The 57,671-nt window shown below is 33.9% G+C and carries 55 protein-coding genes and 2 rRNA genes (1 of these 57 running past the window's edge); 26 read left to right on the top strand and 31 right to left on the bottom strand.

Features of this window, described 5'->3' with window-relative positions; genetic code table 11:
* Positions 1–309: the 3' portion of a pyrroline-5-carboxylate reductase family protein gene (locus A9G13_RS09850; RefSeq protein WP_065557446.1), read on the top strand. The gene continues 489 nt to the left of window position 1, outside the view; only the last 309 of its 798 coding nucleotides appear in the window; its start codon lies off the left edge, out of view; it ends in the stop codon at positions 307–309.
* 93 nt (positions 310–402) lie between these two features.
* On the opposite strand, the gene A9G13_RS09845 is transcribed toward A9G13_RS09850, so the two are convergent.
* Entirely contained in the window at positions 403–1,722 is a 1,320-nt protein-coding gene (locus tag A9G13_RS09845; protein WP_065557445.1) for an MFS transporter, read from the bottom strand.
* 286 nt (positions 1,723–2,008) lie between these two features.
* On the opposite strand from A9G13_RS09845, the gene A9G13_RS09840 reads away from it, so the two are divergent.
* The gene (locus A9G13_RS09840) at positions 2,009–3,046 is read left to right on the top strand and encodes a tagatose 1,6-diphosphate aldolase (RefSeq protein ID WP_081301246.1); all 1,038 of its coding nucleotides are present in this window, start codon (positions 2,009–2,011) and stop codon (positions 3,044–3,046) included.
* 154 nt (positions 3,047–3,200) lie between these two features.
* Here A9G13_RS09840 and grxB read toward each other — a convergent pair whose 3' ends face one another.
* Together grxB and A9G13_RS09830 are read right to left on the bottom strand one after the other, a co-directional pair.
* The gene (grxB, locus tag A9G13_RS09835; RefSeq protein ID WP_065557443.1) at positions 3,201–3,851 is read right to left on the bottom strand and encodes a glutaredoxin 2; all 651 of its coding nucleotides are present in this window, start codon (positions 3,849–3,851) and stop codon (positions 3,201–3,203) included.
* A complete protein-coding gene (locus A9G13_RS09830; protein ID WP_141670913.1) occupies positions 3,848–4,474 on the bottom strand; it encodes a Pr6Pr family membrane protein in 627 nt (208 codons plus the stop codon). Before A9G13_RS09830 ends, grxB begins: the two co-directional genes overlap by 4 nt.
* A 293-nt stretch (positions 4,475–4,767) precedes the next feature.
* Between A9G13_RS09830 and xerD the strand changes: the two genes are divergently transcribed.
* From xerD to A9G13_RS09800, 6 genes are all read left to right on the top strand, one after another.
* Positions 4,768–5,682: a site-specific tyrosine recombinase XerD gene (gene xerD, locus A9G13_RS09825; RefSeq protein WP_065557441.1), complete on the top strand. Its 915-nt coding sequence runs from the start codon at positions 4,768–4,770 to the stop codon at positions 5,680–5,682.
* A 25-nt stretch (positions 5,683–5,707) separates the two neighbouring features.
* Positions 5,708–6,406 carry a bifunctional protein-disulfide isomerase/oxidoreductase DsbC gene (gene dsbC, locus A9G13_RS09820; RefSeq protein ID WP_065557440.1) on the top strand — a complete coding sequence of 233 codons (699 nt, stop codon included), beginning with the start codon at positions 5,708–5,710 and terminating at the stop codon, positions 6,404–6,406.
* Positions 6,407–6,485: 79 nt separating this feature from the next.
* Positions 6,486–8,222 carry a single-stranded-DNA-specific exonuclease RecJ gene (gene recJ / locus A9G13_RS09815; protein ID WP_065557439.1) on the top strand — a complete coding sequence of 579 codons (1,737 nt, stop codon included), beginning with the start codon at positions 6,486–6,488 and terminating at the stop codon, positions 8,220–8,222.
* Between the two features lie 119 nt (positions 8,223–8,341).
* Positions 8,342–9,733 carry a UDP-N-acetylmuramate:L-alanyl-gamma-D-glutamyl-meso-diaminopimelate ligase gene (mpl, locus tag A9G13_RS09810; RefSeq protein ID WP_065557438.1) on the top strand — a complete coding sequence of 464 codons (1,392 nt, stop codon included), beginning with the start codon at positions 8,342–8,344 and terminating at the stop codon, positions 9,731–9,733.
* A 76-nt stretch (positions 9,734–9,809) separates the two neighbouring features.
* Entirely contained in the window at positions 9,810–11,294 is a 1,485-nt protein-coding gene (locus A9G13_RS09805) for a bifunctional ADP-dependent NAD(P)H-hydrate dehydratase/NAD(P)H-hydrate epimerase (protein WP_065557437.1), read from the top strand.
* 47 nt (positions 11,295–11,341) lie between these two features.
* The gene (locus A9G13_RS09800; RefSeq protein WP_065557436.1) at positions 11,342–11,701 is read left to right on the top strand and encodes a helix-turn-helix domain-containing protein; all 360 of its coding nucleotides are present in this window, start codon (positions 11,342–11,344) and stop codon (positions 11,699–11,701) included.
* 58 nt (positions 11,702–11,759) lie between these two features.
* Here A9G13_RS09800 and A9G13_RS09795 read toward each other — a convergent pair whose 3' ends face one another.
* Both A9G13_RS09795 and A9G13_RS09790 read right to left on the bottom strand, forming a co-directional pair.
* Complete coding sequence (locus A9G13_RS09795) at positions 11,760–13,127, bottom strand: L-serine ammonia-lyase (RefSeq protein WP_065557435.1); 1,368 nt, start codon at positions 13,125–13,127, stop codon at positions 11,760–11,762.
* A 248-nt stretch (positions 13,128–13,375) separates the two neighbouring features.
* On the bottom strand, positions 13,376–14,680 hold the full coding sequence (locus A9G13_RS09790) for a serine/threonine transporter (RefSeq protein ID WP_141670912.1): 1,305 nt from the start codon (positions 14,678–14,680) through the stop codon (positions 13,376–13,378).
* A 508-nt stretch (positions 14,681–15,188) separates the two neighbouring features.
* Here A9G13_RS09790 and proS point away from each other — a divergent pair.
* The 3 genes from proS (at position 15,189) to A9G13_RS09775 (ending at position 19,134) form a co-directional block, all read left to right on the top strand.
* Positions 15,189–16,910, top strand: coding sequence for a proline--tRNA ligase (gene proS / locus A9G13_RS09785; RefSeq protein ID WP_065557434.1), 1,722 nt, complete (start codon positions 15,189–15,191; stop codon positions 16,908–16,910).
* 27 nt (positions 16,911–16,937) lie between these two features.
* Positions 16,938–17,519 (top strand): fused DSP-PTPase phosphatase/NAD kinase-like protein, encoded by a 582-nt coding sequence (locus A9G13_RS09780; protein WP_081301233.1) that lies wholly within the window; start codon positions 16,938–16,940, stop codon positions 17,517–17,519.
* 166 nt (positions 17,520–17,685) lie between these two features.
* Positions 17,686–19,134: a beta-barrel assembly-enhancing protease gene (locus A9G13_RS09775; protein ID WP_065557433.1), complete on the top strand. Its 1,449-nt coding sequence runs from the start codon at positions 17,686–17,688 to the stop codon at positions 19,132–19,134.
* Positions 19,135–19,206: 72 nt separating this feature from the next.
* Here the strand turns inward: A9G13_RS09775 and A9G13_RS09770 are convergent, their stop codons facing one another.
* Together A9G13_RS09770 and rluC are read right to left on the bottom strand one after the other, a co-directional pair.
* Positions 19,207–19,869: a histidine phosphatase family protein gene (locus A9G13_RS09770; RefSeq protein WP_065557432.1), complete on the bottom strand. Its 663-nt coding sequence runs from the start codon at positions 19,867–19,869 to the stop codon at positions 19,207–19,209.
* A 22-nt stretch (positions 19,870–19,891) separates the two neighbouring features.
* Positions 19,892–20,875 (bottom strand): 23S rRNA pseudouridine(955/2504/2580) synthase RluC, encoded by a 984-nt coding sequence (gene rluC, locus A9G13_RS09765; RefSeq protein WP_065557431.1) that lies wholly within the window; start codon positions 20,873–20,875, stop codon positions 19,892–19,894.
* A gap of 122 nt (positions 20,876–20,997) precedes the next feature.
* On the opposite strand from rluC, the gene dsbB reads away from it, so the two are divergent.
* The 4 genes from dsbB (at position 20,998) to rapZ (ending at position 23,870) form a co-directional block, all read left to right on the top strand.
* Positions 20,998–21,531, top strand: coding sequence for a disulfide bond formation protein DsbB (gene dsbB / locus A9G13_RS09760; RefSeq protein ID WP_065557430.1), 534 nt, complete (start codon positions 20,998–21,000; stop codon positions 21,529–21,531).
* A gap of 78 nt (positions 21,532–21,609) precedes the next feature.
* Complete coding sequence (gene rluA, locus A9G13_RS09755; protein WP_065557429.1) at positions 21,610–22,266, top strand: bifunctional tRNA pseudouridine(32) synthase/23S rRNA pseudouridine(746) synthase RluA; 657 nt, start codon at positions 21,610–21,612, stop codon at positions 22,264–22,266.
* A gap of 58 nt (positions 22,267–22,324) precedes the next feature.
* On the top strand, positions 22,325–22,921 hold the full coding sequence (locus A9G13_RS09750) for an XTP/dITP diphosphatase (RefSeq protein ID WP_065557428.1): 597 nt from the start codon (positions 22,325–22,327) through the stop codon (positions 22,919–22,921).
* Positions 22,922–23,021: 100 nt separating this feature from the next.
* On the top strand, positions 23,022–23,870 hold the full coding sequence (gene rapZ / locus A9G13_RS09745) for an RNase adapter RapZ (protein WP_065557427.1): 849 nt from the start codon (positions 23,022–23,024) through the stop codon (positions 23,868–23,870).
* Here the strand turns inward: rapZ and A9G13_RS09740 are convergent, their stop codons facing one another.
* Positions 23,871–24,701, bottom strand: coding sequence for a divergent polysaccharide deacetylase family protein (locus A9G13_RS09740; RefSeq protein ID WP_065557426.1), 831 nt, complete (start codon positions 24,699–24,701; stop codon positions 23,871–23,873).
* Entirely contained in the window at positions 24,698–25,906 is a 1,209-nt protein-coding gene (envC, locus tag A9G13_RS09735) for a murein hydrolase activator EnvC (RefSeq protein WP_065557425.1), read from the bottom strand. The genes A9G13_RS09740 and envC overlap by 4 nt, the downstream gene beginning before the upstream one ends.
* Before the next feature lie 216 nt (positions 25,907–26,122).
* On the opposite strand from envC, the gene glyQ reads away from it, so the two are divergent.
* The 4 genes from glyQ to ybaK all read left to right on the top strand — a co-directional run bounded on the left by glyQ (position 26,123) and on the right by ybaK (position 30,586).
* Positions 26,123–27,055 (top strand): glycine--tRNA ligase subunit alpha, encoded by a 933-nt coding sequence (gene glyQ, locus A9G13_RS09730; protein WP_065557424.1) that lies wholly within the window; start codon positions 26,123–26,125, stop codon positions 27,053–27,055.
* 10 nt (positions 27,056–27,065) lie between these two features.
* A complete protein-coding gene (gene glyS / locus A9G13_RS09725; RefSeq protein WP_065557423.1) occupies positions 27,066–29,138 on the top strand; it encodes a glycine--tRNA ligase subunit beta in 2,073 nt (690 codons plus the stop codon).
* A gap of 65 nt (positions 29,139–29,203) precedes the next feature.
* Positions 29,204–30,013 (top strand): hypothetical protein, encoded by an 810-nt coding sequence (locus A9G13_RS09720; RefSeq protein ID WP_065557422.1) that lies wholly within the window; start codon positions 29,204–29,206, stop codon positions 30,011–30,013.
* Between the two features lie 87 nt (positions 30,014–30,100).
* Entirely contained in the window at positions 30,101–30,586 is a 486-nt protein-coding gene (gene ybaK / locus A9G13_RS09715) for a Cys-tRNA(Pro) deacylase (protein WP_065557421.1), read from the top strand.
* Positions 30,587–30,743: 157 nt separating this feature from the next.
* Here ybaK and A9G13_RS09710 read toward each other — a convergent pair whose 3' ends face one another.
* The 4 genes from A9G13_RS09710 to A9G13_RS09695 form a co-directional block, all read right to left on the bottom strand.
* Positions 30,744–31,016, bottom strand: coding sequence for an HU family DNA-binding protein (locus A9G13_RS09710; RefSeq protein WP_065557420.1), 273 nt, complete (start codon positions 31,014–31,016; stop codon positions 30,744–30,746).
* A 175-nt stretch (positions 31,017–31,191) separates the two neighbouring features.
* Entirely contained in the window at positions 31,192–31,785 is a 594-nt protein-coding gene (locus tag A9G13_RS09705) for a YjaG family protein (RefSeq protein ID WP_065557419.1), read from the bottom strand.
* Positions 31,778–32,851 carry a uroporphyrinogen decarboxylase gene (gene hemE / locus A9G13_RS09700; RefSeq protein ID WP_065557418.1) on the bottom strand — a complete coding sequence of 358 codons (1,074 nt, stop codon included), beginning with the start codon at positions 32,849–32,851 and terminating at the stop codon, positions 31,778–31,780. Before hemE ends, A9G13_RS09705 begins: the two co-directional genes overlap by 8 nt.
* Before the next feature lie 92 nt (positions 32,852–32,943).
* Positions 32,944–33,849 (bottom strand): LysR family transcriptional regulator ArgP, encoded by a 906-nt coding sequence (locus A9G13_RS09695; protein ID WP_065557417.1) that lies wholly within the window; start codon positions 33,847–33,849, stop codon positions 32,944–32,946.
* A 207-nt stretch (positions 33,850–34,056) separates the two neighbouring features.
* Between A9G13_RS09695 and rpiA the strand changes: the two genes are divergently transcribed.
* From rpiA to mutH, 5 genes are all read left to right on the top strand, one after another.
* Entirely contained in the window at positions 34,057–34,713 is a 657-nt protein-coding gene (rpiA, locus tag A9G13_RS09690; RefSeq protein ID WP_065557416.1) for a ribose-5-phosphate isomerase RpiA, read from the top strand.
* Positions 34,714–34,774: 61 nt separating this feature from the next.
* Entirely contained in the window at positions 34,775–36,016 is a 1,242-nt protein-coding gene (gene serA / locus A9G13_RS09685; protein ID WP_065557415.1) for a phosphoglycerate dehydrogenase, read from the top strand.
* 317 nt (positions 36,017–36,333) lie between these two features.
* Positions 36,334–36,870 carry a Dps family protein gene (locus tag A9G13_RS09680; RefSeq protein ID WP_065557414.1) on the top strand — a complete coding sequence of 179 codons (537 nt, stop codon included), beginning with the start codon at positions 36,334–36,336 and terminating at the stop codon, positions 36,868–36,870.
* Positions 36,871–36,952: 82 nt separating this feature from the next.
* A complete protein-coding gene (locus A9G13_RS09675; protein ID WP_065557413.1) occupies positions 36,953–37,501 on the top strand; it encodes an NADPH-dependent FMN reductase in 549 nt (182 codons plus the stop codon).
* A 77-nt stretch (positions 37,502–37,578) separates the two neighbouring features.
* Positions 37,579–38,247, top strand: a complete 669-nt coding sequence (gene mutH / locus A9G13_RS09670) for a DNA mismatch repair endonuclease MutH (RefSeq protein ID WP_065557412.1) — start codon at positions 37,579–37,581, stop codon at positions 38,245–38,247.
* 37 nt (positions 38,248–38,284) lie between these two features.
* Here the strand turns inward: mutH and argA are convergent, their stop codons facing one another.
* The 5 genes from argA to aroE all read right to left on the bottom strand — a co-directional run bounded on the left by argA (position 38,285) and on the right by aroE (position 43,442).
* Complete coding sequence (argA, locus tag A9G13_RS09665) at positions 38,285–39,613, bottom strand: amino-acid N-acetyltransferase (protein WP_065557411.1); 1,329 nt, start codon at positions 39,611–39,613, stop codon at positions 38,285–38,287.
* A 341-nt stretch (positions 39,614–39,954) separates the two neighbouring features.
* Positions 39,955–41,154 (bottom strand): MFS transporter, encoded by a 1,200-nt coding sequence (locus A9G13_RS09660; RefSeq protein WP_065557410.1) that lies wholly within the window; start codon positions 41,152–41,154, stop codon positions 39,955–39,957.
* Between the two features lie 237 nt (positions 41,155–41,391).
* Positions 41,392–41,907, bottom strand: a complete 516-nt coding sequence (gene aroL / locus A9G13_RS09655; protein ID WP_065557409.1) for a shikimate kinase AroL — start codon at positions 41,905–41,907, stop codon at positions 41,392–41,394.
* A gap of 211 nt (positions 41,908–42,118) precedes the next feature.
* Positions 42,119–42,472, bottom strand: a complete 354-nt coding sequence (locus A9G13_RS09650) for an Aca2/YdiL-like domain-containing protein (protein WP_065557408.1) — start codon at positions 42,470–42,472, stop codon at positions 42,119–42,121.
* A 139-nt stretch (positions 42,473–42,611) separates the two neighbouring features.
* Entirely contained in the window at positions 42,612–43,442 is an 831-nt protein-coding gene (gene aroE / locus A9G13_RS09645) for a shikimate dehydrogenase (RefSeq protein WP_065557407.1), read from the bottom strand.
* A gap of 522 nt (positions 43,443–43,964) precedes the next feature.
* On the opposite strand from aroE, the gene rpmB reads away from it, so the two are divergent.
* Both rpmB and rpmG read left to right on the top strand, forming a co-directional pair.
* Entirely contained in the window at positions 43,965–44,201 is a 237-nt protein-coding gene (gene rpmB, locus A9G13_RS09640; RefSeq protein ID WP_065557406.1) for a 50S ribosomal protein L28, read from the top strand.
* A gap of 15 nt (positions 44,202–44,216) precedes the next feature.
* A complete protein-coding gene (rpmG, locus tag A9G13_RS09635) occupies positions 44,217–44,384 on the top strand; it encodes a 50S ribosomal protein L33 (protein WP_025314526.1) in 168 nt (55 codons plus the stop codon).
* A gap of 269 nt (positions 44,385–44,653) precedes the next feature.
* Here the strand turns inward: rpmG and gltP are convergent, their stop codons facing one another.
* The 13 genes from gltP to A9G13_RS09570 form a co-directional block, all read right to left on the bottom strand.
* Entirely contained in the window at positions 44,654–45,964 is a 1,311-nt protein-coding gene (gltP, locus tag A9G13_RS09630; protein WP_065557640.1) for a glutamate/aspartate:proton symporter GltP, read from the bottom strand.
* A 90-nt stretch (positions 45,965–46,054) separates the two neighbouring features.
* Positions 46,055–48,745, bottom strand: a complete 2,691-nt coding sequence (gene gyrA, locus A9G13_RS09625) for a DNA topoisomerase (ATP-hydrolyzing) subunit A (RefSeq protein ID WP_065557405.1) — start codon at positions 48,743–48,745, stop codon at positions 46,055–46,057.
* Positions 48,746–48,845: 100 nt separating this feature from the next.
* Entirely contained in the window at positions 48,846–49,424 is a 579-nt protein-coding gene (locus A9G13_RS09620; RefSeq protein ID WP_065557404.1) for an SIS domain-containing protein, read from the bottom strand.
* Between the two features lie 17 nt (positions 49,425–49,441).
* Positions 49,442–49,786 carry a YraN family protein gene (locus A9G13_RS09615; RefSeq protein ID WP_218059227.1) on the bottom strand — a complete coding sequence of 115 codons (345 nt, stop codon included), beginning with the start codon at positions 49,784–49,786 and terminating at the stop codon, positions 49,442–49,444.
* Positions 49,779–51,635 carry a penicillin-binding protein activator gene (locus A9G13_RS09610; protein ID WP_065557402.1) on the bottom strand — a complete coding sequence of 619 codons (1,857 nt, stop codon included), beginning with the start codon at positions 51,633–51,635 and terminating at the stop codon, positions 49,779–49,781. The genes A9G13_RS09615 and A9G13_RS09610 overlap by 8 nt, the downstream gene beginning before the upstream one ends.
* Before the next feature lie 20 nt (positions 51,636–51,655).
* Positions 51,656–52,738 carry a 23S rRNA (cytidine(2498)-2'-O)-methyltransferase RlmM gene (gene rlmM / locus A9G13_RS09605; protein ID WP_065557401.1) on the bottom strand — a complete coding sequence of 361 codons (1,083 nt, stop codon included), beginning with the start codon at positions 52,736–52,738 and terminating at the stop codon, positions 51,656–51,658.
* Positions 52,739–52,779: 41 nt separating this feature from the next.
* Positions 52,780–53,730, bottom strand: a complete 951-nt coding sequence (lpxL, locus tag A9G13_RS09600; RefSeq protein WP_065557400.1) for an LpxL/LpxP family Kdo(2)-lipid IV(A) lauroyl/palmitoleoyl acyltransferase — start codon at positions 53,728–53,730, stop codon at positions 52,780–52,782.
* A 238-nt stretch (positions 53,731–53,968) separates the two neighbouring features.
* A complete protein-coding gene (thyA, locus tag A9G13_RS09595; protein WP_065557399.1) occupies positions 53,969–54,763 on the bottom strand; it encodes a thymidylate synthase in 795 nt (264 codons plus the stop codon).
* On the bottom strand, positions 54,760–55,629 hold the full coding sequence (lgt, locus tag A9G13_RS09590; RefSeq protein WP_065557398.1) for a prolipoprotein diacylglyceryl transferase: 870 nt from the start codon (positions 55,627–55,629) through the stop codon (positions 54,760–54,762). Before lgt ends, thyA begins: the two co-directional genes overlap by 4 nt.
* Entirely contained in the window at positions 55,626–56,198 is a 573-nt protein-coding gene (gene rppH, locus A9G13_RS09585; protein ID WP_065557397.1) for an RNA pyrophosphohydrolase, read from the bottom strand. The genes lgt and rppH overlap by 4 nt, the downstream gene beginning before the upstream one ends.
* 96 nt (positions 56,199–56,294) lie before the next feature.
* Positions 56,295–56,867, bottom strand: a complete 573-nt coding sequence (locus A9G13_RS09580; protein ID WP_081301232.1) for a YgjV family protein — start codon at positions 56,865–56,867, stop codon at positions 56,295–56,297.
* 101 nt (positions 56,868–56,968) lie between these two features.
* Positions 56,969–57,084, bottom strand: a 5S ribosomal RNA gene (rrf, locus tag A9G13_RS09575).
* Positions 57,085–57,207: 123 nt separating this feature from the next.
* Positions 57,208–57,671: ribosomal RNA gene (locus A9G13_RS09570) — 23S ribosomal RNA — on the bottom strand; the annotation flags it as partial.

Here is a 57,671-nt window from a genome sequence, read left to right as displayed (position 1 = left end):
TTTACTGGCTATGCCGTTGCTGGACCTAATTATATTTATTATTTTTACGAATCTCTAGTTGATGCTGGTGTATTAGTTGGATTACCTCGTGATATAGCAAAGCGTATAGCGCTTGAAAATTTACATGGTGCAGCTTCTATGCTTCAATTAAGTAATAAGCACCCACGAGAATTACTGGATATTAATAATTCTCCTGCAGGCGTGGGTATAAATGGTTTATATGAACTCAATAATAGTGATTTTACAGCTGGTTTACAACGTAGCGTAAAAGCCTCAGTAAAACGAACAGTGAAGCTTGGCAAAAAATAAATTAAATGCAATCTAACCCCGACAATTAAAAGAGGAACAAATAGTTATTCTTGTTCCTCTTTTTCAAATATTCAAACTAAATGACATTGTAATTTATGCAATATCTTTTGCAACATAGCGTCCACTATTATTATTGATTAGCAAAAATAGTCCAATTAATGCTCCTAAAACAAATAATGCAACGACATAAAACGCCGGTGCCATTTGACTCAGAAAATCACTAAAAAAAGAAATCAGTAATGGGGTTAATCCACCTGCAATTGCATAAGCCATATTAAACGAAAATGAAACCCCACTATAACGGATCTCGGTTGGAAACACTTTAACCATAAAGTAAGCAAAAGAACCTACAATACCCACACCAAGACCAGCTAACAAATAAGTCATAAGTAAAAGATGAGGATTATTTAAAGATAAATAAAAAATAGCAATGGTAATAGCGGCAATAATACAACCAATAAACAATACTTTACCCATTGCGAACTTATCCATCATCATGCCATAAAAAGTACAGCTAATGATGAGTCCAATAATAGCTAATATATTTCCTTGTAAAGCGTCAAGGGCAGAAAAACCAAACTGTTTTTGTAACAAAATCGGGGTCATTAGCATGATAACCATGATTCCCGCAGATAATACCCAAGTAAGTAACATCGATAAGATCGTTTGAGGTAAATATTGCGTTAAAACTGTTACCACTGGTAATTTTTTAGATAATTCCTGTTGTTTACGTTTTTGGATCGCTAGGAAAATTGGGGTTTCTTTTAACCATCGTCGTAAATACATGGCGATTAAGCCAAAAATACCACCAATGATAAATGGGATTCGCCATCCCCAGTCAATCATTTGCTGAGGTGTTATATTTTTATTTATTACTGTTGATACTAATGAACCTAATAAAATACCTAAACTTAAACCACTGGTTAAAATTCCACAAGCCAAACCAATCTTATTCTTTGGTACATGTTCAGCAACAAACGTCCAAGCCCCTGGCACTTCACCACCGACAGCTAAACCTTGGCATAATCGCATAAGCAATAGTAATAAAGGTGCAAAAATCCCAATAGTTGCATAGGTTGGTAAACAACCAATAAATAAGGTTGGCAACGCCATAAGTAATATACTCAAGGTAAACATGCGTTTACGACCGAATAAATCACCGAAATGTGCCATAACTATTCCACCAAATGGGCGGATTAAATAACCTGCAGCAAAAATACCAAAGGTTTGTACTTGGCTAAGCCAAGATGGCATAGTACCCGGAAAGAATAAATGACTTATAGTAATTGAAAAAAAGACAAAAATAATGAAATCATAAAACTCTAATGCTCCACCTAATGCGGAAAGTGCCAAGGTTTTATAATCTTGATTATTTAAACCTCGTGTTTGTGTGATTGTTGCTGAACCTAACATAATTATCCTTGTAAATTATTTTTTACACACAGTATATTATTTTGTACTACTATACCTGAACTGTATCTTTTTTAAAAGAAAATTACAGTTATGATAATAATTTAAATTTTGTAATTTAATAAATTAATCTAGTTAATATTTTTTAAAACAATTAGTTAAATTTATATATGCATATTGATTTATAAAAAATATTAAAAATTAAAACTAGCACAAATGAATAATAAATATCCGCTCAAAAAAAATACAATAGATTAGTTTCATATTAACTGGAGATCTATAAATGGCTATAAAACGTATTTCTCGTGGCAAGTTTACTCGTTTGCAACAATTGTCAAATCAAGATGGTGTGATTGCTGCTTTGGCAATTGATCAGCGTGGATCCATGGTCAAAATGATGGAATCTGCTGTTGGCAAAGACCGTTATAAAGTCGATATGGTCTATGAGTTTAAAGAGTTAGTTTCACAAGAATTGACTAAATATGTTAGTGCAATTTTATTAGATGAACAGTACGGCTTTAAAGGTATGGCTAAAAAGAATAGCAATGCTGGCTTAATAATGTCATATGAAAAAACTGGATACGATGCAAGCACTCCAGGTCGATTACCTGATATCCTGCCAGAAGACTCATTACAACGTTTATTAAAAAAAGGAGCCGATGCCGCCAAAGTTCTTGTCTATTATAACCCAGATGATCCCCAAGATATTTTAGATAAAAAACATGCTTTCCTAGAACGACTTGGTAATGAAGCTAGAGCAGCTGATATTCCTGTTTTTGTAGAACCAATTGTTTATGATAATGAGATTACGGATGATAAAAGTCCTGAATTTGCCAAAATCAAACCGCAAAAAGTTATTAAAACCATTAAAGAGTTCACTAAAGATCAATATTACATCGATATTTTAAAAGTTGAAGTCCCAGTTTTATTTAAAAATGTGGAAGGTTTTAATGACAATAATAATGCTGTCGTTTATTCACAAAAACAAGCAGCTGATTACTTCAAACAAGCCAGTGATGCAGCTACAAGACCTTTTATTTATTTAAGTGCTGGTGTACCTACCAAAACCTTCCATGAAGAATTGATTTTTGCTGGAGACAATGGTGCCAAATTTAGTGGTATTTTAGGAGGTAGGGCCACATGGTTTGAGGGTGTAGCTGCTTATGCTAAAGGCGGTAAAGATGGATTATTAAGGTGGTTAGATAGTGTTGGACGTGAAAATGTTGAGCATCTAAATAAAATCTTAAAACAATATGCCACACCTTGGTATGAAATTTATGGTGGGCTAAATAAAATCGAAGTGTTTGATTTAAGTCTAAGTAATTAATTAACTACGTTTTTGTTTGAATAAAAATAATTTTTTATAAATTATGATGAGAGAACAGGGTTTGCTCCTATTTTCCCTTCTCTCTACCACTGTTCCGCCGATACCCGTCGGCGGAACTTTATACTTACTCCATAAGTCATATCTTATTTCAATACTATATCGCTCTATCAAAAAACAGGTCAACTTTACTTTGTTTTGCCATTTGTTGAAGGTACGCTTTGATTTTTTTAGGAAAAACCAGATCTTTAACACAAGTTAAATTGCGTAATGTCGGGAATAACAAGATATCATCTAAAGATAGGGTCCCATTACAAGCATTTGGCGAAATAATAAGTAATTCAAGTTTATCAAATAGCTTACTTACTGCTGAAATCAATGTATCGGATTGTACTAAACAATCAGCAAAGCTATCCATTTTATTCGCTTTACTTGTCACAAAATCATCAATAGCATTTTGGGTAGAAAATTCCAGTAAATTCATTTTAATATAACGTGGACACTCTAAACGGTAATCATACTGTTGGATCTGTTGAATTAATTCTGTAATTTTCGATGATCTAACACCAGTTAAGATAGGTTTATCACCGTAATTATTATCAACATAACTAACAATATCTAGACTTTCTGGCATAAAACTGCCATCGTCTTTTTGTAAAATCGGTACCATTTTTTCACCGATCATACTAATTGGTGATTGATTGTCATCACTTAACAGTACATGTTGTTCTACGAGAATATTTTTAAGACCAAATATCATTCTAGCTCTTGCGCAAAAAGGACAATGTTCATAAATATATAGTTTCATTTTCGTTCCCTCAAACGATCAATACACCATAAAAAAAAAGTTAAACCTATAAATAAAACCACAACCATACTTGCTGCTAACAAAGCTTTGGGATAACCAATCCGAGTCACATTTATAAACGGATACGGATATTGATTAGTGTAATAACCTCGAACAAAAATATAAACACCGTAAACAAGTATCGATAAAAACGAGCCAATGATAACTTTAAAATTGATACGACGAAACGGCCCCAAAATTAACCAACTTAAAATTCCTAAAACAGGAAGCACAACATGTAAACTCTCATTAGTGAAAGTTAATATTAAATTAGGTGGTCTATGAATTGCTCGCAACATCCAGTTATAAACCAGTGCCGTAATGATCACGCCAACTAAACCATTTAAACGAATAACTTTAAAACTGAATCGATTACAGCCAGGATTAAAGGTTAACCAAAAACAACTGAGTGCTAACATAAAATTCGATAACACAGTAAAAAAACTATAATAAAAAATTAATCGCCCAATTGATGTGGCAGGTTGCCAAGGTCGAAGCTGAACATGCCAATAAATATAACTTTCGATACCAATAACAGTAATGGCAAACAGAGCAATAAATAGATTAATACTTCGCTTTAACATAACAAACATTTAAAAAAAGAACTATTAACATAGTATATAGTTAATAATATAAGAAAACACATATTATATTAATAAGTTATTATACTATTCTTTAATACTACTTCTGTAAAAATGTTTCAGGAAAAGTATACGTTTTAGTGTGGATATATGTACTTGTTATAAGTATTACTCTTGATACTTCAAAAATTACTATACCTTAGCCATACATTGTTAATAACTCAGAAAACTGCGACTTACTACTATTAAGTAGTATATAATATAAATAAATATTTGAAGGTTGAAATGATTTTTTAATGTCAGGAAATAATATATTACCAGCGGATAAAATGCTGATTGAACAGTTTCTTGATTCATTATGGTTAGAACGTAATCTCGCGGAAAATACCATTGAATCTTATAAACTAGATCTATTTACGTTATGCCTATTCTTGTTAAACCAAAAAGTTACTTGTCTTAGCTGCCAGACGTTGCATTTACAAAATTTTTTAATGCAACGAGTTAAAGATGGATACAAAGCCAGTAGTTCTGCTCGTTTACTAAGTGCAACTAAACGTTTTTTTCAATATTTATACCAAGAAAATTATCGCACTGATGATCCCTCTGCAACATTATCATCACCTAAGTTACCGAAAAAATTGCCAAAAGATTTGACAGAATCTCAAGTAGGAGCATTAATGGAATCACCAAATATAGAAGATCCAATTGAACTCCGAGATAAAGCTATGCTAGAAGTGCTATATGCAACTGGATTACGCGTTTCTGAATTAGTTAATTTGGAAATTAGTGATATCAGTTTACGTCAAGGCGTAGTAAGAGTTATAGGCAAAGGTAATAAAGAACGTTTAGTACCATTAGGTGAAGAAGCTGTTTATTGGCTTGAATATTTTTTTAAATATGCTCGGCATGATCTTCTCAAAAATGGCCCAATTGATGCTCTTTTTCCGAGCAGGTTGGGCAAAAAAATGACAAGACAGACATTCTGGCATCGAATAAAATATTATGCCATACTAACAGGGATTAATATTGAAGCACTTTCGCCTCATGTTTTACGCCATGCTTTTGCAACGCATCTGCTTAACCATGGTGCAGACTTACGTGTGGTGCAAATGTTATTAGGTCATAGTAGCTTATCTACTACACAAATTTATACACATGTTGCCACAGAAAGGTTAAAACAGTTGCATCGTAAACATCATCCTCGAGCATAACGCTCTTATCATTAAGGATTATTGAATGAAGAAATTAGTTTTAGGTTTAGCATTAATCTCTACATCAGTATTGGCAAATAATGCAGATATTACCAATACCTTAGAAAAATTAGGTTATGGGACTAAAGATATAAAAATCTCTAATAGCCCTGTACAAGGATTCAAAAAAGTACTGACACCTGACGGATTATTTTATGTTACCGAGGATGGTAAATATTTAACGCAAGGACCTATTTATAATTTAGAAGGTGATGAACCTAATAATATTGCTAATAGTGATAATACCAAATTAATTAAATCTATTGAAAAAGATGCTATTGTTTATAAAGCTAAACAAGAAAAATATGTAATTTCTGTTTTTACTGACTATACCTGCCATTATTGTAAATTATTGCATGAAAATATTAACCAATATTTAGACGCAGGCATCTCGGTACACTACTTTGCATTCCCTCGTGCTGGAGCTGATAGTGAAGTAGGTAAAAATATGCAATCAATATGGAGTACTGTTAATCGCAAAGCTGCATTTGAAAATGCCTATAAAGGAAATACCATTTCACCAGCAAATAGTATGGTTCCTTATGTAAAACAACAATTTAATGTTGGTAAACAACTCGGTATTAGTGGTACACCTGCAATTGTTTTACCTAATGGTCAACTTATTTCAGGATATGTACCAGTCGATAAATTAATTGATACTCTAAATAAAAATTCATCTAAATAGTATTTAATTAATACGCTAGAATTGAAATTTAAACTCAATATTAAAATTATGTTAGCGCAAATGAGCTAACATTTAAAATATGAATAAAGATAAATTATTACGGCGAAAACTACCAGATTCTTTACCTGAGTTTCCTAAAGATATTCCGTTACTGTTGCAACGGATTTATGCTTTACGCGGAGTTAAGTCCACCCAAGAACTTGATTATAGTACGCGCAATTTATGTAATTATGAAACATTGCATGGTACTGAACTTGCGGTCGAAATTCTTTATTCTGCTATAAAAAATAAACAACATATTATGATTGTTGGGGATTTCGATACTGATGGTGCTACCAGTACAGCGTTAGTCTTCAAAGCGTTAAAAAAAATGGGAGGGCATTGGGTCGATTATATTATTCCTGATAGATTTAAAGATGGTTATGGATTAAGTATTGCTGTAGTAAAAAAAGCTCTTTTACAACAAGCTGATCTGATTATTACAGTAGATAATGGTATTTCTGCTGTAGAAGCTGTAGCATTTGCTAAACAAGCTAACATAACAGTGATTATTACTGATCATCATTTGTGCCCAGAAACATTACCTGCAGCAGATGCCATAATAAATCCTAATTTACCTAATTGTCCTTTTCCCTCTAAACACCTAGCTGGTGTTGGTGTAGCCTTTTATTTTATGTCTGCTTTACGAGCAAAATTACGACAAGAAAATTGGTTCATTGATAATAATTTACCTGAATATAATATTGCCAATTTATTAGACCTAGTTGCTTTAGGCACCATTGCTGATGTTGTCAAACTTGATCATAATAATCGAATATTAGTCCATCAAGGAGTCAATAGAATCCGCTCAGGTTACTGTTGTGAAGGTATAAAAGCTTTATTCCAACTAGCAAAAAGAGATCCTTTATCATTTACATCTACTGATTTAGCATTTTATATTGCTCCTAGATTAAATGCAGCTGGACGAATGGATCATATGTCACTGGGGGTTGAATTACTACTCTGTGAGAATTATGAAATGGCAATCGAAATGGCAACAAATCTCGATAATCTTAATAATGATCGTAAATTGATCGAACATACCATGCATAAAGCAGCCTTATCATTTATTCAACAAATCGAGAAAGAAAAGACCTCACTCCCAAATATACTTGTATTTTATCATCCTGAATGGCATCAAGGTATTATTGGTATTTTATCTGCTCGCTTAAAAGACAAATACTATCGCCCTGTTATTTCGTTTGCGTCAACACAAGATGGTTTTTTGAAAGGCTCTGGTCGCTCCATTCCTGGTATTCATTTACGTGATCTATTAGAAGAGCTAAATAATCAATATCCCGATTTAATAGTAAGCTTTGGTGGACACGCAATGGCTGTAGGACTAACAATTTGTGAAAAAAATTTAGAAGAGTTTAAAATCTACTTTGAAGCACTGTTAAACAAGCAATTAAGTGCTGATTTACTTCAACAAATCATTGAAACAGATGGTGAAATAGATAGTCAAGATTTTACTTATTTATTAGCTAAACAACTCAAAGAATCAGGCCCTTGGGGAGAAGGATTTCCTGAACCTATATTTGATGGAGAATTTATTATCCATCAACAACGATTATTTTCCGAAAAACATCTCAGTTTAATCTTAGAACCTAAAAATGGTGGGCCTTTAATTGAAGGAGTATATTTCAATGTCGACCTTTCTGAATGGCCTGATCAATCAATAAAAAATATAAAAATCGTTTATCATTTAGAAGTAAATGAATTTCGAGGTAATGAAGCTACTAAATTACTGATTAGGTATTTATGGCCTATCGCATAAGCAATGAAAATCAATTATAATTATCAAAAATCTACCAATTACACCTAACTGTAGATTTGTATAAAACTATTAAAAAATATTATTTATTATAGATATTTACACCAAATTAAGGACTAAAAATGCATATTCATATTCTAGGGATCTGTGGCACATTTATGGCAGGAATCGCATTAATAGCCCGTTCGCTAGGTCACAAGGTAACTGGATCAGATAAAAATGTTTATCCGCCAATGAGTACTTTATTACAAAAAGAAAAAGTAGATATCATTGAAGGTTATGATCCCTCACAACTAACACCAACTCCTGATTTAGTAATTATTGGTAATGCTTTATCAAGAGGTAATCCTTGTATTGAATATATTCTTGATAATAACATTCCTTATATTTCTGCCCCTCAATGGCTTCATGATAATGTTTTACGGGATCGTTGGGTAATTGCTGTTGCCGGTACCCATGGTAAAACAACCACTGCAGGCATGATAAATTGGATTCTTGAACAACAATCATATAAGCAGGGCTTCGTTATTGGTGGTGTACCTGGTAATTTTGATGTTTCTGCTCGTTTAGGCGATGGTAATTTTTTTGTTATTGAAGCCGATGAATATGATTGTTCATTCTTTGATAAGCGCTCCAAATTTATGCATTACTGCCCGAAAACGTTAGTAATGAATAATCTAGAATTTGATCATGCTGATATTTTTGATGATCTTAGTTCAATTCAAAAACAATTTCATCATCTAGTACGCTTAGTACCGAGTAAAGGCTTAATTATTTCACCCCATGAAGATGTAAATTTAAAACAAGTGTTAGCTAAAGGTTGTTGGAGTGAACAAACATTTACCGAATCTGAAATTGGTTGGCAAGCCCAACGAATCAATAATGATGCCAGCCACTTCGCAGTATTTTTAAATAATAAAAAAGTTGGTGAAGTCCAATATTCTTTGGTTGGTGAACATAATATGCATAATGCCTTAATGGCAATAGCCGCAGCACATAATGTTGGAATTCAACCCGCTGATGCTTGTTTAGCGCTTGGTTCATTTGTTAATGCTAAACGACGCTTAGAACTTTATGGCGAAGTAAATAATATTGAAATTTATGATGACTTTGCTCATCATCCAACTGCAATTTTAGCAACATTAGAAGCTCTTCGTAGCAAAATTGGTGCTAATCGCCGCATTTTAGCTGTACTTGAACCTCGTTCAAACACTATGAAATTAGGTATATCAAAAGATGAATTGGCCCCGTCACTTGGCCGCGCTGATGAAGTTTTTATTTTCCAACCAGAACAATTACCTTGGTTAGTTGCTGATGTTGTTGATGCTTGTATTCAACCAGCTTATTGGTCTGGGGATATTGATTTATTAGTTGAAATGATTACGAAAGCATCTCGACCTACTGATGCAATTTTAATTATGAGTAATGGTGGTTTTGGTGGTATTCATAAAAGGCTTTTAGAAAGCCTAGAAAAACAGCAACTCAAATTGCAAGAGGAAGATCCTATTATTTAATGACATGGTCTAAATGACAAGTTGAAAAACGGGATCTTGTAATACTAAATGCATACCTTTTAAGAAGGAGGTTGTAATGCAATACTTAGTTACCTCGTCAGAAATGAAGCATTACGATACCTATACCTCACAAAAGGTAGGTATACCATCCCTTGTTTTAATGGAACGAGCTGCTTTAGCAGTAATTGAACAGCTTAATACTGGTCAATTTAATTTGCGCAAAGTAGCCGTAGTTTGCGGTTATGGTAATAATGGCGGCGATGGTGTTGCTGTCGCTCGGTTACTTAAACTAAAGCAAATTGATGTTACAATTTATTTTGTTGGTAATCCCGATCACTGCTCTCCGGAAACCATACAACAAATAAAAATTGCTCAACATTATGAGGTACCAATAACTACTTCATTATCAGACTCTTTCACTGACTATACCACTATTATTGATGCTATATTTGGCATTGGCTTAGAGCGTGCTATTAGTGGTGATTTTTATCACATTATTCAATTAATTAATCAAAGCGAAGTAGACGTTTTGTCAATTGATGTTCCTTCTGGTATTTCTGCCGACACAGGGAAAATACTTGGAATAGCAGTTAAAGCTAAACAAACTGTAACTTTTGCTTATAAAAAAATAGGATTAGTACTTTATCCTGGTACTGATTTTGCTGGATATGTGCATATTGCTGACATAGGAATATATGCTGATGAACTTCCTAACTGTTATACATATACCGATGATAAATTAATTAATCTATTACCTAATAGAAATAATTATTCTAATAAAGGTAGTTTTGGAAAAGTGTTGGTTATTGCAGGGTCAGAAAATATCAGTGGCGCAGCTTTCCTTGCAGCTAAAGCAGCTTACCGAACTGGAGCTGGGTTAGTGCGCATTTACACACCAGAATGTAATCGTAATATTTTACTTAATCAATTACCCGAAGCCTTATTAACACCTTATATTACTAATCAAATCGATAAAGCTCAACTTGACGAAGTTATTAATTGGGCATCAGTTATAGTGATTGGCCCTGGTATGGGAGTATCTGATAATACCCATAAGATACTATCAACAGTCCTGAAACAAGCGAAAATTCCAGTAATTATTGATGCCGATGGACTTAATACTCTTGCGCAAGATTTAAAATTACTAACTCAAACCGAATCTACTGTGATTGTGACGCCCCATTTAGGCGAAATGGCAAGATTAACCAATAAAGCCATTACAGATATTGCTGAAAATCTAATAGAAAATGCCCAAGCATTTGCAGAACAATTCGAAGTGATTTGTGTAATGAAAGATGCTAGAACTATTGTAGCGACACCATATAAGAAAACATATATTAATCAATCAGGGAACAATGGTATGGCTACAGGTGGAACTGGAGATGTACTAACAGGTATTATGGCAGGACTTATGGCACAACATTTGTCCCCTATACAGTCTACCCCAGTAAGTGTTTACTTGCATGGCTTAGCAGGTGATGTAACAGCCAAAAAGTTAAATAAATACAGTTTATTAGCTAGTGACATAATTACGAGTTTAACTAATATATTATCTGTTTAGAATAAAAAAGTATACCTAAATCCCAGTTTACAAAATGAGGATATTTAATGAATGAAACTTCTGACATAGTTGCTATGTTATGCCGTAGAATAAAAATGGCAAGAATTGAAAAAAATTTATCACAAGTAGAACTCGCAAAAAAATCAGAAATTGGTATAGCCACAATAAAACGTATTGAATTAGGTGAATCTATTACCTTACAAACATTGATTTCCGTTCTCCGCGGATTAGGTGAACTTGATCAACTTAATAATTTACTAGCCTATAATGAGGTTATTCATAAAACATCAGCTGAATTACCTAAACGCAAAAGAAGACGACGACAAGTCAAACCAGAAAAAGTAGATGTAATAGCAGAGAATGACTTTTTGCGTTCTAATGTCAATACTATGCGATGGAAATATTAAATCTAATTCGAGCTTTCGCCGATAATACGATCGGCGAAGTTAAAATAATTAATAAATCTTAACTACAATGAACCGTAATTGCTAACCCACCACGTGATGTTTCACGATATTTTGCGTTCATATCTTTACCGGTTTCATACATGGTTTCAATAACCTTGTCTAAAGATACTTTTGCCGCTGTAGTTCGTCTTAAAGCCATTCGTGTTGCATTAATTGATTTAACTGCTGCTATTGCATTACGCTCAATACATGGTACTTGTACCTGCCCAGCAACTGGATCACAAGTCAAACCTAAGTTATGTTCCATAGCTATTTCTGCTGCCATACAAACCTGCTGAGGGTTTCCACCCAAAAGCTCTGCTAAACCTGCTGCTGCCATAGAACACGCTACACCAACTTCACCTTGACAGCCAACTTCTGCACCAGAAATTGAAGCATTCATTTGATAAAGTTGCCCAATTGCTCCACATGTTAAAAAGAATCGAATATAAATATCCGGAGTAACCGGGTTAATAAACTTATTATAATAAGCTAGTACGGCAGGTATAATACCACATGCACCATTAGTTGGAGCAGTAACAACCCGACCACCGGCAGCATTCTCTTCACTAACTGCTAATGCAAACATATTTACCCAGTCAATAATTATCATGGGGTCGCTAATTATTTTATCTTTAGTAGTGGATAATTGTCGATATAATGAAAATGCACGACGGGGAACTTTAAGCGGACCAGGCAATAATCCTTCCGTATTCATACCCCGTTTTATGCCTTCTAAAATAGTTTGCCCTACGCGAGAAAAATAATCTTCAATCTCTTCATACGTGTGCAACTGTAGCTCATTTTTCATCATAATACTAGAGATTGATAGCGAGTTATCCTCACAATATTGCAATAACTGAGCGGCTGAAGAAAATGGATAAGGAAGTTTTACAGCACTTTGCTCCTGTTGACCAAATTGTTCTTCTTCAACAATTTTACCACCGCCTACAGAGTAATAAGTTTTTTGCAATAGCAAAGTTTCACCTTCATATGCACTAAGAGTCATACCGTTTTCATGTAGTGGTAAAAATTTTGAGTGAAAAACCATACTCGTTGTAAGTGGAAAGTCGATCTCATAACGGTTGTTGTAAATAGGTAAACGATGAGTTTGGCTAATTTTTTCGATGAATGTAGGAATATTATCAATATTAACGGTATCAGGTTTTTCTCCAGCTAATCCCATAATTATAGCAATATCTGTTTGATGACCTTTACCAGTTAATGATAGAGAACCATAAACATCAGCAACGATTTTAGTAACCGACGACATTTTATCTTCGCTGATTAGTTGATCTATAAATGCTTTGCCAGCCCTCATTGGTCCAACAGTATGTGAACTTGAAGGTCCAATACCAATTTTGAATATTTCAAATACCGAGCTCATATTTTTTCCCTTTTGCTGCACCACTGTTAATTAATAACAGATGATTTAAATCTATATAAATTTAATATTGCTATTAGTTAGATGACAATCATCAATATGGTTAGATTTCTACTAACCATAGTTATACAACTTATTTTATATGTTATTAGTAGTTATTTTTTGTTGACAAGTTGTATACCTGCTAACTTTTTCCCGTCGACAAAAGCCGACGGTGTTATATATTGAATAATAATGAATTTAAAGTAATTTTAAATTAAGTTATAAATAGCCGCTGATATTGCTATAAGTCCCATGATAACAATAAAGACATTACTTAGTTTACCGCGATATTTTGCTAATGCTGGTAATTTATGAATCGCATACATTGGCATTAAGAACAATATTACCGCAAGGATTGGACCTCCTAGAGACTCAATTAGCCCTAAAATACTCGGATTAAGTGTTGCAATTCCCCATGCGGTGACAAACATGAATAAGATAGCAATTTTATCAAGCTTCTTCTGCGAAATTATTTTGCCACGGCTACGTAATGCTTTATTAACAATACCATTAAAACCTTCTTTACCACCCAAATAATGACCTAAAAACGATTTTGCCATTGCAATAAAGGCAATTGGTGGGCCAATATATTCAATTACTGGTGAATTAAATCGATTAGCCAAATATGATAATGTAGAAATATTTTGTGCTTTAGCTTCAAGAAGTTCTGCCGGAGTTAAGCAAAGTGCACAACTAAAAACAAAAAACATTACAGTCACAACCATCATTATATTACTTGCGGCAATAATTTTAGTACATTTTGCTTCTGCAAAATTTTCACCATATTCTTTACGTTTTGCTACTGCTAAGGACGAGATAATTGGTGAGTGGTTAAATGCAAATACCATTACAGGTATAACTAGCCAAAGTGTCATTAAAATGCTCCGCCCACCTTCACTACTACTATTACTAAATGAGAAGTTTGTAAAAATTTCACCATTCCATTCAGGAATTAAGAATAATGCCAAAATCATTAACACAGTGATAAATGGAAATACTAAAATTGACATAACTTTAACAATCAATTCTTCACCAAAGTGAACTATTAACATCAAAAAAGCAACCAAAATAAATGATAGTAAGGCTCTTGGTGGTGCAACCATACCTAGCTGATGAGTCATAAAACTATCTACAGTATTAGTTATACCTACACTATATACTAACAAAATAGGATAAATAGCAAAAAAGTAAAGTACTGTTATCCAATTTCCAGCTGTACGACCAAAAGCTTCTTCTACAACAACCGTAATATCCCCATCACGACTTTTACCTGATAACACAAACCGACATAAAGCTTGATGAGCAAAAAAAGTCATTGGAAAGGCAAGGATTAGCATCACGACTAAGGGTATTAATCCACCTACTCCCGCATTAATTGGCAGAAAAAGTACTCCTGCTCCAATAGCAGTCCCATAAAGACTAAGCATCCATAAAGTATCACTTTTACGCCATTTTGGTAATTTTGATTCCTTTTGTGTCGTTTTAATATCCTCATTAGATATAACATTGCCCATATTAAATTTCTCCCTATGAAATAACATATGCATATGATATCAATTTAAAAACCTTACTAACGTGATCTCCGTCACATAAATAACAAAAACATCAATATAATCAATTAGATAAATAATATCTGTTTTGATACCAATTAATTTTAAAATTATTAAAGTATCATTTTTGATGCATATAACCTATGAAATATAAAACTATTAATAACAATTGAATAATTTAACTAACAATAGTTCTTAATTAGTAAATAAAAATTAATAGATCACAGTGTAAAATGTTATTAAATAGACTAACTAAGTTAGTAGTGATTTTTTAAAGCAGTTCTATATTTATGAAATAAATTATATTTCATAAATAATGTGTAAATGATTTGAAAAGTAAACATTCTTCCATAGTTGATTATTTTACTATTTATTTAAACTTAAAAATTACTTTAGTGTTGTGCTTGGTACTGCTAAACTAACCAACGTTTTTATTATATTAATAACTTAATTATTTTTTTGGGATAAATTCATGCGAACCAGTAAATATCTTCTTTCTACTTTAAAAGAAACTCCAGCCGATGCTGAAGTTATTAGCCACCAATTAATGTTACGAGCAGGAATGATCCGCAAGGTTGCAGCTGGCTTGTATACTTGGCTCCCCACTGGTTATCGAGTACTAAAAAAAGTTGAAAATATTGTTCGTGAAGAAATGAATAAAGCGGGCGCAATCGAAGTCTTAATGCCAGTTGTACAACCCGCTGATATTTGGCAAGAAAGCGGTCGTTGGGAACAATATGGGCCTGAATTACTACGAATAAAAGATCGCGGTGATCGTGATTTTGTCCTAGGCCCAACTCACGAAGAAGTTATCACTGATCTGCTCCGTAATGAAGTCAGTTCTTATAAACAATTACCACTTAATATTTATCAAATTCAAACTAAATTCCGTGATGAAGTCCGCCCGCGTTTTGGTGTGATGCGTTCTCGTGAATTCATTATGAAAGATGCATATTCATTTCATACTTCACAAGAATCATTACAAGAAACTTATGATGATATGTATAAAGCCTATAGTGCAATTTTTACCCGTACTGGCTTAAACTTTAGAGCTGTACGAGCTGATACCGGATCGATTGGGGGAAATTGGTCGCATGAATTTCAGGTATTAGCTGATAGTGGTGAGGATGATATTGTTTTTTCAACTGAATCCGACTACGCAGCTAATATCGAAATGGCTCAAGCATTAGCACCGATTAAAGAGCGTTTACAACCAACTAAAGATCTACAATTAATCGACACACCAAATGCTAAAACCATTGATGAATTAGTGGAACAATTCAATATACCAATTGAGAAAACTGTTAAAACTCTAATAGTTAAGGCAAGTAAAGAAAGTGGACATCGATTAATTGCTTTATTAGTGCGTGGCGATCACACTTTGAATGAAATTAAAGCCGAAAAAATTGATATTGTTGCCTCACCCCTTGAATTCGCAACTGAGGAAGAAATTCGCTCATTAATTAACGCAGGCCCTGGTTCATTAGGCCCAATCAATTTAAACATGCCCATTATTATCGATCGGGATGTGGCAATAATGAGTGACTTTAGTGCTGGTGCTAATATTGATCACAAACACTATTTTAATATTAATTGGCAACGAGATATAACCTTACCACGCATTGAAGATATTCGAAATGTCGTTGAAGGTGATATTAGTCCTGATGGTAAAGGCACTTTACAGATTAAACGGGGCATTGAAGTTGGTCATATTTTCCAACTTGGCACAAAATACTCTGAAGCAATGAAAGCAACTGTTCAAGGTGAAGATGGACAAAATCATGTAATGATTATGGGATGTTACGGTATTGGCGTTAGCAGAATTGTAGCGGCCGCAATAGAACAATGCCACGATGATAGAGGTATTATCTGGCCAGAAGCTATTGCACCATTTAGTGTAGTAATAATCCCAATGAACATGCATAAATCTGAAAAAGTACAAGCAACCGCAGAAAAAATCTATGCTGACTTACAAGCGGCAGGAATTGAGGTGTTATTTGATGATCGTAAAGAACGTCCAGGTGTAATGTTTGCTGATGCTGAACTGATTGGTATTCCTCATACCATTGTAATTGGTGAGCGTAATCTTGATAATGGAGAAGTTGAATATAAACACCGTGCAGGTACAAATAAAGAAATGGTAAAAAGCGATAGTATTATTGCATTTATTAAAAATCGCTGTAATCTTGTTTAAATACCTAAAATTTAGTAATTAGCAATAATGAGACTCTACTTAAAACAATCATTGTTTCATCATCCTAATTGTATGACTAAAATAGTTAGCTATCTAGTCTTATGTTATTTATTGCTAATAATGACTGGTTGTCGATCTCAAATTAATTCTAGTAAGTTACCTGATAATTTTTATAAAATATCGAAAGACATATACCGCTCGGAACAACCTTCATCCAAAGAGATGCAATATCTCGCAGGTTTAGGATTTAAAACTGTTATTAATCTACGTTTATGGCATAGTGATCGAGATGAAATAACCAATACTGGAATTGCAGAGGTCTGGATTAAATTGCGAGCAGGGAAAATTACTGACGAAAAAATTATAGAAATACTCAAAGTTATTAATAAATCACCCAAACCAATATTAATTCATTGCTGGCACGGTAGCGATCGTACAGGTGTTATTGTAGCTATGTATCGCTTAGTTTTTCAAAAATGGAAAAAATCTGAAGCTATTAATGAGTTAATGCAACCAGAATTTGGTCATCATTTCAATATTTACCCCAATATTGTCAAATATATTGAAAATGCAGATATTGAAAAAATTCGTGAGGCGGTATTTCAATAGTCCACACTTGCTAATTTAGCATATAATTTAAAGTGCACTTTACTAGGAATATAGCTATTTATTACTTTTAGTATTTTGATTAATATGATTATAAATTCAAAGTGATATTGTATTATTTTTCGGCTAAAATAAATACACTTAGATTTAATTTCAATTGGATGAATTAATGTTAAAAAAAGTAATTGCGCTTATATTATCTACATCAATATTGCATAGTTCTTTTATGGCTAATGCAGATAATATAACTCTTCCTGATATTGGAACTGCCGCCGCCGCAACATTAAGTATTGGGCAAGAGATGGAGATGGGTGATTATTATATGCGGATGTTGCGGGCTGATGCTCCAATCATTAATGATCCTGTATTAAATCAATACATTAATGATTTAGGTAAAAAATTAGTTACCAAATCAGAATCCGTACAAACACCTTTTCACTTCTATATTATGCAAAGTGATGTACTTAATGCGTTTGCTTTTTTTGGTGGGAACGTAGTTATCCATTCCAAACTTATTTTAGATACGGATAATGAAAGCCAATTAGCTTCTGTAATGGCTCACGAAATTGGCCATGTTACCCAACGACATTTAGCACGTGCAATGGAAGCTCAAAATCGCAATAGTCCTTATGTTTGGGGGGCAACTTTAGGTTCTATTTTACTCACACTTGCAAACCCCGAAGCTGGGATGGCAGCGATGACTAGTACTATGGCGGGGTCAGCACAAAGTATGATTAGTTTTACTCAAAGCAATGAACAAGAAGCAGATAGAGTTGGTTTACGTACGTTGGCTAAAGCTGGATTTGATCCTTATGCATCATCAGAATTTTTACAGAAATTAGCAGATCAAACTCGTTTTACAAGCAAACCTCCCGAAATTTTACTTACTCACCCTTTACCAAATAGCCGTTTAACTGATATTCGTAATCGGTCAATGCAGTATAGTAAACAAAGTGTTACTTCTTCACTTAACTATTATTTAGCTAAAGCCCGGCTGGCAGTTTTGTTGAGTAGAAACAAAAATACAGGGAAATTATTAGTTGAAGACTATAAAAAATTGAATAATGAACAGAGTAAAGTTGCTATTATTTATTGTGGTGCACTAGCAGACTATCGTAGTGGTAACTATCAAAAAGCCAAACAACAATTACAATCATTATTAGATAATGATCCCAATAATCTTTGGTACATAGATTTAATGACTGATATTGATTTGGGGATGAACAACAATAGTGATGCAATTAGTCGTTTACAGACTGCTTTGAAAAAAGCACCTGATAGTTCAGCACTACAATTAAATTTAGCAAACGCTTATGTAAAAAACAAAAATTATCAACAAGCAGTTAGTTTATTGCATCGTTATACTTATGATCATAATGATGATATGAATGGTTGGGATATACTTATTACTGCATACGGTGGACTACGCTCCAGAGCACAAGAAATGTCTGCTCGTGCTGAGTTAATTGCTTTGCAAGGCCAATTCCAACAATCTATCCAATTGTTACAAAATGCTAAAAATCAAACTCAAGGTAACCAAGCTATGGTATCGAAAATCGATGCTAGAATCAGCCAATTACAACAGCTACAAAAACGTTATGCAGCATATAAACGATGAATAATCATTACTATTTATACTTAGGCAGGTGTAGAGATACACAAGCCGAGATAAGAGTAATTAACATGCAATTTATTCGTTAGTTAAATGATCCACGTTATTGTAAGACTTAACAGTGTATTCGCCTGCAGATTGATCCTTGTTCTGCTGATAATGAACCACACTAATGCTGGTATTCAAAGTACGAGGAAAGTACTCTTGATTGCGATGTAAGCGCCAATCACCTCCATTTAATACACACAGCAAAAGGCGTAATACCGTACCATGCGAAACCACCAAAATATTACCTTTATCTTGCGGAGCATTTTGAATAATTGTATCTAAAGCTCGTTGCATGCGAGCAAGGACATCTAAATAATTTTCACCTTGATTCACGGAAGCATCAAAATTAGCCGGATCAGTTAAATAAGTCATAAATTGAGGAACTTCTTGCTTGAGTAATGGTACATGTTTACCCTCCCATATACCAAAGTCCATTTCACACAAATCTGCAAGTTCAAAAGTAGGGATCGCCATATTATTTTCATTAACAATATAATCTCTAGTCTCCATCGCACGCTGCTGGGTACTTGAATATGCTTGCATAAATGGAATATTTTGTAAATGTTTTCCGGTAATTTGAGCTCCTAAAATGCCCACGGGTGTTAGCGGGGAATTCTGTGATCCTTGCATCTGATCTTTAATATTCCATTCAGTTTGTCCATGTCTAATTAAATATAAATTAAGATCTTTCATTCTGTTAAACTACCTTTTTTATTTAAAATTCTGTAGGTTGAAATTTACTATTTCTAATTTCAGCTAAACAAGTTTGTAAAATTTTATCCATTGGTGCAGACAATTGCATTTCTTGCATAGTTTTAGGATGAATAAATTTTACATTAGAAGCATGTAAAAATAACCGATTAAGTTTAGTATTTATTAAAATTGCATCAAATTGACTATCACCATAACGATTATCAAAAGCAATTGGATGATTAACATATTGAGTATGCACTCTAATTTGATGGGTTCGTCCCGTAACTGGGCTAGCTTTAATAAGAGTGGCAAAATTAAAACGTTCTTCAACTTTAAAGCGGGTTTCTGAAGGTTTACCGTCTTTATCAACTTTAACTACTCGTTCACCACTTTTCAAAATATTTTTTAGTAGTGGCGCTTGTACCACTTTACACTCGGAAGGCCAATTACCTTTCACTAGTGCCAGATAATTTTTTTGCATTTGCTTAAGTCGAAGTTGCTCGTGTAAAGATTTAAGCGCGGATCGTTTTTTAGCAATTAATAAAATGCCCGATGTTTCACGATCAATTCGATGTACTAACTCTAAAAATTTTGCCTCTGGTCTTAGGGCTCGTAAACCCTCAATCACTCCAAAACTAAGCCCGCTCCCGCCATGCACTGCAATGCCTGAAGGCTTATTAACTGCTAGAATCACATCATCTTCATAAATAATTGAGTTTTCCAGTTCTGCTACTTTGTTAAGTTTGGTTGAGATTGCAGGTGATGACCTTTCTGCTCTACGAATAGGTGGAATACGAACTTCATCACCCACCTCTAATTTGTATTCAGGTTTAATTCTCTTTTTATTAACTCTTACTTCACCTTTACGTAAGATCCTATAGATCATACTCTTAGGTACACCTTTTAGATATGTGATCAAAAAATTATCTATTCTTTGAGTCGCATTATCTTCAGAAATAGTAATAAATGAAACCTGCAATTTTGTGTTTGGCGCGTAAGAGTCCATAAGAGATGATTAATCCACCGTCATAAATAAAAGTCATTTACATTATTCTAAAATAAACTACACTTACCTTTAGAATAAAAATAGCAACACAATTATAACGGAATATGGAGGAATAAAATAGTATGTTATCACTGCTGAATCAATACTCACAAGGAAGAATTGCTTGGTTTTTACTGTTTCTTTCTGTCACTATTTTTGAAATCACAGCATTATATTTTCAGCATGGATTAGGGCTTGCTCCTTGTACACTTTGTATTTATCAGCGTTGCGCTCTTTTGGGGATTTTATTTGCCAGTGTTATTGGTCTTATCACACCGCACAATGCCATCTTTCGGGTAATTGCAATTTTAATATGGTTATTTAGTGCATTTAAAGGTTTTAACTTAGCTACATTTCAAGCGCAATTACAATTTGCTCCCAATCTAGGTGATACCTGTTCAGTTAATGTACAATTTCCATCTTGGTTATCATTAAATGAATGGTTTCCTAGTATATTCAATGCATATGGTTCTTGTGCCGAAAAACTTTGGTCATTCCTTACCATTGAGATGTCGCAATGGATGATTATTATTTTTGCTTGTTATCTTATTGTCGGTTTAATTGTTCTTATTTCGCAATTATTTTCTTCTAATAAAAAATCAATTTGGGGAAAATAACAGTTTTGCGTAACTGACACTTTCTATTTATTTTGTTAAAATGTGCGGCAATTTTAGTCTACAAATTGTCACACGCAAATGCTTTTAGAATACCATCCGCCAATTAATCCTTGGCTTTCTATTTTATATCAAGATGATCATATTGTTGTGGTCAATAAACAACCGGGGATCTTATCTGTTTCAGGTAATAAACCTCAATTTATTGATAGTATTATTTACCGGTTACAACAAAAATATAGTTATGTTGAATCAGTACATCGATTAGATATGGCAACAAGTGGAATTATGATTGCCGCACTATCAAAATTAGCTGATCGGGAAATAAAAAAACAATTTAGAGAAAGAATACCTAAAAAACAATATATAGCCGTAGTGTTTGGACACTTAAAAAATGACTCAGGAACAATTGAATTACCCCTAATATGTGATTGGCCCAATCGCCCTAGACAAATGGTTGACATGGAAAAGGGTAAACATGCATTAACAGAATATCAAGTTATTTCCCGAAATCCAGATAATACCACAAGAGTAAAATTATTACCGTTTACTGGAAGATCTCACCAATTACGCGTTCATATGCAAGCGATTGGTCATCCAATTCTAGGTGATAAATTTTATGCAACTCCTGAAGCCTTTTCAATGTCAAAAAGATTGTTATTACATGCGCAGCTTCTTACTTTTAATCACCCTAAAACGGGAGAAAGTATAACATTTAGCTGTAATCCTGATTTTTAAACCAATTTAAACTGAAGAATTAATCAGTAAAAAAAGTAATTATGTTAAGGAAGTCAAAATGCAAAAAATAGTTTTAGCAACCAATAATCAAGGTAAAGTGAATGAATTGCAAAAATTACTTGCTGATGCAGGCTTTAATATTATAGCGCAAAGTGAATTTAATGTACCTGATGCTGATGAAACTGGCTTAACATTTGTCGAAAATGCTATATTAAAAGCTAGACATACAGCCAAGTTAACCAAATTACCAACAATTGCTGATGACTCAGGTTTAGTGGTTAATGAACTAGGTGGCGAGCCAGGGATTTATTCAGCTCGTTATGCTGGTGAACATGGTAACGATAAAAACAACAATAAAAAATTACTGCAAGCATTAGCTAATACACCTAAAGAAAAACGCACAGCTTATTTTTACTGTGCTTTAGCTTTTATGCGTCATGAAAAAGATCCTACCCCTATTATTTGTTTAGGGAAATGGCATGGTATGATTTTAAAAGAAGAACGTGGTCAAGGTGGTTTTGGTTATGATCCCCTTTTTTATATTCCTGAACTAGGTTGTAGCGCTGCAGAATTAACTAAAGAACACAAAAGCCAAATCTCACATAGAGGTCAGGCCCTTAAACAGTTAATAAATAAAATCAAAACCGAATTTTAATTTAGTGTTAATGAAAAAGTAACAATCTGTCTACTTACAATTGTATATTTAGAAATAAAAAGTATATACTTAATCAATCAATTATATTGGAGTTGATGCTGTGATTCTAATGATAGTAAGTGGTCGTTCTGGCTCTGGTAAATCAATTGCACTGCGAGCACTAGAAGATATGGGATTTTACTGTGTTGATAATATCCCGGTAGTTTTATTACCACAATTAGCAGATGCATTAGAAAACAATAATACTCCTGTTGCGGTAAGTATTGATATTCGAAATTTACCAGAAAAATTCAATTTTAATCAAGATATTATCCAACGGTTACCTGAATCTATTTTCCCTGAAATGATTTTTTTAGATTGTAGCCGCAATACCTTGATTCGCCGTTATAGTGAAACAAGAAGAACTCATCCATTATCCGACCAACACTTTTCTTTAGAAGAAGCTATCGAACTCGAAGGAAAGTATTTAGAATCACTTAAATCACACGCTGATTTAGTTATCAATACTGATAATCTTTCTATTCACGAACTATCAGATATTTTAAGGACCCGCATTTTAGGTAAAAAAGAACGCGAATTAACTATTATTTTTGAATCTTTTGGCTTTAAGCATGGCTTACCTGTTGATGCAGATTTTGTATTTGATGTACGGTTTTTACCAAATCCTCATTGGGATGCAAATTTGCGACCTTTAACAGGATTAGATCAAGCTGTGAAAGACTTTCTTTCACAACAACCGGAAGTAAATAATTTTATTTATCAAACCGCATATTATTTACAACAATGGTTCCCAATGCTAGAAAAAAATAACCGTAGTTATTTAACTATTGCTATTGGTTGTACTGGTGGACAACATCGTTCTGTTTTTATTGCAGAACAATTAGCAGAATTATTCCGAACCCGCAATAAACAAGTACAAACTCGCCATCGAACTTTAAAAAAGAAATAATTATTTTTTTTCTAAATTATAAAAAAGATACATATCGTTAATTAACTTTTTATATTTTTCAACAATATCGTTTAAAGTAACTTTTTTTGGTTGTTTCATTGAAGGCAACGGAGTAATTAATTGGCCAAGTTTTGTTAATTCAACATCTATGGGTAAATTAGCTAACTTGCTTCTTAAAACATTTACTGTTTGCGGATGAGGGTGACCTATAGCAATCGCATATCCATTCTTACGTGCAATGGCTACAGCCACATCAAACTGATGAGCGATACTATTCTCTTTTTGTTCATCATCCAAAAAAACATCTCGACCAATAACTGGGATGTTATACTCATTAGCAGCTTGTTTAACTTTAGTTTTACCAATAGTTTTACTATCTAAAAAAAACATTGAATAACGGCTAAGGGCTTTCATAACGTGTTGCATACCATTTAGATTAGATGTCATTAAACTTCCCATATGATTATTAATACCAATCGCATAAGGAACACGTTCAACAGCATTAGTTACAATCCTTTGAACTTCAATTTCATTCATATATGGAAACAACGTATCTTTCTCTAATGGTTGTTTACCCATTGGTGCCATTGGTAGATGAATGATGACATCATTACCATGATTATGAGCTAAGGTTGCAATATGTTTTGCATTTGGAGAATTAGGTAATACAGCAACTGTTATATTTGGTGACAACAAAATAATTTGTTCTTCATTGCGTTGACGGTAACCAAAATCATCAATAACTAATACCAACTTTGCCGCCCATACACTTTGGATATTTAACAGAAATAAAGTCATGATGAGAGTAAAAATAAAACGAAAATTAATCATTTTAACCACCCTTTGGGATCAAGTGCTTTACCATCACGACGGATTTCAAAATATAATCCTGGTGTATTTTGTCCACCGCTAGCACCAACCAAAGCAATAGCTTGACCACTTTGGACTTTATCACCGACATCAACCAGTAACCGTTGATTATAACCATACAAACTCATATCACCTTTACCATGTTCAAGAGCCACCACAAAACCATAACCTTGTAACCAACTAGCAAGGATCACTCGTCCATCAGTAATCGCTCTGACTTGGGTTCCATCTTTTGCATTAATAACCATGCCTTTCCAGTGCAGTTCCCCTTGCAAAGATTCACCAAATCGATGAGCTATACTGCCAATAACAGGCCAATTAAGTTGATGTTGCGGTTTACCAATTCCACTAACTCGCGCCATTAATGACTTTTCATCTGAATTAAGTGTGTAATTGGTATTTTTCTGTTTTTCTTCTATATGCTTAGCTTGCCTTGCTTCTTCTTCAGCCAAACGACGGCTTTCTTTTTCCGCTTGGACAATTTTTGCTTGAAGCTTTGCCTCATTGTCACGAAGTTCTGCTAATTTTTGTTGATTTACCTGCATTGACGATTCAAGAGCACTAATCGTTTTTTGCCGATTTTGCCGATTTTTTTCCAACCCTATTTGAACTTCTTTTTGTTTGTTTTGTAGTTCTTTTTGTGATGTTTGTTTTTTTTGCAAGGCAATTCTTTTATCGTTAAGTTGTGATTGCGTGTCATGAAGTGCATTTATTTGTTGTTCTCTCGCTTCATTAATATACCCATAATAATTTATAATACGTTCATTACGCTCACTTTCTTTATTGGCAAAAATGAGTTCTAAACCAGTCATTTTTCCAAGCTTAAAAGCACTTTCTAGTTGTTTAGATAATACGCTACGCTGTTGCTTTTGCTTAATTATTAGTACATCAATTTGTTTTATTAAATTATTAACTTCAGTATCAAGTTTTTTTAAAGAAATACTATTTTTTTCAATGGCCGTCAGCAAATTAGCGATTTCTGTTTCTTGTTCCTTGAGATCGTTAACTAATTGAGTACGTTCTTTTTTCTGTTCAGCTAAGCGATTTTCTTGTTCTTGAATAGAGCGACGTAAAGATAGCAACTGCTGATTATCATCAGCATACGAAAAATTGACATTCAACAGGCCAATTAAAAAGATAATAAAAAATTTAAAATAACAGGACATGGCGTTTTATTTATAATTAATTACCAAGCTATACAGATGTTTCCACTATACCTACAAATAGGTAAAGATGCAAAATGAAAACCATTTTAAGTCTTGAGATAATATTAATAATATATTGTAATATGCAAAGATTAGACATTTCACAATAACTAATAAAAAGTATAAAATATAAAACTATTTAAATTGTCGCAATAACTCAACTATAAAGATAACATCATGCAAAAGTTTAATGTCAAAACCTTCCAGGGTTTAATCCTTACGCTACAAGATTACTGGGCTAATCAAGGTTGTACTGTGATCCAACCATTAGATATGGAAGTTGGTGCTGGTACGTCACACCCTATGACTTGTTTACGTGCACTTGGACCAGAACCTATTAATGCTGCTTATGTACAACCATCCCGTCGACCAACAGATGGTCGTTATGGTGAAAACCCGAATAGATTACAACATTATTATCAATTTCAAGTTATCTTAAAACCATCACCAGATAATATCCAAGAGCTTTATTTAGGGTCATTAAAAGAACTTGGTTTAGATCCTACCGTTAATGATATTCGCTTTGTTGAAGATAATTGGGAAAATCCAACTCTGGGAGCATGGGGATTAGGTTGGGAAGTTTGGTTAAATGGTATGGAAGTAACCCAATTTACTTATTTTCAACAAGTTGGCGGCCTTGAATGCAAACCGGTAACGGGTGAAATCACTTATGGCTTGGAACGTCTTGCTATGTATATCCAAGGTGTGGATAGTGTTTATGATCTAGTTTGGAGTGATGGTGTATTTGGTAAGACTACTTATGGCGATGTATTTCATCAAAATGAAGTTGAACAATCTACTTATAATTTTGAATACGCCAATATTGATTTCTTATTCTATTGTTTTGAACAACATGAAAAAGAAGCAAAAATGTTACTTGAATTAGAAAAACCGCTACCTCTACCTGCATATGAACGTATATTAAAAGCTGCACACTGCTTTAATTTACTTGATGCTCGTAAAGCAATTTCAGTTACAGAACGGCAACGTTACATTTTACGTATCCGAGCATTAACCAAAATGGTAGCTGAAGCGTACTATGCATCCCGTGAAGCACTCGGATTCCCAATGTGCCAAAATTCATGTCTAAGTGAAACTGTATCAAAGTAGGAAAGTATAAATTATGCAAAAAACATTTTTAGTAGAAATTGGTACAGAAGAGTTACCTCCAAAATCACTGCGTACCTTAGCTGAAAGCTTTGCGACCAATTTTATAGAACAACTGGATAATACCAAATTGGAACATGGAGAAGTACTTTGGTACGCATCACCTCGTCGTTTGGCATTAAAAGTTTTAAACCTTAATGATACACAACCTGATAGCCAGATTATTAAACGTGGTCCAGCCGTCAGCGCGGCTTTCGATGATAATGGAAATCCAACCAAAGCAGCAGAAGGTTGGGCTCGTGGTTGTGGTATCACTGTTGATCAAGCTGAACGGATACAAACCGATAAAGGTGAATGGCTATCATATACACACAATCAAAAAGGTCAGCCAGTAGTTAACCTTCTATGTGATATGGTCAAAAATGCCTTAAATAAATTACCAATCCCAAAACCGATGCGTTGGGCTACTCACCAGGTCGAATTTATTCGTCCAAGCCATACGGTTACAATGCTATATGGTAATGAACTTGTACCAGGTACTATCTTGGATATCGAATCCAATCGTATTATTCGTGGACACCGTTTTATGGGAGAACAACAATTTACCATTGATAATGCAGATCAATATCCACAGATTTTAGAACAACGGGGTAAAGTTATTGCAGATTATGATAAACGTAAAGCAATCATTAAACAGCAAGCAGAAGAGGCTGCGACTAAACTTAATGGTAAAGCTGATTTGACTGAAAGCTTGCTTGAAGAAGTTTCATCATTAGTTGAATGGCCGGTAGTATTAACTGCTAAATTTGAAGAACGCTTCCTTGATGTTCCGGCAGAATCATTAGTTTATACGATGAAAGGCGATCAGAAATATTTCCCTGTATATGATAAACAAGGGAAATTATTACCTAATTTTATTTTTGTTGCTAATATTGAGTCCAAAGATCCTCAAGTAGTTATTTCTGGTAATGAAAAGGTCGTGCGTCCACGCCTAGCAGATGCTGAGTTTTTTTATAAAACCGATTTAAAGCAACGTTTAGAAGATCGTCTTTCTCGTCTTGAAACAGTTTTGTTCCAACAACAGCTTGGTACCATTAAAGACAAAGCTTTGCGAATAGAAACATTATCAGGGTTTATTGCCGAAAAAATTGGTGCTAATACCGAGCAAGCAAAACGTGCAGGGAAGCTAACTAAATGTGATTTAGTCACCAATACAGTTTTCGAATTTCCTGAAACACAAGGTATTATTGGACGATACTTAGCACTCAAAGATGGTGAAGGTGTTGAGGTGGCAACTTCCATTGAAGAACAATATAAACCCCGTTTTTCTGGTGATGAACTACCAAGCACTTTGGTGTCAAGTGCAGTGTCTATTGCTGAAAAAATGGATACACTAGTAGGTATTTTTGGCATTGGTCAATTTCCTAAAGGTGACAAAGATCCATTTGCATTACGCCGAGCGGCTATTGGTGTTTTGCGAATCATTGTAGAAAAAAATTTACCACTCGATCTTGACGATTTATCTAATTTTGCTACTTCACTGTATGGCGATAAACTTAGTAATAAGAATGTCATTCAGGATACAGTTAGTTTTATGCAAGGCCGTTTTCGAGCTTGGTATCAAGAACAAGGTTTTGCTATTGATACTATCCAAGCAGTATTGGCTCTCAACCCAACAAAACCGGCTGATTTTGATGCTCGTGTTAAAGCTGTCACCTATTTTAGAACCTTGCCTGAATCAGCATCATTAGCAGAAGCTAATAAACGCGTATCTAACATCTTATCCAAAGCTGAAATGGCTATTCCTGAAAAAGTTAATGTTGCATTATTAGACGCTGGGGCTGAAGGTGAATTAGCCAAACAAGTGGCTATATTAACTGATAAACTTGAACCATATTTCAATGAAGGTCGTTATCAAGATGCATTAGTGGAACTGTCTTCACTTAAAGTGCCGGTTGATGTATTCTTTGAATCAGTTATGGTTATGGTCGACAATGAGCAGATTAAACAAAACCGATTAGCGTTATTAAAGAAACTACAAAATTTATTCTTGAAAGTAGCTGATATTTCGTTATTACAAGCATAATTTTTAATTTATTATAATTAATGGTAACTCTTGATGAGTTACCACTATAAGGTAACGACACCAACATGCAAACAAACTTAACCTTTTCTTCGATTTTTAATCAAACTACTAATTTTATTCGGAACCGATTTTGGCTAATTATTATAGTAAGTATCATAATTGGATTATTCCATGTATCTATAACTAATTATTTCATGAATAATGAGGCGATTGAACAATTATCTAATACTCGGGATACATCAGTTGTATTTTCGTCCATGTTAAAAATGGCTAGTGTATTGATATTTTCATCTTTAATTATTATTTCAGTAAATATTGCCACTATTTATAATCTATCTATTAATGATAAATTTAATATTAATATACTACTATCAAAATCAGTATCGAGCCTAATAAAAGTATTAGGTTTTAATATCATTTATATGTTTATTGTTCTGTTTATTGCACTATTCTTTAGCTTAATATTTTTTGTGCTTCAGATGATTGTGCCTACATTAGGTGCAATAATAGCTATACTTTTTATGGTTGGTTTGATGCTTCTTATGGTTACTGTTTATTTCTTTTTTATTGGTTCAATTATTAATCCATCAACAAAAAGTTTTATCCAGCTTTTTATGCAAAGCCATCAATTAGCTAAACAATATTGGCAATTAGGTTGTTTAATGATAATTATTAATATTATTTGTATGATTATACTCTCCGCATTAGCGATGACTTATAAAGAAAATAACTTTATTTTGGATTTTATATTGGCAACTGTATCTAATCTGGTTGATATTTTCGTAATCTGCTTTTTTTATCGCTTAACTCAACTCATTTCTGATAACGAAACGAACTTAATAGAAAATAACCCTAATAACAATTTGATATTATGATACAAAATAACAAGCTGTTTCTACTAATTAACTTTTAGTAGAAACAGACTACTGAATAAACCGTTGTTATTTAAGAGGGGAATTATAATGACGCCAGCTATTAATTTGCTTAAAAAGTTAAAAATCAAATTTAATATTCATCAATATGAACATGATGTAAATGAAACCCACTATGGGCGAGAAGCAGTTAGTAAACTTGATCCTCTGTTACATATTGTTGCTGGACAAATTTTTAAAACACTTGTTGTCAATTTAAATTGTGACAACAAATCTTTTGCGGTTTGTGTATTACCGGTGGATTGTCATTTAGATCTTAAAAAAACAGCCAAAGCATTAGACTGTAAAAAAATTGAATTAGCTGATCCGAATATAGCCCAAAAAATCACCGGTTACTTAGTTGGCGGAATCAGTCCATTAGGTCAAAAAAAACATTTACCAACATTAATTGATTTAACCGCCCAACAATTTGCAATGATGTTTGTATCGGGTGGACGACGAGGATTAGAAATTGAAATTGCCCCGCAAGATTTAGCCAATGTTTTAAAGGCTCATTTTGTTGAAATAACAACTTAAGTTTATTAGCAATAAAATTTCATTTATAGAAATATATGAGCGGTTTACTAAAAAAACAATAATAAATAGAAATACAAAATAATAGGTCATAAGATTATCACTTATGACCTATTAATAATTTCCTATCAAAAACAACTGGTAGAAATAAAAAGCAATATTATTTAATTGCTTCTTTTAAGCTTTTACCAGATACAAAAGCTGGAACTTTGCTTGCTGGAATCTTAATTTCTTTACCAGTTTTAGGATTACGGCCAGTACGTGCTTTACGAGCATTTACTTTAAATGTACCAAAACCAACTAATTGCACTGGGTTTCCAGCTTTTAATGATTCAGTAACAGCAGCTAGAGTTGCTTCTAGTGCTGTTTTAGCAGCTACTTTTGTAATATTAGCTTTGCTAGCAATCGCATCGACAAGTTCTGTTTTATTCATGGATATATCCTTACATAATTATTTTATTGTTAAAGTAATGTTATAAGTAAAGTTAAAAATATAACTTTACGGCTGTAAACGACATTTGGATTACATTGGTACTAAATGTAGTCTATATTTCCCTAATATTAAAGAAAAATTTAATAAAAAATAAAAAAATTTGGCTTTCAGCGATTTAATTGCTCAAAAAAACACCAATATTGCTAGTTGCGACTGCGCGGATATCAGACTTTAAGCCTTTTATTAATTCAATTATATCGTGAGATTCATCTCGTAATAACCGAAAAATTTCCCACTGTAAATCAAATTCGTCAATTATAGGTGGTAAAAGTGTCTGTTCATCTTCTGATAGAGAAGAATCGGCTTTAGTCATTTCAAATTCAGCTATAGTCGTTGCCGAGATACTACTAACTTTAGTGGTATGCTCAGCTATTTCACCACTCAAATAAGAATGTAAAAGTTCACTCAACGCTTGACAAGCATCTATCGCTGGATAAACCATATAAGGGCTATCATCGTTTACAGACGGTATAATAGCTTCTAATTTTTCTAATTGTAAATCAAAATTAATTTTTACATCTTTAACTAATAAAGATTCCCAAATTAGATCAAGTATTTTTTTGTAACTTTTAACATCTTCATCATTTTGCTGTTGTTGACAATAATAAGCAAAATTAGGATACATCCGTTCGCATAAACAAACCATAAATAATCGTTGTTGCCATACAGCTAACTTTGCCATGCGTAATTGAACTGGATTTTTAATCATAATGAAACCTTTTAGATTGCTGATGTACAGCATCTATCAAATATTGCACATGCTCTACTGGAGTATCTTGGTGAATACCATGCCCCAAATTAAAAATATGTCCATTATAACGCCCAAACTCATTAAGAACAGCATCAACATTAGACTCAATGATTGTTTTACCAGCATATAAAATTGAAGGATCTAAATTTCCTTGCACAGCAATTTGACCTTTATGCTTTATTTCACTTAAATCTACGGTCCAATCAACGCCAACCGCATCACATCCAGTTTGCATAATAAGATCTAACCATAAACCACCACCTTTAGTAAATAAAGTGACAGGCACATAAGACATAACATCAGTACTTTTAACTCCGAGAGTTAACTGCGACACAATCAATTGCATATAATAAAGTGAGAACTCTTGATAACATTGATGACTTAATATCCCGCCCCAAGTATCAAAAATCATAATAGATTGAGCTCCGGCTTGAATTTGAGCATTTAGATATAGTGCAATACTGGTTGATAGTTTATTGAGCAGTAAATGCAATGCTTTGGGGTCGCAATACATCATTTTTTTGATTTTAGTAAATGCCTTACTACTGCCACCTTCAAGCATGTAAGTTGCTAATGTCCAAGGGCTACCGGAAAAACCTATTAATGGTACTTTTCCAGCTAACTCTTTTTTGGTAAGGCGAATAGCATCCATAACATATTTCAGGGATTGTTCGGGATCTGGAATTGGTAATTGTTCAATATCAGTATTACTTAAAATTGGTTTAACAAATTTTGGCCCCTCACCGGTTTCAAAATACAACCCTAAACCCATTGCATCAGGAATAGTTAAAATATCAGAAAAAATAATGGCTGCATCTAGATTAAATCGTTTTAATGGTTGTAAAGTTACTTCACAAGCAAGTTCAGGAGTTTGACATAATGTCATAAAATCACCTGCCTTTAACCTCAGTTGACGATATTCTGGCAAATAGCGACCTGCTTGACGCATCATCCACACTGGTGTGTAATCTACAGGTAAACACTGTAAAGCTCGTAAGTAGCGATCATTTTTTAATTGACTCATATTAGTGGCTCTTTGTTTTAAACGATGCAATATTGAAAAAATTTTTTAGATAAAACTATTGTTTAAGTATAAAATTCAAACAGTTTCAGTTATTACTTATGATGTTGAGGTTGTGAAAGTGTGTTATGTGCATAGTTAATTAATGTTTCAGAAATATTTTGCATCACACTACTTTCTGGTGCAAATCGATGCCAATAAAGCATACGCCTTTGATATAATCCTTCTGTTAGATTAATTAACTCACCATTTTTTAATTCTTGTTCGACTTGTAATATTGGTAACATGCAACATGCAGACCCTTGTTTAGCTAAATGCACAAAAGCCTCAGAAGAACTAGTAATATGACATACCACACTGCCTGGAGTTAGATTAAAGTTCTCCTGTAAAAAAGCTTGATGCATATCATCTAAATGATCAAACGCTACTGCAGGCGCTTTTAATAATGATGCCCGAGTAACGCCATTAGGGAAGTATTTTTTAGCAAAATCAGGCGAAGCAACAAAAATATAATCTAACGCACCTAACAAATCGGATAAGCAACCTGGCAAAGGTGTGTTTTGAATACTAATCGCAGCAACTACTGTCCCTAAGCGTAATAATTCTAAAGTATGTTCTTCATCTTTTACTTGGATATCAAAACGTAATATATTTTTATTCAATACTGGTTTTAATGCCGGTAATAACCAAGTAGCTAAAGAATCAGCATTGATCGCAATAGATAATGACAATGGTGTCGTATTTTGTTCATTATCACCTAACCATTGTTGTTCTAATAATTCAACTTGATGCAATAATCCGAGGAGATGTTCACCTTGTTTAGTGGCTTTTGGCGGAATAGTCCGCACCAGTAGCTGTTGCCCAAAAAAGCTTTCTAATTGCTTAATACGCTGTGACACTGCAGGCTGCGTAATACACAACTTATCGGCAGCTCTTTCAAACCCTCGTTCTTTTATCACTGCATCTAATGCTTGGAGTGCTCTATAATCTGGACGCTTCATAATCTCTTTATAAATGATTCAATTATTGCCTAAATACACAAGTCATTTTAATATAGAAAAAAGACGTAAATATAGCTAAAAATTAAAATATTTTCTTAAAATCCTAATGATTTTTGCTTTCCAATTGGTTACTATGCCATATCTTCATAAATTTTGCTTTTAATTTTTATGGCTAAGGAAAATTATTTTTAATAATAGGGTGATATCATGACTCAAGATGAATTAAAAAAAGCAGTAGGCTGGTCAGCATTAAAATATGTTAAACCTGATTCATTAGTAGGAGTTGGCACAGGATCAACTGCTACACATTTTATTGATGCATTAGCTACAATTAAAGGTCAAATTAAAGGAACAGTATCTAGCTCAGATGCCTCAACTCAAAAATTAAAAAGTTATGGTATCCCTGTATTAGATTGCAATGAAGTTGATAGCTTGGATGTTTATGTTGATGGTGCTGATGAAATTAATCATCATATGCAAATGATTAAAGGAGGCGGGGCGGCTTTAACTCGTGAAAAAATTGTTTCGGCACTAGCAAAACAGTTTATTTGCATTGTGGATGAGTCAAAAGTCGTTGACGTATTGGGCAAATTCCCCTTACCTATTGAAGTAATTCCCATGGCGCGATCTTACGTGGCCAGAGAATTATTCAAGCTTGGAGGGAAACCAATATATCGTCAAGGTGTTGTTACTGATAATGGCAATGTTATTTTAGATGTTCATGATCTTATCATTGCTAAACCTATCGAATTAGAAAACCGAATTAATAACATTCCTGGAGTAGTAACAGTAGGTCTATTTGCGAATAAAGGAGCAGACATAGCACTTATAGGGACTAGCATAGGTGTGAAGGAAATGAAGTAATTTCATTTATTACTTTTTATAATAATAACTATCGATTAATTTATAGGAAAGAGAGGGAAAAATGGTTGTTCAGGTTTTAACCAAAGACGAAAATAAGTTTCTATTATTGGAAGGTATTCATCCTAGTGCCATTGAAACTTTAAAATCATCAGGTTATACAAATATTGAGTATCATAAAAGTGCACTATCCCCTACAGAACTAAAACAAGCACTCAAAGATGCCCGTTTTGTTGGCATTCGGTCCAGAACTCATCTAACCAAAGAAATTATTGAAGCCGCCCCCAAACTTGCAGGTATTGGTTGTTTTTGTATTGGTACTAATCAAGTTGATTTACAAGCAGCTACTGTTAAAGGTATACCTGTATTTAATGCGCCATTTTCTAATACTCGTTCTGTTGCTGAACTAGTATTAGCTGAAGCCATTTTATTACTTCGCCGCGTACCTGAAGCAAATGCTAAAGCTCATCAAGGTAAATGGAATAAAATTGCCACTGGTTCACATGAAGCTCGAGGTAAAAACCTTGGGATTATTGGTTATGGACACATTGGTAGTCAATTAAGTGTCTTGGCTGAATCACTTGGTATGAATGTTCACTTTTATGATATTGAAACAAAGTTACCATTAGGAAACGCTAAACAAATGTCTACAATGCAAGAGTTACTGAAGATAAGTGATATTGTCAGCATGCATGTACCTGAAAATCCAACGACAATGAATATGATAGGTACCAATGAGATTGCTATGATGAAAACCAATGCAATTTTAATTAATGCATCTCGTGGTACAGTAATCGATATTAATGCATTAACACAAGCCTTAGAAACCAATAAACTTAGTGGCGCAGCTATTGATGTATTCCCAACAGAACCAGCAAGTAATAGTGATCCATTTCAATCACCACTATGTAAATTTGATAATGTTATTATTACTCCTCATATTGGCGGTTCAACTAGCGAAGCTCAGGAAAACATTGGTATTGAAGTAGCTAGTAAATTAGCTAAATACTCGGATACAGGGGCGACACTTTCAGCAGTCAATTTCCCTGAAGCATCATTACCTATTTTGGCTAACAGTACCAGTCGGTTCTTAAATATTCACCATAATCAACCTGGAGTTTTGACTGCCATCAATACCCTATTTGCTGAACAAGGTCTGAATATATCAGCCCAATATTTACAAACCGATCCTACAATTGGCTATGTAGTTATTGACATTGATAGAGTAGAACAAAATAAAGCCGAAGAATTATTAGTTAAGTTAAAAAATGTACCCGGAACTATTAGAGCCCGATTACTATTTTAATGTTCATATCAATAATAAATATCATTAACTTTTAATAAAAATTAAGTATGAATTCTAATGTTTGATCACATATTATTCATACTTAATTTTTGTAACTATAACCATGACTCTATTCATATGCTTTTTATTGCAAGTTTGACTAAAAAATGACTATTATACATTATGTTATAATTTATTAATATAAAATAAATTGCAATCATAGATAGCTAAAATAGCAATGATAGCTAAAATAAGCTTAATTTTATTGGACTTTAATATTGAGTTGGCGTAATTTGTTAACTAACAATTATTTGTTATTTAATTAAAGGAGAAATGCGATGTCTAAAAGTACTACTTCTAGCAAAAAATTACAACAATCAGCTATTTTATTTCCTACCGATTTAGGTTCCAAAGCCTCAAAAGATATTAGTGGCGCAATGAATTCTGTATTAGCGGATGTATTTGCTCTATATTTAAAAACTAAAAACTTCCATTGGCATGTAAGTGGACCACACTTCCGTGATTATCATTTAATGTTAGATGATCATGGTGAACAATTATTTGCTATGACTGATCCTATCGCCGAACGCGTACGTAAATTAGGTGGTACCACTTTACGCTCAATTGGTCACATTTCTAAATTACAAAGCATTTCAGATAATAATGCAGATTTTGTTGAACCATCAGATATGCTTGCTGAACTTTGCCAAGACAATATCAAACTAACTGCTCGCATGCGTGAAGCTCATGATATTTGTGACAAATATAATGATACTGCCACAGCAAGTTTAATTGAAGAATGGATTGACCAAACTGAAAAACGTGCTTGGTTCTTATTTGAAACTGGTCGTAAAATGGATTCATCTGGTCATTAATATTTTCTCTTTACGAAAATTATTTAATATATATAAGAGGCACAATAAGTGCCTCTTGTTTTAAGAGGAGTGAGGATAGAAAATGAGTAAGAAAATTGCAGTATTAGTCGGTAGTTTACGTAAAGATTCTTATAATTTAAAAATTGCTAAAGTTTTTCAACAAATTGCACCATCATCACTTTCATTACATATCATTCAAATTGGTGATTTACCTTTATATAACGAAGATATTGATACCCAAACACCTCCGCCATCTTACACTCGTTTCCGTCAAGAAATAGCTAATTGCCAAGGTGTTATTTTTATAACGCCTGAATATAACCGCGGCTTGCCAGCTGTCATTAAAAATGCCATTGATGTTGGCTCCCGTCCTTATGGACAAAGTGTTTGGTCTAAAAAACCAGCTGCAATTATTTCCGTTTCACCTGGTGGAATTGGTGGTTTTGGTGCAAATCATCAGTTACGTCAATCATTAGTCTTCCTTGACATGCCTACCTTGCAACAACCTGAAGCTTATTTTGGTGGTGTTAGCTCTGCTTTCGATGCCAATGGTAACATAACAGCTAAAAGCCAAGAGTTTCTTTCATCGATTATTAATGCTTACGCAACTTGGGTTGAAAAATTAAGTTAAGTCCTTTTTTTACGATATACACAACCAAGACAATTTGGTTGTGTATTTAAGTTAAAAAAAGTTATAAAATCCCCCAGATGACAATATTTTTCCCTACTGATGAACAACAATTATTGAATCGGGCCAAATTAGCGGCAGGCTATACTTTTGCTGAAATAGCAGATTATTTAAAAATGCCAATCCCTGAAAATTTAAATAAGCAAAAAGGCTGGGTTGGTAATCTAATTGAAACTTTTTTAGGGGCTAATGCTGGTAGTAAAGCTGAACGAGATTTTGCTAATTTAGGCATAGAACTTAAAACCATCCCAGTTGATAAACAGGGTCGACCTTTAGAAACTACTTTTGTTAGTGTTACACCACTAATGGCAAACTATGGCGTTATTTGGGAAACCAGTCATGTTAAATATAAACTAACCAAAGTTCTTTGGGTTCCAATTGAAGGGGAAAGAACCATACCACTAGCAAAGCGCAAAGTGGGGCACCCTATTTTATGGACGCCAACTGCAGAACAAGAACAACAACTTAAACAAGATTGGCAAGAATTAATGGATATGATAGCCCTTGGACAAGTTGAAAAAATAACAGCTCGCTATGGTACCTATTTACAAATTAGGCCTAAAGCAGCCAATGGCAAAGCATTAACAGAAGCGATTGGAGAAAATGGCCACATCATTATGACTCGCCCTCGAGGTTTTTATCTTAAAAAATCATTTACTATGCAAATTTTGCAATCATCAATACTATAAAGCAAACCGATATCTACCTATTAATCATTCAAAATAATTACATTAAATCAAACATCAGTATTTTAGAGTTACGTTGATAGTTATATAGTTTCTTCTTTTTGATAGGTAAATCATCTACCTCTGCCGGCATAAAACCTTTTTCTCTAAACCAGTGAATACTCCGCGTTGTTAAGACAAATATTTTTTCAAGCCCTAAATTACGAGCACTTTCAGCAATTTTTTCAATAAGTAAATCACCTCGGGAAGAATTACGATAATCTGGATGAATGGCAACACAAGCCATTTCACCCATTTTCTCTTCCTGATAAGGATAAAGTGCAGCACAACCAATAGTCATATTATCACGTTCTATAATGGTGAATTTATCGATCTCCATCTCTAATTGTTCACGCGAACGTTTAACTAAAATACCCTGCTCCTCTAATGGGCGAATAAGTTCTAAAATACCACCTATATCATTGATAGTTGCTGAACGAATTTGTTCTGAATGTTCCATTGCGACTTGGGTACCAATACCATCACGAGAGAATAACTCTTGTAAAATAGAACCATCAATTAGATAACTAACTAGGTGACTACGCCTAACACCATTACGGCATGCTTTTGCAGCTGCTCGTAAAAAACGCGCCTCGCTTGATAAATGTTTACCTTGATGTTCTTTGTTATTAACATAGTTATCCGCATCAATTGGAAACAGATCGGTGATCACATGGCCTTGTTCATCTAATACACCTTGTTCCGCGCAAAAACTAATTAATTTATCAGCCTTTAATTTAATAGCTACCTCAGCTGCAACATCTTCGGATGATAAATTGAAACTTTCACCAGTTACAGAAACACCAACCGGACCTAATAACACAATTGAACCACGCTTTAATTGTTCATCTATAGCTTCATTATTGATGCGACGTATTTTGCCTGTATGGCAATAATCAATACCATCTTCAACGCCTAAAGGTTGGGCTATCACAAAATTACCGCTAACTACACTAATGTGAGCTCCTTGAAGCGGAGTATTGTTTAAACTCATGGATAAACCAGCAGTAATATTAAGTTGTAATAGTCCTGTGATTTGCTTAACAATATCTAAGGTCGGGGCATCGGTAATACGCGTGTTTTTATAATATTTAGGTTCTATATTATGGTTTTTAAGCGCTTCGTCTATTTGATTACGGGCGCCATTAACAATAACCAGTTTGATGCCTAGGCTATAAAGCAAACCGATATCACTAATAATATTTGCATAATTATTACTTTTTAATACTGCCCCTGTTAATAAAATAACAAAGGTTTTTCCATGATGAGCATTAATATAAGGTACTGAATGCCTTAACCCTTCTACTAGTTCTGTGGTTCTTTCCTTCATTTTAGATAGCCACCTCTAATGAATATTTATTCATATTTTATGTATTTTTATTTATTTTTAAACGAATGGCAAGTATTTTTAGAAAAATTTAATAACAAAAAATATTCTTTGTTTTTAAATTACTGACTAGTATTTATGTAAAGATGTTTCCTGAGAAGCATACGTTTCAGTATAAAACACTACAAAAAAAGAGTATACCTTAGTTCATGACTACTCTTTATGATTGATTTTTTCAACAATTAATTGGCTATATTTATAGACAAATATCATTATCTCTTTTATTTAATATTTGTTGTAGGATCACAATAAAATCGTTTATATAATCCTAATGTAGTTGCAGCTTAAATTTTTTGCATATCAATGACTTTAGTAAAGCGCGTATACACAATCAAACCTAAGACTGCACTTAAAAAGGCCATAGAAAAATCGGTCAAAATTGCATAACTCACATCAATTTCAGCAAGTTTTGGTACAACTTGAGGGATAATGAAAAAAGATAAGCCACTGAGTGTATACATACAACCGACAGCAAGACCTTTTCGAGTTGGGAACATTTGTTGCATAACCACTAAAGTCAACTGTAAAACACCCCCAGCGGCAGTAAACCCCATGCCAATTGCCGTAATAAGGCACATTAGAGGAGAAACATCAAAATAAAATAGTATTAATACTAATGCAGATAATGTAGGCAGAATAATGATGCAATACACTGGTTTTAAAAAACGTTTTACGACATAAGCCGTGACAAATACCGAAATAATTGAAGCTGAGCTATAATAGCTAATAAGCTGTTTTGCTTCAATATCACTCATATTAACGCCTTTAATTGCAATAGCAGGAAGCCACTGCCAAATAATCACAAATGTTGCTGTAGTAGTAAACCCCATAATAATGAGTAAAATACCTTCAAATTGAAAGTTAGGTTTACCAATAAAATAACTTTCAGAACCTTCATTTCCTTTTATTGCTGTATCTTTATGGGGAAATTTCTTAGGTAATAAACATAGACCATTGATGATTAAATAAGTTGTAAAGCCAATAAACGCCCACCCATACCATAATTGATTTTTATAAAAAAAAGTAACAATAAACGGTAATATTAAGCTACCTATAGATATAAAGGCCTTGATAAGTACACTTGCCGACCCCGCAGATCCTGGAAAACATTCTGTTAGAGCTGGCATGGAACCAGTATCTAAAAAAGAGTTACCTGCCCCAACCACAATAGCTAAACAAAAAGCAATATTAATGTTGGTACAAAAAGTCATACCGATAAAGAAAATTGCATAACAAGTCATGCCAATATAAATAAAAGGTTTACGCCCAAACTTATCAGATAACAGCCCACCTACAAACATTAATAATATTTTGCCAATACCAATACCAGAAGCAACAAAACCTAATCCAACTAAATCAGTATTGAGTTGTTTTGATATATCACCTGAGAATTGCATGAGCACAATCAGTGCCATACTTTGTATAATGTAATTAGCATAAATCGATCCGACAATTCCGTAAGAATTGACTCTTTGGGTATCCATTTGTAGTACTCCATTATTAAAAATTTAATAGTATTCAATATACAAGTATCAACCGTTACCTAAAAGGTAAAATATAATTTAACTTCTAACTTTATTTATTATTTATAGTTATTAATTAATCATTGTATAAAAAAGTTATCTTATACTAAAAATGCGTCCTTTATTGTTTTTATTTAATCAAAAAAATACCACCTCAAGCAGTGGTATTTAAAATAGAAGAATAAAACATCCACATAACTAATTATTGGACAATAGCTCAATTAGTTGATTAAGAACCAAATTTTCATCTTGATTGACATTAATAATATGATGTGCAGCATCATGATATAATGGTAGGCGTTCAGTAAGCACTTTTTCCATTTCATCAATAATAGACAAACCCGTTAAAGAGGGGCGTTGTGCAACATTAGGATCTTTCATTAAACGCGCAGCTAATATTGCTGCCGGTGCTGACAAGAAGAAAACCATTCCATGTTGTTTCATAAAGTTACGGTTTTGTTGTGCTAAAACCATTCCTCCACCTGTAGCAATAACGTGATTAGGTTTAGTAGTATCAACCAGTACTTGGCTTTCTCTTGCTCTAAAACCATCCCAGCCTTCCTTTTCAACTATTTCAGCTACAGTTTTTTGAGTTGTTTCCAGTAAATAACAATCTGTATCTACAAATGAATATGATAACTTATTAGCGAGCATCTTCCCCAAAGTTGTTTTGCCAGCCGCTCTCGCACCGACTAAAAAAATTGTTTTATTCATATTGGGTCCTATCAGATTTACAGATCGCAAAATATGTCGTCTATGCTAGTGATTCACTTTGATTTTTGCAATATTTTTTTTACATATTGTTAAATAAAAAAAACAATATTGATTTTTATGAAATAATTATTGTAGTTATTTATTTTTCCGTAAAGATAAATTTACAGCACTGAGTAAGTTACGGTTATAGATTAAACCAGCAAATTAGCTATTAACAGAGCTTTTCTAAACCACGAAAATAAAGTTCTGTTGCAATAGATTGATGCAATCGCCACTGAATAACATCAAGGTTGGGATTCACTTTATGAAATTCAGCATATGTCATAAAGTAACGAATTGTATTACTACCAACTCGATCGTTAATACTGCCAATAATGATATTTATTTTTTCATTGCGAACTTTTTTTAAGTTTTGCATGGCACTGGACACAAATTCAGGTACCGGAACAATACCTTGTTCCCAATCATACCATGTTTGGATATCTGTTTTGCCAATATATTCACTTGCCTCTGACACTTTTAACATTAGAAAACGACGATAGGCTTGTAATTCTAGGTTAGTCATAAAGGCTCCTTAGTAATATTATGTTTGAGTAAATTGATTGAACAGATATCCTCAACATCATTAACAATTTAAAAAATGATGGTTGTATAAATATTCACAACACGCCTAATATAAACTATTAGGTGTGTAAGTTCAGTAATTACTGTTTAGCTAAAGCATCGATAACCGCTTGTTTGGCATTATCTGAAAGTTGTTTACCGGTCCAAATCTTAAACTGAGCATTAGCTTGCCCAATAAACATATCGCGACCAGAAATAGATTGCCAGCCAGCGTTTTCCGCTTCTTGTCGAAAACGAGTATGATAAGGAGTATACACAATATCATATGCCACGCCTTTGCCTTTAAACCATGACTGTTCATAAGCAGTTTGATCTTCAAATTTACCTTTCATTCCTAATGGAGTTGAGTTAATAATAATTTGAGCTTCAACTTTACTGCGATCTTCCCAAGCCACAACTTTTAGATTAAATTCTTTAGCTAATGCTGCAGGCAAATCCGCAACGATATCGGTGACAGTTATATCTGTATAACCTAAATGTTGCAAGCCTACCACTGCTGCACGTGCTGCTCCTCCGGCACCTAGCAATAAAACCTTATGATAATCAGCTGGTAGGTTTTTATGCTGAAGTGGTTCCATAAAACCGATAATATCAGTATTATCACCACAAAGTTTATCGCCATCCCAGTAAACCAAATTAGCCGCACCGGCTTTTTTTACATGATCTGTAACATAATCTAAATAAGGGATGATTGTCTGTTTATGTGGAATAGTGACGCATAAACCACGAATATTTAATAATCGGACAGATTTAAAAAGTGTAGCGATTTCTTCCGGCGGGGTGGGGAAAGCCACTAACACAGCCGGAATACCATAATCTTGAAATGATGTAGTGTGTATAAGCGGACTCATACTATGCCCAAGCGGGTATCCAATAATTCCGTATATACTGTACGGGGTAAACTGACGCATACTATCTCCTTGCTAGTGAGAAAATCAGATAGAAAATATAATCTTTAGTATTAAAGCATATTTAATATGAATATTGGATAATTTTTTTAAAAATCATAAATACACTTAATATTCTGTTTTATAAAACGTTGCTATTAACTAATAAAAGTGGATTCACTGCTTAGATACCAAGTATAATCCTATATGTTGGCAATATATGGCTACATAGTTATTTTAAATTTATAACATTACATTTATTCATAAAGTTAATGGACAAAAATTGCTACTATTTCGGTACTAACAAGGTTTACCAATGGTTAAGATTTATGTTGATATAACTTATTTTTTACCCTTATTATAAGATAATACTTGAGAATATTTGCATAAGAGCGTATACTTCGCTACCTCATTATTATGGGTGTAGTGTGAGAGGTTAGTCTGCTTCTCAGATAGAACTGCAGCAAACTAAAAGCCTGACGAGGTTAATTCCATTAACATATTACGCCCAAGGCTTAAGCATAGAAATTTCGGAGAATTATTGACATGTCACGAGTATGCCAAGTAACAGGAAAAAGTCCTTTAGTAGGAAATAATCGCTCTCATGCGATGAATGCTACTAAGCGTCGTTTTCTACCAAACCTTCAAACTCACCGTTTTTGGGTTGAGAGCGAAAAACGTTTTGTAAAATTGCGTATATCGGCTAAAGGTATGCGTACTATCGATAAAAAGGGTATTGATGCAGTTTTAGCTGAACTTCGTGCCCGTGGTGAAAAGTACTAATAAGGAAACCAAATCATGGCTAAAGGTGTACGCGAAAAAATTAGATTAGTTTCTTCTGCTGGTACAGGTCATTTTTATACCACTAGCAAAAACAAAAGAACCATGCCTGAAAAAATGGAGATCAAAAAATACGATCCTGTTGTGCGTCAGCATGTAATCTATAAAGAAGCTAAAATTAAATAATTATCTACATAAGATATAAAAAAACCGACAATTGTCGGTTTTTTTATATCCTTAATTCATCACTAAGCATTATCATTTACCTAATACACAAGATTATGTCCATATTTTAAAAGCTAGTAAAATATAAATATAAGCTATAACTATTAAGTTATGAGATTAGTAAAAAAACAGGTTAGTTTAAAAGTGATATTTCATGGTTATTAAATAAAAAAAACTACCTGATAAACAGGTAGTTTTTTAAGAAAATAACAGCTATTAAAAATAGTTTACTATTTTAGATATTTTTGTTCATAAGCTTTGGCTTTATTATCGTCAAATAAATGTTCCCAGCGAGCAATTACAATGGCAGCTAAGGCATTACCAATAACATTAACCACCGTTCTACCCATATCCAAAATACGTTCAACACCCATAATATAACCAATCCCCTCAAGTGGGATACCCACACTACCAAGTGTAGCAGATAAAACCAAAATGGAAGCACCTGGCACACCTGCAATCCCTTTAGATGCAATCATTAAGGTAATAACGATAATAACCTGAGCGGTGATAGTTAAATCCATGTGGAAAAGTTGTGCTAAGAATATAACTGTAATACTTTGATAAAGTGTAGAACCATCAAGATTAAATGAATATCCGGTTGGAATAACAAAACTCGTTATAGCTTTAGGTGCCCCATAAGCTTCCATTTTTTCGATAATTTTAGGTAATGCGGTTTCTGAACTTGCTGTTGAGAACGCAATAATAAGTTCTTCTTTCAAAATTCGTAATAACGTGAAAATATTGAATTTACACATTTTACAAACTATCCCAAATACCAATATGGTAAAAATAATCATTGCTGAATAAACAGTCAAAATTAGTTTAAATAGTGGTATTAAAGATTCAAATCCATATTTAGCCACGGTAACAGTAATCAGCGCAAATACACCTATTGGTGCATAGCGCATAATCATGTTTGTTACCTTAAACATGGTGTCAGAAACAACTTTTAAGAAAAATACAAATGGTTCACGTTGTTTAGTTGGTAAAGACATTAAACCTAAACCAAAAAAAACACAGAAAAAGATCACTGGTAAAACCGCACCATCCGTCATTGCTTTAAAAATATTGGCGGGGATCATATCTAAAATCATCACGATCAAACCATGGGGTTTACCACTTAGTTCTTCAGTCGCCTTAGTGTATTTACTGATGTCGGTAGTTGCAAGTGTTGAAGAATCAATCCCAGCACCAGGTGCAAACACATTCCCCCAGAAAAGACCTAATAAAATAGCAATAGTAGTGATAATTTCAAAATAAAGAATTGTTTTAAAACCTAACGTTCCTAACCGTTTAGAACCACCAATACCGGCAATACCTAAGGTCAATGTACTCAGAATAATAGGCAACACGATCATTTTTATTAAACGAATAAAAATATCGCCCGCTGGCTGAAATATGTTTACTATTGAAAATTGATAATATGCATGTAACGGGTGATTTGGATCGGATAATTGATAAAAATAAGATCCGACAATAACGCCTAGAATTAAAGCAATCAAAATTTGCCAGGCTAGGTTGGTTAATATTTTTTTCAGTGAAAATGACATTTAATACTATTCCTTATCAAGGTTTTTATAATAAAAAAGGATTAGTCATATTTGCTAATCCTTTTAGATAATTAAAAACTATTGTTCCAACTCCGGAGTTGAATCATTCGGTTCATCACTCTGTGGTGATTCTGTATCTTCATCTTCCTCAGTTTCTGCAATTCGCTGCAAGCCAACAACTTTTTCATTTTCTGCGGTGCGAATAAGCATAACCCCTTGAGTATTACGTCCTACTATGCTGACTTCTGATACGCGAGTACGGACTAAGGTACCAGCATCAGTAATGAGCATAATTTGATCGGTTTCTTCTACTTGTACTGCACCAACTACTGCACCATTTCGTTCACTAACTTTGATTGAAATTACACCTTTAGTTGCACGTGATTTAGTTGGATATAATTCTTGTTCGGTACGTTTACCAAAACCATTTTGTGTTGCTGTTAGAATGGCACCATTACCTCGTGGGACAATAAGAGAAACAACTTTATCATCGCTTTCAAGTTTAATACCACGAACACCAGCTGCTGTTCTTCCCATACAACGTACTTTATTGGCTGGGAAACGGACAACCTTACCATTTGCAGAAAAGAGCATTATGTCTTCTGTATTGGAAATTTCGGACACTTCTTCATCAGTTTCATTTTCTTCAACAACGACATCATCGTTGATATCGTCTTCATCTGTTATTATTGATGGCTCATTATTGGTTAAGTCAACACCAATTAATTCATCGTCATCACGTAGATTGATGGCAATAATACCACCACTTCTAGGCCGACTGAATTCAATCAACGAAGTCTTCTTAACTGTACCTTGTGCAGTAGCCATAAATACACAATGTTCATCATCAAATTCTTTAACCGGTAAAATTGCTGTTATACGTTCATCAGCTTCTAGCGGTAATAAATTAATAATTGGGCGACCACGTGAGCCACGGCTGGCTTCTGGTAGTTGATAGACTTTCATCCAATATAGGCGCCCGCGACTTGAAAAACAAAGAATGGTATCGTGAGTATTAGCTATTAGTAATTTCTCAACAAAATCTTCTTCTTTAATTTTAGTTGCCGATTTACCTTTACCACCTCGGCGTTGTGCCTCGTAGTCTGATAATGGTTGATATTTTACATAACCTTGATGTGAAAGAGTAACAACCACATCTTCTTGCGCAATCAGATCTTCAATATTGATATCGGCACTACTTGCGGTTATTTCTGTTCTTCTGGCATCTTGGAATTGATCGCGAACAGCTTCAAGCTCTTCACGAATCACCGCCATCAATCTTTCAGGATCCGCTAAAATGTGTAATAGTTCACCAATTTGAACTAATAATTCTTTATATTCATCAAGAATTTTTTCGTGTTCAAGGCCGGTTAAACGATGTAAGCGAAGATCTAAAATTGCCTGAGCTTGAGCATCAGATAGGTAATAATGCCCATCACGAATACCAAATTCAGGAGCTAAATCTTCAGGGCGTGCAGCATCATTTCCAGCTTTTTCAAGCATAGCGGCAACATTACCCAGTTGCCATGCTTGGGCTAACAATTTATTTTTTGCTTCTGCTGGTGTTGCCGCAGCACGAATTAATTCAATGATTGGATCAATATTAGCTAGAGCAATAGCTAGCCCTTCTAATACATGGGCACGTTCACGCGCTTTACGTAATTCATAAATAGTTCGACGGGTAACAACTTCTCGTCGATGAAGCACAAAGGCTTCAATCATGTCACGAAGGTTTAACAGTTTAGGTTGCCCTTTATGCAACGCTACCATATTAATACCAAAAGAAACTTGTAATTGTGTAAGTGAGAAAAGATTGTTTAATACTACTTCACCAACGGCATCTCGTTTGATTTCAATAACAATCCGCATACCATCTTTGTCGGACTCGTCACGTAAAGCCGAAATACCTTCAACTTTTTTATCTTTAACTAATTCAGCTATTTTTTCGATTAGTTTTTTCTTATTAACTTGATATGGGATCTCATTAACAATAATGGTTTCGCGCCCGCTATGATCATCCACTTCGATCGTTGCTTTAGAGCGAATATAAATAATACCGCGACCAGTACGATAGGCATTTTCAATCCCTTTACGACCATTAATTAGCGCAGCTGTTGGGAAATCAGGACCATGAATGTATTCCATTAAACCATCAACAGAAATATTTTCATCTTCAATAAAAGCCAAACAACCATTGATTACTTCAGATAAGTTATGAGGCGGAATATTCGTCGCCATACCAACAGCAATACCTGACGAACCATTGATTAACAAATTAGGAATACGTGTTGGTAACACATCAGGAATCATTTCTGAACCGTCATAGTTAGGTGAGAAGTCAACTGTCTCTTTATCAAGATCAGTTAACAATGAGTCCGCAAACTTCTGCATGCGTATTTCTGTATAACGCATGGCGGCAGCGGAGTCACCATCAACAGAACCAAAGTTACCTTGACCATCAACTAGCATATAACGTAATGAAAATGGTTGAGCCATTCGTACAATAGTGTCATAAACTGCTGAATCACCATGTGGGTGGTATTTACCTATAACATCCCCAACGACACGAGCTGACTTTCTGTAGGGCTTATTCCAATCATATCCTGCCTCATGCATAGCAAATAAAACTCGCCGATGAACAGGCTTTAAACCATCACGGACATCGGGTAAGGCTCGTCCAACAATTACAGACATTGCATAATCAAGATAGGAGGATTTTAATTCATCTTCAATATTAACGGGGGTTATTTCTTTGGCTAGTTCGGTCATAACACCATGATCTCTTATATAAATTTAAGTCATCAAAACAGCTTATTATTATAGCATAAAAATAGTCATTATTGCAGAACTAAACTGTTTTTATTTTAACTTATTCTGCATGAATAAATAATGTATTTTCAATTAATTGGCTTAGACAGTTTAAAATCATAGCATGCATTTCGTAAGCCATCACTTTTTTATCCGATGGTACTCTAATTTCTATATCATTTTGCCCTAATAAACCAATAACTTCTCCACCATCAAAAGCGGTTAAAGCCACAATTTTCATATCTTTAATTACCGCTTCTTGAACTGCTCGAATAATCGATCGGCTTTTACCTTGGCATGTCGATATAATTAATACATCCCCTTGTTGACCTAATGCTTGGATTTGGCGCGCATAAATTTCTTCATGATTGGCAATGGCACTTAATAAAACATTATCAGCAACTAATGCTATTGCAGGTATACTTGGTCTTTCAATTTCAATACTTGTGATTAAGCGAGATGTAAAACTTTGAACATTGGCAGCAGAAGCTCCATTACCACAACTCATAATTTTATTACCATTAAGCAAACCTTCCACGATAATTCTGGCAGCTTTTTCAATCGATAAACCTAATGATTCGGCCATAACAATTTGCGTTTGAATACTTTCTGTAAAATAATTTTTAATTAAATCTTGCACGTTTTTCACCTAATATATTAAAACGCATTAATAATCCATTGTTGTTTTTCACCAGTAATAGCAAAAACATCAAATCTAAACTCAGTTGCTTCAATATTTAAATTTTTCGACAACATCCAAGACTGGGCTGCTTGTTTAATTTTACTTTGTTTATTTGGTGTAACTGTCATTTCGGCAGGGCCAAAATTAGCATTTTTACGATAACGAACTTCAATAAAAACAAGGCATTTTTTATCTTGCATAATCAAATCTATTTCGCCTATGCGATAGTGGCTATTTTGTTCAATTAAAATAAGGCCTTGGTTAATTAAAAATTGGCAAGCAATATTCTCATAATGATCACCAATTTTTTTATTATTCACTTTTTGACATTGGTTGTTGGCTTGTGTCATTAAGATATTGTTGCCATGATAGTGAACGCGTTAATTTGCATTGTTCTGTAGTTGATAATTTACCCGTCATTCCGTCTAAAAAATTCATTTGATCTGAATCTAATTGATTAAAACGATTAGCTAATCGCCAGGCATCAATACCCATTGCATATAAACGTAATAATGAATAATCTTTTTCTATATTGCTTGGCAAGGTAACCGTATAACCTGAACGATTAACTATCATAGGAATATCAGCATATTCGGTATGATTCATGTCATAGTAAAAATCAGTAGATGCATTGGCTACATGACTCTTTGAACTGGTATAAATCATGGTTGCGGATAATGAACCGCCACCAGATTTACTTGCTCCCATATCTAGCATCGGTTTTATTAATGTCAGTTCATCATACGAAGAATAAATATAAATGGCATCAAAACCAGATGTTGGCCCAGAAGATAACGTAGGTTCAGAATCTATAAAAATAGGATCACCAGTAAGACTAATACCTATATTACGGTTCATATTAGCACTTAAGGTTTTAGCATTACCAAAATATTGTACATAAGCTCTAGAGGTATTAGATGATAATTTTGACCATTGTTTAGCAAAGCTTTGCGCTACACGCTGCCCTAGATCGTTCTGAGGCACTAGTAATAAAGGAGCTAGTTTACTTTGTGCGTAAATATGATCTGCTGCATCTTGAGCCTCATCTTCTGGTGATAATGCGAAAAAACACATCTTATTGGTTGCAGAACTACTATCATCAACTTTATTCAAGGCTAAAACAGGGATAGTTGGCGCTAATTGTTTTATTTTTATTACTTCTTCTTTTAATAAAGGTCCGACAATTAGTTCAACGTTTTGTTCTTGCGCTTGTTGGATCAGGACTTCAAGTGGAGTTGTAGTAGTATCGAGAACTACCATGTTTTGTTGTGGTTCTTGGGGGAAGAATTTAATCGCATCAGCATATCCTTGCCGAATAGTTTCGCCAAATATACGCGAGGAACCATTTAATGGCAATAATAATGCTACTTTTTTTGCGTTAACACTGTCAACTGAAAGTGTTTGTTCACCAGTTAATATAGGAATAATTGCTTTGGCAGGATGCTCAGAATATTGCTTTAGCCAATCACTAACTGCTTGTTTCAATAATTCTTTTTGTTTTTTAGTATTTTCAGCAATAATTTCTGGAGAGTCATCATCTTGTTTAACTATTGCCTTACTGTTGTTTTGAAATGCATAACTTAAATCAATCCAACCTTTTAGTATTGTTTCATTATCATAAACTAAAATTGTACTTATTTGGCTTGAATTTAATTTACTAAAAAAGTTCCAACTAGCATTGATTACTTGTTTTTTCTGACTATCCGCAGCATATTTTTCCAACTCTATATAATCATGAGCCTGCTCATTAATTTGCTTATTTTTACCATCTAGATTCAATTTAATCTGATAATAACGATACAATTGTGAATTAGTTAAACTTGGTATTAATATTTCATTCAGATTAACTGTTTTGCCTGTTTTAACAGCAACTTCAGCTTGTAATAGTAATTTTTCTTGTTGTTGTTCAACATTAAGCTCAGAAGATAAATTAGCTAATATACTATTAGCTTGAGCATAATTATTTTCTTTTACTAAAGCACGTATCGCCAATAATTGCCAATTGGTTTTAGCTTGGCCTGAACTTGAATCTACTTGTGAAAGATAATAATTAGCATCTTTGATATCATCATAATCAGAAATTTTTTTGGACATTTTAGCTGAACATCCAACTAAAAGTGTAAATAATGCTAATATCAACATACTATAAAAAGACTGTTTTAAATTCATACCTATTCTCTTGTAAATTATTAACCCCAAATTCGTTGCACGTGAACAGTAATTTCTTCCCGATCATGATAAAGCTGTTTAGCCTGAATTTGTACATTAATTTGTTTATTATTTAATTCATTACTGAGTAATTGTAAGTTATGTGTTACTTCTTCATAGCGTTTTTTCATGGGTAACTTAAGATTAAAAATTGTTTCTCGACACCAACCATTAATTAACCATTTGGCAATTAGCTTTGTTACTTTTGTCGGTTTTTCAACCATGTCACAGACTAACCAATAAATATTATGCTTTTTAGGCATAAATTTAAAGCCATCTTCACAATAATGTTTAACTTGCCCTGTTGCCATTAATTTTTCATTCATGGAACCATTATCAATAGCGTAAACCATCATACTGCGTTTCACTAATTGATAGGTCCAACCACCAGGACAAGCACCTAAATCAACAGCATTTAGCCCCCCATGTAATCTTTCATCCCATTCTTCATAAGGAATAAAAATATGGAAAGCCTCCTCTAATTTAAGTGTAGAACGGCTTGGTGCATCCGCTGGAAATTTTAATCTTGGTATTCCCATATAAAAAGGCGAATTATTTTGACTATAAGAATAACCAGCATAACAACAATTGCTATTTATAAAAAAAATGTGAATAACTGGACGAGTAGGATTGGCTACTTTTAATAACAAACGTTTATTACGTAATGCTTGTCTCAGTGGAACAGTAAATTTACGACAAAAACTAGTCAGATCTTTACCTTCATTAGTATCTGCAACTTCTACTCGCAGATCACCAGCTCTATCAACGCAACCAGATAAAGCTTCAATAATTGGAGTTATCCTATCATTTTTAGGTAAATCTTTTAACAAATTGCCGGCGACAAACATTTGTCGAGCAAAAATTAGTGTACGGAAAGAAATGGTTTTTACTAATATTTCAGCATCGTTATCCTGATAACATTCAAAAATTACATAACCACTATTGTCATTAACTTTCGCAAAACCATATATTTCTTGTTGCAAAGCTTTATCTGTGATCTCAGCAGCACACTCTTTTTCGAATCCTGAACGACAGTACAAAATAATTTTATTAAGTTTTTGCATATATATTACTGGTTTAATCAATCCTATAAATAAAATTTATGCTAGTCCGATTGCACACTATTAGTGTACAAAGGTGATTCACCTTTAGGTCGGGTTTTAAAGCGTCGATGTAACCACATATATTGCTCAGGTGCTTTCAATATTTCATTTTCAATCGCTTTGTTCATAAATGTTGCCGCTAGTACATCATCATCCATAGGATAACCTTTTAGTTCGGACGAAACATAAACAGTATAGTGACCATTTTTTTCCCGCTTTGGGGTAAAAGGAATAATAGCTGGTTGACCAAGTTTAACCAGAATACGTGTACCAATAGTGGTTGCGGCTTTTTCAACGGCAAAAAGTGGAGCAAATACGCTATTTTTAGGTCCATAATCATGATCTGGAGCATACCACAATAATTCACCATTTTTTAATGCCCTAATCATTCCTTTAGTATTATGTCGATCGAGCATATATTTATTCGATTTTAATCTTCCTTTAAGCTGAATATAATCCATTACCGGATTATCATTAGGTCGATAAACACCCACACCCGGATGACTCATTCCTAAAATGCGGGCACCTAACTCTAAAGTTAAAAAGTGAATACCAATGAGTAATACACCTTTACCGGATTGTTGAATTTGAGTTATATGCGAATCGCCGATGATGGAAGAATGTTTGGCTAGCCGTTTATTCGACCAAAACCAAGCTATACCAGTTTCAAAAATAGCTAAACCAGTAGAAATGAAATTATCACGTAACATTAAATCTCTTTCTTGCTTTGACTTATCTGGAAAACAAAGTTGTAAATTTTGAGTTGCTGTTTCCTTGCGTTTTTTAATTAACTTCATTGAAAGCAAACCTAAACATTTACCAAGTTGATAAATAATAGGATAAGGTAATAAAACAATTAGATATAAAATGCCTAGACCCAGCCAAGTTAGCCAATAACGTGGATGTAATAAACGTTTTGTGAATACGGGGTATATTTCCTGATTTTGACTCATATTAAAATTAAGTAATTACTTAAACAAAGTTAGGTATTATATACTATATCTTGATTTAATGGGCAAAAATAACCAGCAAGTTAGTTACAATTACATTCTGTAAAACTTGTGTGGTAACAAAATAAAAAATTCATAAACAAAAAAGGTTGGTATAACCAACCTTTTTATAATCTAGGATATAACTGTATCAGAATTACATACTTAAACGTATAACAGACCTGAAACATTTTTGCATAGATTAAATTGCCACTGGCGCTTTAATTGCAGGATGAGGATCGTAATCAACAATTTCAAAATCTTCAAATTCATAATCAAAAATTGTTGGTGGCTTACGTTTTATCTTAAGTTTTGGCAATGCTTTTGGTTGCCGACTTAATTGTAAATGAGTCTGCTGCATATGATTTGAATACAAGTGAGTATCTCCACCGGTCCAAACAAAATCACCTACAGCTAAATCACATTGTTGGGCTATCATATGAACTAACAAAGAATAGCTTGCTATATTAAACGGTAATCCTAAAAATACATCACAAGAGCGCTGATAAAGTTGACAGGAAAGTTTTCCTTGCGCTACATAAAATTGGAAAAAAGCATGGCACGGTGCTAATGCCATTTGATCAAGCTCACCAACATTCCAAGCAGAGACTATCATTCGCCTTGAATCAGGATCTTTTTTAATTTGCGAAATTAATTGTGAAATTTGATCTATTTGTCGACCATCTGCTGCACCCCAAGCTCGCCACTGTTTTCCATAGACTGGACCCAAGTCACCATTTTCATCAGCCCATTCATCCCAAATAGTGACTTTGTTATCATGTAAATATTTAACATTAGTATCACCTTTTAAGAACCAAAGTAGTTCATGAATAATTGAACGTAAATGGCATTTTTTGGTAGTGACTAATGGAAAGCCGTCTTGCAAATTAAATCGCATTTGATGACCAAAAATAGATAGCGTACCTGTTCCAGTTCGATCGGATTTAGGTACTCCTTCATCCAGAATTTTTTGCATCAGCGCCAAATATTGTTTCATAATTTTCTCGTTTTTTGATTAGTTCGATATGCGTATAAAATAATTAAAATACCAATAATAATCATTGGTAGACATAATATCTGCCCCATACTAATGATATTTAAAAATAACCCTAGCTGTTCATCAGGTTGTCTAAAGAATTCAATAATGAATCTGAATAAACCATAACAAAATAAGAATAGCCCAGAAACAGCACCTGTTGGCCTTGGTTTACGAATAAATAAATTCAGTATAATAAATAAAACTATCCCCTCAAATACCATTTCATAAAGTTGTGAAGGATGCCTTGGTAAAATGCCATTAAGTTGTGAGTATAGTGAAAACCACTCGGGATGTGATTGTACAAACATAAAATCAGCGTGTGTTGAAGTAGGAAATAACATACCAATTGATGAATGAGTTACTCTTCCCCAAAGTTCGCCGTTAATAAAATTACCAAATCGCCCAAACATTAAACCAATAGGAACAAGAGGAGCAACAAAATCAGCTACTTGCATAAAAGTTTTATGAGTTTCTTTAGCAAATATAGCTATCACAAATAACGCCCCTATTAATCCCCCGTGGAAAGACATTCCACCTTCCCAAACTCTAAATAAAATCCAAGGATCTTGAATAAAAGCATCAAAATTATAAAATAAAATATAACCTAAGCGCCCACCAATAAAAAGCCCAAGAAAGCCCAAAAAAAGCAAATTTTCAACTTGTAACGAAGTCCACTGACTGTGTGGTTGTTTAGCTCGACGTTTGGCTAAATAAAGAGCACCTAATACGCCAAATAAATACATTGCGCCATACCAATGCAGCGAAATAGGACCAATTGAAAAAGCTATAGGATTGAAATCAGGGAATTGTAAATATTGATTCATTTTTTAACACGCTGTTTATTTTTTCGTTTATGAGCAAAGAAATTAAAACGTTTCTTTTTTACAGAGTTTACTGTTGATTCTTCTATTTCAGACTGTATGGTAAATACTAATGATGAAAATTCTTTCATAGCTTTTCGATAGACATCACGTTTGAAGGCTATAACTTGCCTGATTGGGTACCAATAATTCACCCATTTCCAATCATCAAATTCAGGGGTTGGTGAAACATTCAGATTAATCACCGAAGTATTTGATATCAATTCAAGTAAAAACCATTTTTGCTTTTGACCAATACAAACGGGCTGATTTTCCCAACGAATCATTCTTTTAGGTAGTTTATATCGTAACCAACCATTAGTAACAGATAAAATCTTAACATCTTTTGGTAATAATCCTACTTCTTCATTCAATTCACGAAACATTGCTTGCTCAGGAGTTTCGTTTAATTTTATCCCGCCCTGAGGAAATTGCCAAGAATTTTGCCCAAAGCGACGAGCCCAAAGCACTTGACCATACCTGTTACAAATAACTATTCCTACATTTGGACGGTAGCCATCATTATCGATCACTGACTACCTCAAAAAAATTAATTTTTATATAACTGAATTGTTTCATACATACAGCAATAAATAAATAGGAAAATAATATAAAACTGGCAAATATATCTATAAATTAGCCACTTTTTTATTTATTTTAAATAATTTGACAATGGTAATAATATTGATTATTGCAAATGTTACTTCTATAGCTAAACTTCCTAAAGATCCTATCCATAAACTATAAATAATCCATAAGGCACTACTTAGTAATATTAATAATCGCATCTGTTGTTGCTGAAGTCGATAAAGAGCAATTGTCACTAATGTGGTACCAATAACTGACAAATAATGAATAAATTGAGTCAAATCTGGCGTAGTAAGAAAATAAAATACCAACATTAGAGCTATAAACAATAACATTACCATAATGTTTTTTGTGTAAGCTGAAGCAATATTTCGAAATATATTGATAATATTGAGAATAGCAGCTGGATAAGATTCAGGACCTAATAAATAGAAATGAATTGTCATAATAACATTGACGATTGTTAGCTGCCAACGAAAAGCGTTATCATTACGTTGCAAAAAAGCACTAACACCAACAAGAAAACCTAATATACCTATAAGTTGAGGAATAGTTAGATATTTTTGAATAAAATCAGAGTGAAAGAAATAATATAAAAAATTTAAATTATCCATTATTCACTCCTTAAACAAATGGATATCTTAAAAATTAATTTAAAATAAAAAGTAGATACAAAAAAGCCCAGCATTACTGCTGGGCTCTCTCTTATTTATTAGTCTGGCGGCACCCTACTCTCACATGGGTAATACCCACACTACCATCGGCACTACGGCGTTTCACTTCTGAGTTCGGCATGGGGTCAGGTGGGACCACCGCGCTATTACCGCCAGACATATCCTGTACTCTCTCTATTCTTTCATCAATGTGTTATTTATCTGTTAACTACAACACACCAACTCAATCCGGAACAAACTGCTTTCTTCTTCTTCGCGCACCAAAACAACTCCGAGTTGTAAGGTTAAGACTCTCGGTTCATTAGTATCAGTTAGCTCAATGTATCACTACACTTACACACCTGACCTATCTACGTCTTAGTCTCAAACGGACCTTACAGATTCTCATCTGGGAAAACTCATCTCAAGGCTAGTTTCGTGCTTAGATGCTTTCAGCACTTATCTATCCCGCACGTAGCTACCGGGCAATGCAATTGGCATCACAACCCGTACACCAGCGGTGCGTTCACTTCGGTCCTCTCGTACTAGAAGCAAACCCTCTCAATTTTCCTACGCCCATGGCAGATAGGGACCGAACTGTCTCACGACGTTCTAAACCCAGCTCGCGTACCACTTTAAACGGCGAACAGCCGTACCCTTGGGACCTACTTCAGCCCCAGGATGTGATGAGCCGACATCGAGGTGCCAAACACCGCCGTCGATATGAACTCTTGGGCGGTATCAGCCTGTTATCCCCGGAGTACC

This window comes from Gilliamella sp. wkB178, from assembly GCF_001690705.1.
Classification (GTDB): Bacteria; Pseudomonadota; Gammaproteobacteria; order Enterobacterales; family Orbaceae; genus Gilliamella; species Gilliamella apicola_K.
Note: the sequence above shows the minus strand (reverse complement) of the source record. Positions and strands in the feature narration are given on the sequence as shown.

Coding starts and splice junctions, on each gene's coding strand:
- A9G13_RS09845 (WP_065557445.1), bottom strand. CDS start 1,722: ATGTTAGGTTCAGCAACAATCACACAAACACGAGGTTTAAATAATCAA.
- grxB (WP_065557443.1), bottom strand. CDS start 3,851: ATGAAACTATATATTTATGAACATTGTCCTTTTTGCGCAAGAGCTAGA.
- A9G13_RS09830 (WP_141670913.1), bottom strand. CDS start 4,474: ATGTTAAAGCGAAGTATTAATCTATTTATTGCTCTGTTTGCCATTACT.
- xerD (WP_065557441.1), top strand. CDS start 4,768: ATGTCAGGAAATAATATATTACCAGCGGATAAAATGCTGATTGAACAG.
- dsbC (WP_065557440.1), top strand. CDS start 5,708: ATGAAGAAATTAGTTTTAGGTTTAGCATTAATCTCTACATCAGTATTG.
- recJ (WP_065557439.1), top strand. CDS start 6,486: ATGAATAAAGATAAATTATTACGGCGAAAACTACCAGATTCTTTACCT.
- mpl (WP_065557438.1), top strand. CDS start 8,342: ATGCATATTCATATTCTAGGGATCTGTGGCACATTTATGGCAGGAATC.
- A9G13_RS09805 (WP_065557437.1), top strand. CDS start 9,810: ATGCAATACTTAGTTACCTCGTCAGAAATGAAGCATTACGATACCTAT.
- A9G13_RS09800 (WP_065557436.1), top strand. CDS start 11,342: ATGAATGAAACTTCTGACATAGTTGCTATGTTATGCCGTAGAATAAAA.
- A9G13_RS09795 (WP_065557435.1), bottom strand. CDS start 13,127: ATGAGCTCGGTATTTGAAATATTCAAAATTGGTATTGGACCTTCAAGT.
- A9G13_RS09790 (WP_141670912.1), bottom strand. CDS start 14,680: ATGGGCAATGTTATATCTAATGAGGATATTAAAACGACACAAAAGGAA.
- proS (WP_065557434.1), top strand. CDS start 15,189: ATGCGAACCAGTAAATATCTTCTTTCTACTTTAAAAGAAACTCCAGCC.
- A9G13_RS09780 (WP_081301233.1), top strand. CDS start 16,938: ATGAGACTCTACTTAAAACAATCATTGTTTCATCATCCTAATTGTATG.
- A9G13_RS09775 (WP_065557433.1), top strand. CDS start 17,686: ATGTTAAAAAAAGTAATTGCGCTTATATTATCTACATCAATATTGCAT.
- A9G13_RS09770 (WP_065557432.1), bottom strand. CDS start 19,869: ATGAAAGATCTTAATTTATATTTAATTAGACATGGACAAACTGAATGG.
- rluC (WP_065557431.1), bottom strand. CDS start 20,875: ATGGACTCTTACGCGCCAAACACAAAATTGCAGGTTTCATTTATTACT.
- dsbB (WP_065557430.1), top strand. CDS start 20,998: ATGTTATCACTGCTGAATCAATACTCACAAGGAAGAATTGCTTGGTTT.
- rluA (WP_065557429.1), top strand. CDS start 21,610: ATGCTTTTAGAATACCATCCGCCAATTAATCCTTGGCTTTCTATTTTA.
- A9G13_RS09750 (WP_065557428.1), top strand. CDS start 22,325: ATGCAAAAAATAGTTTTAGCAACCAATAATCAAGGTAAAGTGAATGAA.
- A9G13_RS09740 (WP_065557426.1), bottom strand. CDS start 24,701: ATGATTAATTTTCGTTTTATTTTTACTCTCATCATGACTTTATTTCTG.
- envC (WP_065557425.1), bottom strand. CDS start 25,906: ATGTCCTGTTATTTTAAATTTTTTATTATCTTTTTAATTGGCCTGTTG.
- glyQ (WP_065557424.1), top strand. CDS start 26,123: ATGCAAAAGTTTAATGTCAAAACCTTCCAGGGTTTAATCCTTACGCTA.
- A9G13_RS09720 (WP_065557422.1), top strand. CDS start 29,204: ATGCAAACAAACTTAACCTTTTCTTCGATTTTTAATCAAACTACTAAT.
- ybaK (WP_065557421.1), top strand. CDS start 30,101: ATGACGCCAGCTATTAATTTGCTTAAAAAGTTAAAAATCAAATTTAAT.
- A9G13_RS09710 (WP_065557420.1), bottom strand. CDS start 31,016: ATGAATAAAACAGAACTTGTCGATGCGATTGCTAGCAAAGCTAATATT.
- A9G13_RS09705 (WP_065557419.1), bottom strand. CDS start 31,785: ATGATTAAAAATCCAGTTCAATTACGCATGGCAAAGTTAGCTGTATGG.
- hemE (WP_065557418.1), bottom strand. CDS start 32,851: ATGAGTCAATTAAAAAATGATCGCTACTTACGAGCTTTACAGTGTTTA.
- A9G13_RS09695 (WP_065557417.1), bottom strand. CDS start 33,849: ATGAAGCGTCCAGATTATAGAGCACTCCAAGCATTAGATGCAGTGATA.
- rpiA (WP_065557416.1), top strand. CDS start 34,057: ATGACTCAAGATGAATTAAAAAAAGCAGTAGGCTGGTCAGCATTAAAA.
- serA (WP_065557415.1), top strand. CDS start 34,775: ATGGTTGTTCAGGTTTTAACCAAAGACGAAAATAAGTTTCTATTATTG.
- A9G13_RS09680 (WP_065557414.1), top strand. CDS start 36,334: ATGTCTAAAAGTACTACTTCTAGCAAAAAATTACAACAATCAGCTATT.
- A9G13_RS09675 (WP_065557413.1), top strand. CDS start 36,953: ATGAGTAAGAAAATTGCAGTATTAGTCGGTAGTTTACGTAAAGATTCT.
- mutH (WP_065557412.1), top strand. CDS start 37,579: ATGACAATATTTTTCCCTACTGATGAACAACAATTATTGAATCGGGCC.
- argA (WP_065557411.1), bottom strand. CDS start 39,613: ATGAAGGAAAGAACCACAGAACTAGTAGAAGGGTTAAGGCATTCAGTA.
- A9G13_RS09660 (WP_065557410.1), bottom strand. CDS start 41,154: ATGGATACCCAAAGAGTCAATTCTTACGGAATTGTCGGATCGATTTAT.
- aroL (WP_065557409.1), bottom strand. CDS start 41,907: ATGAATAAAACAATTTTTTTAGTCGGTGCGAGAGCGGCTGGCAAAACA.
- A9G13_RS09650 (WP_065557408.1), bottom strand. CDS start 42,472: ATGACTAACCTAGAATTACAAGCCTATCGTCGTTTTCTAATGTTAAAA.
- aroE (WP_065557407.1), bottom strand. CDS start 43,442: ATGCGTCAGTTTACCCCGTACAGTATATACGGAATTATTGGATACCCG.
- rpmB (WP_065557406.1), top strand. CDS start 43,965: ATGTCACGAGTATGCCAAGTAACAGGAAAAAGTCCTTTAGTAGGAAAT.
- rpmG (WP_025314526.1), top strand. CDS start 44,217: ATGGCTAAAGGTGTACGCGAAAAAATTAGATTAGTTTCTTCTGCTGGT.
- gyrA (WP_065557405.1), bottom strand. CDS start 48,745: ATGACCGAACTAGCCAAAGAAATAACCCCCGTTAATATTGAAGATGAA.
- A9G13_RS09610 (WP_065557402.1), bottom strand. CDS start 51,635: ATGAATTTAAAACAGTCTTTTTATAGTATGTTGATATTAGCATTATTT.
- rlmM (WP_065557401.1), bottom strand. CDS start 52,738: ATGCAAAAACTTAATAAAATTATTTTGTACTGTCGTTCAGGATTCGAA.
- lpxL (WP_065557400.1), bottom strand. CDS start 53,730: ATGAGTCAAAATCAGGAAATATACCCCGTATTCACAAAACGTTTATTA.
- thyA (WP_065557399.1), bottom strand. CDS start 54,763: ATGAAACAATATTTGGCGCTGATGCAAAAAATTCTGGATGAAGGAGTA.
- lgt (WP_065557398.1), bottom strand. CDS start 55,629: ATGAATCAATATTTACAATTCCCTGATTTCAATCCTATAGCTTTTTCA.
- A9G13_RS09580 (WP_081301232.1), bottom strand. CDS start 56,867: ATGGATAATTTAAATTTTTTATATTATTTCTTTCACTCTGATTTTATT.